General features: G+C 65.6%; 53 protein-coding genes and 1 pseudogene (2 of these 54 running past the window's edge). 28 read left to right on the plus strand and 26 right to left on the minus strand.

What is annotated here, in order from left to right; translation table 11 throughout:
* Both ACQPYR_RS13725 and ACQPYR_RS13730 read right to left on the minus strand, forming a co-directional pair.
* Window positions 1-89, minus strand: the start of a protein-coding gene (locus ACQPYR_RS13725) for a hypothetical protein (RefSeq protein ID WP_433631996.1). It extends 610 nt beyond the left edge of the window; only the first 89 of its 699 coding nucleotides appear in the window; the start codon lies at window positions 87-89; its stop codon lies beyond the left edge, outside the window.
* 49 nt (window positions 90-138) lie between these two features.
* Window positions 139-1,392, minus strand: coding sequence for an ABC transporter substrate-binding protein (locus ACQPYR_RS13730; RefSeq protein WP_433631999.1), 1,254 nt, complete (start codon window positions 1,390-1,392; stop codon window positions 139-141).
* Between the two features lie 190 nt (window positions 1,393-1,582).
* Here ACQPYR_RS13730 and ACQPYR_RS13735 point away from each other — a divergent pair, with 190 nt between their 5' ends.
* From ACQPYR_RS13735 to ACQPYR_RS13745, 3 genes are read left to right on the plus strand one after another with little or no spacing between them, the layout of a single operon-like run.
* The gene (locus ACQPYR_RS13735) at window positions 1,583-3,616 is read left to right on the plus strand and encodes an ABC transporter permease (protein WP_433632002.1); all 2,034 of its coding nucleotides are present in this window, start codon (window positions 1,583-1,585) and stop codon (window positions 3,614-3,616) included.
* A complete protein-coding gene (locus ACQPYR_RS13740; RefSeq protein ID WP_433632004.1) occupies window positions 3,613-4,419 on the plus strand; it encodes an ABC transporter ATP-binding protein in 807 nt (268 codons plus the stop codon). Before ACQPYR_RS13735 ends, ACQPYR_RS13740 begins: the two co-directional genes overlap by 4 nt.
* Window positions 4,416-5,138, plus strand: a complete 723-nt coding sequence (locus ACQPYR_RS13745; RefSeq protein WP_433632006.1) for an ABC transporter ATP-binding protein — start codon at window positions 4,416-4,418, stop codon at window positions 5,136-5,138. The genes ACQPYR_RS13740 and ACQPYR_RS13745 overlap by 4 nt, the downstream gene beginning before the upstream one ends.
* 41 nt (window positions 5,139-5,179) lie before the next feature.
* Here ACQPYR_RS13745 and ACQPYR_RS13750 read toward each other — a convergent pair whose 3' ends face one another.
* The 6 genes from ACQPYR_RS13750 to ACQPYR_RS13775 all read right to left on the minus strand — a co-directional run bounded on the left by ACQPYR_RS13750 (window position 5,180) and on the right by ACQPYR_RS13775 (window position 10,002).
* Window positions 5,180-6,643 (minus strand): aldehyde dehydrogenase family protein, encoded by a 1,464-nt coding sequence (locus ACQPYR_RS13750; protein WP_433632009.1) that lies wholly within the window; start codon window positions 6,641-6,643, stop codon window positions 5,180-5,182.
* A gap of 24 nt (window positions 6,644-6,667) precedes the next feature.
* Window positions 6,668-6,874, minus strand: coding sequence for an SDR family oxidoreductase (locus ACQPYR_RS13755; RefSeq protein WP_433632011.1), 207 nt, complete (start codon window positions 6,872-6,874; stop codon window positions 6,668-6,670).
* A 137-nt stretch (window positions 6,875-7,011) separates the two neighbouring features.
* Window positions 7,012-7,227 (minus strand): hypothetical protein, encoded by a 216-nt coding sequence (locus tag ACQPYR_RS13760; protein WP_433632013.1) that lies wholly within the window; start codon window positions 7,225-7,227, stop codon window positions 7,012-7,014.
* 3 nt (window positions 7,228-7,230) lie between these two features.
* Entirely contained in the window at window positions 7,231-7,665 is a 435-nt protein-coding gene (locus ACQPYR_RS13765) for a Zn-ribbon domain-containing OB-fold protein (protein ID WP_433632016.1), read from the minus strand.
* A complete protein-coding gene (locus ACQPYR_RS13770; protein ID WP_433632018.1) occupies window positions 7,662-8,873 on the minus strand; it encodes a thiolase C-terminal domain-containing protein in 1,212 nt (403 codons plus the stop codon). The genes ACQPYR_RS13765 and ACQPYR_RS13770 overlap by 4 nt, the downstream gene beginning before the upstream one ends.
* Window positions 8,874-8,877: 4 nt before the next feature.
* Window positions 8,878-10,002, minus strand: coding sequence for an amidohydrolase family protein (locus ACQPYR_RS13775; protein ID WP_433632021.1), 1,125 nt, complete (start codon window positions 10,000-10,002; stop codon window positions 8,878-8,880).
* Between the two features lie 163 nt (window positions 10,003-10,165).
* Here ACQPYR_RS13775 and ACQPYR_RS13780 point away from each other — a divergent pair, with 163 nt between their 5' ends.
* Window positions 10,166-10,849, plus strand: a complete 684-nt coding sequence (locus tag ACQPYR_RS13780) for a TetR/AcrR family transcriptional regulator (RefSeq protein ID WP_433632024.1) — start codon at window positions 10,166-10,168, stop codon at window positions 10,847-10,849.
* A 5-nt stretch (window positions 10,850-10,854) separates the two neighbouring features.
* Here ACQPYR_RS13780 and ACQPYR_RS13785 read toward each other — a convergent pair whose 3' ends face one another.
* From ACQPYR_RS13785 to ACQPYR_RS13795, 3 genes and pseudogenes are all read right to left on the minus strand, one after another.
* Window positions 10,855-11,391 (minus strand): CoA transferase, encoded by a 537-nt coding sequence (locus tag ACQPYR_RS13785; protein ID WP_433635125.1) that lies wholly within the window; start codon window positions 11,389-11,391, stop codon window positions 10,855-10,857.
* Between the two features lie 47 nt (window positions 11,392-11,438).
* Window positions 11,439-12,863 (minus strand): annotated as a pseudogene (locus ACQPYR_RS13790) (CoA transferase); the annotation flags it as partial.
* A 100-nt stretch (window positions 12,864-12,963) separates the two neighbouring features.
* A complete protein-coding gene (locus ACQPYR_RS13795; RefSeq protein ID WP_433632027.1) occupies window positions 12,964-13,101 on the minus strand; it encodes a hypothetical protein in 138 nt (45 codons plus the stop codon).
* Between the two features lie 195 nt (window positions 13,102-13,296).
* Between ACQPYR_RS13795 and ACQPYR_RS13800 the strand changes: the two genes are divergently transcribed.
* Complete coding sequence (locus tag ACQPYR_RS13800; RefSeq protein WP_433632029.1) at window positions 13,297-14,046, plus strand: enoyl-CoA hydratase-related protein; 750 nt, start codon at window positions 13,297-13,299, stop codon at window positions 14,044-14,046.
* 4 nt (window positions 14,047-14,050) lie between these two features.
* On the opposite strand, the gene ACQPYR_RS13805 is transcribed toward ACQPYR_RS13800, so the two are convergent.
* Entirely contained in the window at window positions 14,051-15,322 is a 1,272-nt protein-coding gene (locus ACQPYR_RS13805; protein WP_433632032.1) for an amidohydrolase family protein, read from the minus strand.
* A gap of 134 nt (window positions 15,323-15,456) precedes the next feature.
* On the opposite strand from ACQPYR_RS13805, the gene ACQPYR_RS13810 reads away from it, so the two are divergent.
* Window positions 15,457-16,062 carry a TetR family transcriptional regulator gene (locus tag ACQPYR_RS13810; RefSeq protein WP_433632035.1) on the plus strand — a complete coding sequence of 202 codons (606 nt, stop codon included), beginning with the start codon at window positions 15,457-15,459 and terminating at the stop codon, window positions 16,060-16,062.
* Between the two features lie 36 nt (window positions 16,063-16,098).
* On the opposite strand, the gene ACQPYR_RS13815 is transcribed toward ACQPYR_RS13810, so the two are convergent.
* Entirely contained in the window at window positions 16,099-17,694 is a 1,596-nt protein-coding gene (locus tag ACQPYR_RS13815) for a GMC oxidoreductase (RefSeq protein WP_433632038.1), read from the minus strand.
* Between the two features lie 464 nt (window positions 17,695-18,158).
* Complete coding sequence (locus ACQPYR_RS13820) at window positions 18,159-19,778, minus strand: MFS transporter (RefSeq protein ID WP_433632041.1); 1,620 nt, start codon at window positions 19,776-19,778, stop codon at window positions 18,159-18,161.
* A gap of 306 nt (window positions 19,779-20,084) precedes the next feature.
* Here ACQPYR_RS13820 and ACQPYR_RS13825 point away from each other — a divergent pair, with 306 nt between their 5' ends.
* The 12 genes from ACQPYR_RS13825 to ACQPYR_RS13880 all read left to right on the plus strand — a co-directional run bounded on the left by ACQPYR_RS13825 (window position 20,085) and on the right by ACQPYR_RS13880 (window position 33,663).
* Window positions 20,085-20,597, plus strand: coding sequence for a hypothetical protein (locus tag ACQPYR_RS13825; protein ID WP_433632044.1), 513 nt, complete (start codon window positions 20,085-20,087; stop codon window positions 20,595-20,597).
* A 211-nt stretch (window positions 20,598-20,808) separates the two neighbouring features.
* A complete protein-coding gene (locus ACQPYR_RS13830; protein WP_433632047.1) occupies window positions 20,809-21,618 on the plus strand; it encodes an SDR family NAD(P)-dependent oxidoreductase in 810 nt (269 codons plus the stop codon).
* Window positions 21,615-21,809: a ferredoxin gene (locus ACQPYR_RS13835; RefSeq protein ID WP_433632049.1), complete on the plus strand. Its 195-nt coding sequence runs from the start codon at window positions 21,615-21,617 to the stop codon at window positions 21,807-21,809. Before ACQPYR_RS13830 ends, ACQPYR_RS13835 begins: the two co-directional genes overlap by 4 nt.
* An 8-nt stretch (window positions 21,810-21,817) precedes the next feature.
* Entirely contained in the window at window positions 21,818-23,056 is a 1,239-nt protein-coding gene (locus ACQPYR_RS13840; protein ID WP_433632052.1) for a cytochrome P450, read from the plus strand.
* Window positions 23,057-23,087: 31 nt separating this feature from the next.
* Window positions 23,088-24,260, plus strand: coding sequence for an amidohydrolase family protein (locus ACQPYR_RS13845; protein WP_433635126.1), 1,173 nt, complete (start codon window positions 23,088-23,090; stop codon window positions 24,258-24,260).
* A complete protein-coding gene (locus tag ACQPYR_RS13850) occupies window positions 24,257-25,492 on the plus strand; it encodes a M24 family metallopeptidase (protein WP_433632055.1) in 1,236 nt (411 codons plus the stop codon). Before ACQPYR_RS13845 ends, ACQPYR_RS13850 begins: the two co-directional genes overlap by 4 nt.
* Window positions 25,482-26,636 carry a M24 family metallopeptidase gene (locus ACQPYR_RS13855; RefSeq protein ID WP_433632058.1) on the plus strand — a complete coding sequence of 385 codons (1,155 nt, stop codon included), beginning with the start codon at window positions 25,482-25,484 and terminating at the stop codon, window positions 26,634-26,636. Before ACQPYR_RS13850 ends, ACQPYR_RS13855 begins: the two co-directional genes overlap by 11 nt.
* Window positions 26,629-27,585 carry an enoyl-CoA hydratase/isomerase family protein gene (locus ACQPYR_RS13860; protein WP_433632060.1) on the plus strand — a complete coding sequence of 319 codons (957 nt, stop codon included), beginning with the start codon at window positions 26,629-26,631 and terminating at the stop codon, window positions 27,583-27,585. The genes ACQPYR_RS13855 and ACQPYR_RS13860 overlap by 8 nt, the downstream gene beginning before the upstream one ends.
* A 3-nt stretch (window positions 27,586-27,588) precedes the next feature.
* Window positions 27,589-29,982, plus strand: coding sequence for a CaiB/BaiF CoA transferase family protein (locus ACQPYR_RS13865; protein ID WP_433632063.1), 2,394 nt, complete (start codon window positions 27,589-27,591; stop codon window positions 29,980-29,982).
* Complete coding sequence (locus tag ACQPYR_RS13870) at window positions 29,982-31,655, plus strand: FAD-binding protein (protein ID WP_433632066.1); 1,674 nt, start codon at window positions 29,982-29,984, stop codon at window positions 31,653-31,655. Before ACQPYR_RS13865 ends, ACQPYR_RS13870 begins: the two co-directional genes overlap by 1 nt.
* Before the next feature lie 207 nt (window positions 31,656-31,862).
* The gene (locus ACQPYR_RS13875) at window positions 31,863-33,338 is read left to right on the plus strand and encodes a class I adenylate-forming enzyme family protein (RefSeq protein WP_433632068.1); all 1,476 of its coding nucleotides are present in this window, start codon (window positions 31,863-31,865) and stop codon (window positions 33,336-33,338) included.
* A 13-nt stretch (window positions 33,339-33,351) separates the two neighbouring features.
* Complete coding sequence (locus ACQPYR_RS13880) at window positions 33,352-33,663, plus strand: hypothetical protein (protein ID WP_433632071.1); 312 nt, start codon at window positions 33,352-33,354, stop codon at window positions 33,661-33,663.
* 231 nt (window positions 33,664-33,894) lie between these two features.
* On the opposite strand, the gene ACQPYR_RS13885 is transcribed toward ACQPYR_RS13880, so the two are convergent.
* From ACQPYR_RS13885 to ACQPYR_RS13900, 4 genes are all read right to left on the minus strand, one after another.
* Window positions 33,895-34,434 carry a type II toxin-antitoxin system RelE family toxin gene (locus ACQPYR_RS13885; RefSeq protein WP_433632073.1) on the minus strand — a complete coding sequence of 180 codons (540 nt, stop codon included), beginning with the start codon at window positions 34,432-34,434 and terminating at the stop codon, window positions 33,895-33,897.
* Window positions 34,421-34,729 (minus strand): hypothetical protein, encoded by a 309-nt coding sequence (locus ACQPYR_RS13890; RefSeq protein WP_433632076.1) that lies wholly within the window; start codon window positions 34,727-34,729, stop codon window positions 34,421-34,423. The genes ACQPYR_RS13885 and ACQPYR_RS13890 overlap by 14 nt, the downstream gene beginning before the upstream one ends.
* Window positions 34,730-35,468: 739 nt before the next feature.
* Complete coding sequence (locus tag ACQPYR_RS13895) at window positions 35,469-35,837, minus strand: hypothetical protein (RefSeq protein WP_433632078.1); 369 nt, start codon at window positions 35,835-35,837, stop codon at window positions 35,469-35,471.
* Window positions 35,838-35,846: 9 nt separating this feature from the next.
* Window positions 35,847-37,451: an FAD-dependent oxidoreductase gene (locus tag ACQPYR_RS13900; RefSeq protein WP_433632081.1), complete on the minus strand. Its 1,605-nt coding sequence runs from the start codon at window positions 37,449-37,451 to the stop codon at window positions 35,847-35,849.
* Window positions 37,452-37,781: 330 nt separating this feature from the next.
* On the opposite strand from ACQPYR_RS13900, the gene ACQPYR_RS13905 reads away from it, so the two are divergent.
* From ACQPYR_RS13905 to ACQPYR_RS13930, 6 genes are all read left to right on the plus strand, one after another.
* Complete coding sequence (locus ACQPYR_RS13905; protein ID WP_433632084.1) at window positions 37,782-38,777, plus strand: VOC family protein; 996 nt, start codon at window positions 37,782-37,784, stop codon at window positions 38,775-38,777.
* Window positions 38,778-38,787: 10 nt separating this feature from the next.
* The gene (locus tag ACQPYR_RS13910) at window positions 38,788-39,981 is read left to right on the plus strand and encodes a cytochrome P450 (RefSeq protein WP_433632087.1); all 1,194 of its coding nucleotides are present in this window, start codon (window positions 38,788-38,790) and stop codon (window positions 39,979-39,981) included.
* Window positions 39,982-40,061: 80 nt separating this feature from the next.
* Window positions 40,062-41,549, plus strand: coding sequence for a class I adenylate-forming enzyme family protein (locus tag ACQPYR_RS13915; RefSeq protein ID WP_433632089.1), 1,488 nt, complete (start codon window positions 40,062-40,064; stop codon window positions 41,547-41,549).
* The gene (locus ACQPYR_RS13920; RefSeq protein ID WP_433632091.1) at window positions 41,546-42,373 is read left to right on the plus strand and encodes an NAD(P)-dependent oxidoreductase; all 828 of its coding nucleotides are present in this window, start codon (window positions 41,546-41,548) and stop codon (window positions 42,371-42,373) included. The genes ACQPYR_RS13915 and ACQPYR_RS13920 overlap by 4 nt, the downstream gene beginning before the upstream one ends.
* An 80-nt stretch (window positions 42,374-42,453) precedes the next feature.
* Window positions 42,454-43,356 carry an IclR family transcriptional regulator gene (locus ACQPYR_RS13925; RefSeq protein ID WP_433632094.1) on the plus strand — a complete coding sequence of 301 codons (903 nt, stop codon included), beginning with the start codon at window positions 42,454-42,456 and terminating at the stop codon, window positions 43,354-43,356.
* Window positions 43,357-43,485: 129 nt separating this feature from the next.
* Entirely contained in the window at window positions 43,486-44,025 is a 540-nt protein-coding gene (locus ACQPYR_RS13930) for a flavin reductase family protein (protein WP_433632097.1), read from the plus strand.
* 12 nt (window positions 44,026-44,037) lie between these two features.
* On the opposite strand, the gene hsaA is transcribed toward ACQPYR_RS13930, so the two are convergent.
* Together hsaA and ACQPYR_RS13940 are read right to left on the minus strand one after the other, a co-directional pair.
* Window positions 44,038-45,198, minus strand: coding sequence for a 3-hydroxy-9,10-secoandrosta-1,3,5(10)-triene-9,17-dione monooxygenase oxygenase subunit (gene hsaA, locus ACQPYR_RS13935; protein WP_433632099.1), 1,161 nt, complete (start codon window positions 45,196-45,198; stop codon window positions 44,038-44,040).
* 85 nt (window positions 45,199-45,283) lie between these two features.
* Window positions 45,284-46,762 (minus strand): aldehyde dehydrogenase family protein, encoded by a 1,479-nt coding sequence (locus ACQPYR_RS13940; protein WP_433632102.1) that lies wholly within the window; start codon window positions 46,760-46,762, stop codon window positions 45,284-45,286.
* Window positions 46,763-47,061: 299 nt separating this feature from the next.
* Here ACQPYR_RS13940 and ACQPYR_RS13945 point away from each other — a divergent pair, with 299 nt between their 5' ends.
* A complete protein-coding gene (locus ACQPYR_RS13945) occupies window positions 47,062-48,576 on the plus strand; it encodes an MFS transporter (RefSeq protein ID WP_433632105.1) in 1,515 nt (504 codons plus the stop codon).
* A gap of 41 nt (window positions 48,577-48,617) precedes the next feature.
* On the opposite strand, the gene ACQPYR_RS13950 is transcribed toward ACQPYR_RS13945, so the two are convergent.
* Window positions 48,618-49,610 (minus strand): LLM class flavin-dependent oxidoreductase, encoded by a 993-nt coding sequence (locus ACQPYR_RS13950; RefSeq protein ID WP_433632108.1) that lies wholly within the window; start codon window positions 49,608-49,610, stop codon window positions 48,618-48,620.
* A 43-nt stretch (window positions 49,611-49,653) separates the two neighbouring features.
* Window positions 49,654-50,427, minus strand: a complete 774-nt coding sequence (locus tag ACQPYR_RS13955; RefSeq protein ID WP_433632111.1) for an enoyl-CoA hydratase/isomerase family protein — start codon at window positions 50,425-50,427, stop codon at window positions 49,654-49,656.
* 290 nt (window positions 50,428-50,717) lie between these two features.
* On the opposite strand from ACQPYR_RS13955, the gene ACQPYR_RS13960 reads away from it, so the two are divergent.
* Genes ACQPYR_RS13960 through ACQPYR_RS13970 form a run of 3 tightly spaced genes read left to right on the plus strand, consistent with a single transcriptional unit; the run spans window position 50,718 to window position 53,605 of the window.
* On the plus strand, window positions 50,718-51,029 hold the full coding sequence (locus ACQPYR_RS13960) for a hypothetical protein (protein ID WP_433632114.1): 312 nt from the start codon (window positions 50,718-50,720) through the stop codon (window positions 51,027-51,029).
* A gap of 10 nt (window positions 51,030-51,039) precedes the next feature.
* On the plus strand, window positions 51,040-52,551 hold the full coding sequence (locus ACQPYR_RS13965; protein ID WP_433632117.1) for a class I adenylate-forming enzyme family protein: 1,512 nt from the start codon (window positions 51,040-51,042) through the stop codon (window positions 52,549-52,551).
* 28 nt (window positions 52,552-52,579) lie between these two features.
* On the plus strand, window positions 52,580-53,605 hold the full coding sequence (locus ACQPYR_RS13970) for a phosphotransferase family protein (RefSeq protein WP_433632120.1): 1,026 nt from the start codon (window positions 52,580-52,582) through the stop codon (window positions 53,603-53,605).
* A 172-nt stretch (window positions 53,606-53,777) separates the two neighbouring features.
* Here the strand turns inward: ACQPYR_RS13970 and ACQPYR_RS13975 are convergent, their stop codons facing one another.
* The 4 genes from ACQPYR_RS13975 to ACQPYR_RS13990 all read right to left on the minus strand — a co-directional run.
* On the minus strand, window positions 53,778-54,023 hold the full coding sequence (locus ACQPYR_RS13975) for a hypothetical protein (protein ID WP_433632123.1): 246 nt from the start codon (window positions 54,021-54,023) through the stop codon (window positions 53,778-53,780).
* Entirely contained in the window at window positions 53,987-54,358 is a 372-nt protein-coding gene (locus ACQPYR_RS13980; RefSeq protein ID WP_433632126.1) for a hypothetical protein, read from the minus strand. The genes ACQPYR_RS13975 and ACQPYR_RS13980 overlap by 37 nt, the downstream gene beginning before the upstream one ends.
* On the minus strand, window positions 54,355-54,954 hold the full coding sequence (locus ACQPYR_RS13985) for a cysteine hydrolase family protein (RefSeq protein ID WP_433632129.1): 600 nt from the start codon (window positions 54,952-54,954) through the stop codon (window positions 54,355-54,357). The genes ACQPYR_RS13980 and ACQPYR_RS13985 overlap by 4 nt, the downstream gene beginning before the upstream one ends.
* A 79-nt stretch (window positions 54,955-55,033) precedes the next feature.
* On the minus strand, window positions 55,034-55,648 hold the 3' portion of the coding sequence (locus tag ACQPYR_RS13990) for an SDR family NAD(P)-dependent oxidoreductase (RefSeq protein WP_433632131.1). It continues 132 nt past the right edge of the window; only the last 615 of its 747 coding nucleotides appear in the window; its start codon lies beyond the right edge, outside the window — the gene reads right to left on this strand; it ends in the stop codon at window positions 55,034-55,036.

Genomic DNA, 55,648 nt, shown 5'->3' on the forward strand with positions numbered 1-55,648 from the left:
TCCTCGGCCTGTGGTGCGGCCACCCCGGCCTGTGCGGTTACAGCGAGCGCGGATGCCAGTAACACACTGGCGGCTGCGATCTTCCTCATCTGTGTTCTCTTTCTTTCGGATCCCTCGGACTTCGATGTGGAGGGACGTCTACTTCGGCACGACCTTCAGATCCGGGATCTGCTCGCCGCAGGCCGGTGCCCCGTTCGTGTCGGGCACGAACTTGTCGCCACGCAGGATCGAGATGAAGGTGCAGTTGCCCGGGGAGCCGACCGAATAGGAGCCGCGGTTCTCGAAATCGGCGGGCTTCGGGAACAATCCACCGGCGGTCCAGGTCTTATCGGTACGCAGCGCGGACATCAACTGTTCCTGGCTTGCGTTGCAACCGGCCTTCTCGAGCCCCTCGATCAGCAGGTCGGCGCTGACCCAGCCCACCGCCATCGAGAAGGACGGGATACCGCTCTCCGAGCCCGCATACTGCTTCAGTGCCGCCGAAAATGCCCGGGTCGCTTCGGTATTCATTTCCGTCGGTGCGAAGGAGGTCATGAAGCCGACGCCCTGGCCCGCCGCGATCGCCGGCGGCGACTTCAGCAGATCCGCACCGTAGCCGGTGGCCAGCAGTACGGACTTCATCTCGACCCCGGCCTGGCGCAGACCTGTCATGAGCGCGAATCCGGTATCCGGAATAACCGGCGCGTAGAGTACATCGGCACCGGATTCCTTGATACCGAGGACATATGGGCCGACATCGGTGGTGCCGAACGGGATGCGGATGTTGACATAACCGCGCGCGAGCCCCACGTGCTCGGCCGAGAGCGCCGCGCCTTCCGCCGACTTCGTGGCACTCGGAGTGTTGTAGGAGAGGACGGCGACCTTGGTTCCGCCGATCTTCTTCCAGTAGTCACCCAGTGTCGTCGCGGTCTTGTTGTAGTCGGTACCCGCCGTCGCGGCGAAGAGGTTGTCGTACTTCGGGTTGAACCACTGCTCACCGCCATCGAAGCCCGCGCCGAGGAACGGCGTCTCGCTCGCCAGGGTCCCCGCGTACTGCCCCGCGCCGTAGAAGTACGTGCTCACCGGCAGCACCGCGTAGGCGTGATCCTGCTGCACCAACTTCTGCGCCGCGGTCAATGCGCCCTGCGGTGTGGACTGGTCATCACCCATGACGACGTCGAAGCCGCGTGCCGCGCACTTCCCGTTCGCCGCCTGGTATGCGGCGAAGCGGGCTTTCACTCCGGGTTCGGTACCTGCGTAGTTGGCGGTCGCGGCGCCGCTGAGCGAGGTCAGCACACCCACCTTGACCGGACCACTGGTATTGCCCGCGCCGCCGGAGCCACCGCTGCCGCACGCGGGAACCAAAAACATTGCGGCGCATACCCATGCCGCGATCGCACCGACTCTGCGCATCTGCACTCCTCTAGCTATCGCCGGTCCGGCTTCGATGCCCGGACGGCTGCGAGGGCTACAGTTGAGCATATTCAGTGCCCTTTGTATCCGGTTTTCACCAAGAATCCGGACAAAATCCTTGACGGTGACCCACTATTAGCGCACTCTTACCCATACCTTCAGAGCGTCGAACTGGTTAGGGGCCCCACCGTTGCTCTCCTACGTTCTTGCCGGGCTAGCCCTCGGCGCGATCTACGCAATCGCCGCGGCATCGCTGGTCGTGACCTACGTTTCCTCAGGCGTTTTCAACTTCGCCTTCGGTGCCATGGCCTTCGCCGTCGCCCGCTTCTACTACTTCCTGCACGTCGAACACGGGTGGTCGATTCCGCTCGCGGCCGTCGTCGCGATCGGGCTGTTCGGCCCGGCTCTCGGCATCGCGCTCTACGTGCTGCTTTTCCGTTACCTGCGACTGCGTTCACCGCTGGTCAAGATCGTCGCGACGATCGGCCTTTCGGTCGCATTGCCACCGCTGGTCAACCTGGTGCTGGGGCACCTGGTGAACACCACGGCCCCCGGCCTTGCTCCCCAACCGCTGCGGATTTTCCACGTGTTCGGGGCGGTCGTCGATATGAACCAGGTGATCACCTACACGGGTCTGGCGGTGGTTCTGCTCGTCGGCACCGGGCTGCTCCGGTATACCGATATAGGCCTGCGAGTTCGGGCCTTGGTCGACTCCGAGGCGCTGACCGCAATGTCCGGCGTCAGCCCGACCCGGGTGTCGCTCGGCGTGTGGTCATTCAGTGCACTGTTAGCCGGGCTCGCGGGTATGCTCGTCGCACCTACCGCGGGACTCACGGTCGAGGGCATGACCTCATTGATGTCGGCCGCCTTCGCGGCGGTGGTCGCGGCGCGACTGCGCAGTCTGCCGATGGCCGTCTCGGTCGCGCTCGCCATGGGTGTGGTCACCAACGTCATCCAGCGTTACCTCGACCCGCAGAGCCCGTTCTCGGCGCAGATCGTGCCGAGCATCCCGTTCATGTTCATGCTGGTCTTCCTGCTGTACTACGCGGTGCGTGGACAGGCGGGCGATACCACGGCGGGCGGCGCGCTCGATCGCGCGATCCGCACCGCCGATGCCGGAGCGACCGGTAGTTCGGGCGGGTCACGCACCGGGCGGACCCGACCGACGGCCGCACTCGTCGCAGCCGTGGTGACGTTGCTCATCGTCGCGGTACTGCCCCTGGTTCTCGAGGACTTCTGGGCCGGTCTGGTCGGTGCGGGTATCGCGCTCGCGATCGCGCTGCTGTCGTTCACACTGGTGACCGGTGAGGGCGGGATGATCTGGCTGTGTCAGATCACTTTCGCGGGTTTGGGTGCCATCTTCGCGGCCGATCTGACCACCAATTCCGGGTGGTCGCCGCTCGTGGCGGTCCTGGTCAGCGCGCTGTGCATCGTGCCGATCGGGGTGATCCTCGGCTTGCTCACCATCCGCCTCGGCAACCTGTACGTCGCCCTGGTCACGCTGACCTTCGGCCTGCTCGTCCAGAACCTGATCTTCATGCGGGACCGGTTCTACAACTCCGGCCAGGGTATCTATATGCCGCGCCCCGAATGGGCCGCGGACAACGCGACATTCGCTCTGCTCGCCCTGGTGGTGTTCGTCGGGCTCGGTCTGCTCGTGGTCAATCTACGGCGTTCGACCGCGGGACTCGCGGTAACCGCGGTCCGGTGGAGCGAACCCGGCTCGCGCACGCTGGGCCTGAGCATTCTTCCGATCAAGGTGCTGGTATCCGCTCTCGCGACGTTCGTCGCGGCGATCGGCGGCGGCTTCCTCGCGCTGAATTACCAGTCGGCACTGCCCGATTCGTTCAACGCGTTCACCGGTCTGGTCTGGCTGGCCGTCCTGGTCACTCTGGGCTCACGGTCGATCATGGGCGCGCTGGTCGCGGGGGTGGCCTTCGCGGTGTTGCCCAGCGTGTTCCAGACCTACCTGCCGACGAGTTGGGCCGAGATCCCGGTCATCATGTTCGGCTTCGGTGCGATCATGCTCGCCCGCAATCCGGACGGGATCGTCGCGATGCACGCGCGGCAACTCGACGATGTCATTCGTTGGTGGCAGCGCCGACAGTCCGTCGATAGCTCCGAAATATCAAAGGCGACAACGGGTTCTGAGACGACACCAGCTGCGGAGCAATCCCGCGAGCGTGTCGAGGAACCACAGCTGACCCCGGGAGACCTGGCATGAGCACCGAACCGACCCCACCGCGGATCGAGGCCAAGGGGGTGACCGTCCGCTTCGGTGGACTCGTCGCCCTCAACGACGTCGACCTCCAGGTCCCACCCGCTTCCATCGTCGGTCTCGTCGGCCCCAACGGCGCGGGTAAGAGCACCTTGTTCGCGGTGCTGTCCGGACTGTTGAAACCGAGCGCCGGCGCCGTCCTGATGGACGGTCACGACGTCACCAAGGCGAGTGCGCAGTCGCGGGCCCGGCGCGGCCTCGCCCGCACCTTCCAGCATCCGGAACTGTTCCCCGGACTCACCGTCCGCGAACACGTGGTGCTCGGTTACCGGCTCCGGCACGCCCGCAGCCGGATGTGGACCGACCTCGTGACGGCGGGCGGTTTCCGCCGCGCCCCCGCCGACGAGGACCGGCGGGTCGACGAGATCCTCGCCGCACTGCAGCTGACCGGGCACGCCGATCTGCCGGTGGCCGGGCTGCCGCTCGGCACCAGTCGGCTCGTCGAGATCGCCAGGGCACTGGCCGTCGATCCGAATGTGCTATTGCTCGACGAGCCGTCGTCGGGACTGGACGCACGCGAAACCGATGAGCTCGCGGGCACATTCACCCGTGTAGTGGCCGACCATGGTGTATCGCTGCTACTGGTCGAGCACGATGTCGATCTGGTGCTCGGGCTCAGCGATGTCGTCCATGTGCTCGACTTCGGCGTCAAGATCAGCGAAGGAACCCCGGCCGAGGTCCGCGTGGATCCGGCCGTGCGCGCCGCGTACCTGGGCGCGGGCCCCGACGAGGAAAGGACCTCGGCATGACCACCACGTCTGCCTTGCTCGCCGTCCGCGACCTGAACGTCCGCTACGGCGCCGCGCAGGCACTGCAAGGTGTGAGCTTCGATGTGCACCCGAACAGCGCGCTCGCCGTGCTCGGGCCGAACGGTTCCGGAAAAAGCACCCTGGCCAGGGCGCTATCCGGGCTCGTCACACCGGTGGACGGGACCGTCGAACTCGACGGCCGCGACATCACCGGCGCGACGCCGGACCGGATCCGGCGCGCGGGCCTGGTGCATCTGCCCGAAGGGCGCGGCGTATTCCCGACCCTGACCGTGCTGGAGAATCTGCGCATGGCCACCGCGGCCGACCGGCGGCGCAGAGCCGCGGCCATCGATCATGCCTTCGAGATCTTTCCCGTGCTGCGGCAACGGCAGCGCCAGGCCGCGGGCACTCTGTCCGGCGGTGAACAGCAGATGCTGTCGCTGGCCAGGGCGCTGATGGTCGAACCGCGGTTGGTGATCGCCGACGAGATGTCGCTCGGCCTGGCGCCGAAGATGGTCGACGTGGTTTTCGAGAGCCTGCAGCGGGCCAGAGCGGCCGGTGTCGCGGTGCTCATGATCGAGCAGTTCGCCAGTCGCGCACTGGCTTTCGCCGACCAGTGCCTCATCCTGCAGCGCGGGCGGATCGCCTGGTCGGGTGCCGCCGACCTGGCCGGTGGCGAACTGCTGCGCGGCTATCTCGGTGACGCCACCGCGGCTTGAGATATTCGAAAAGGGGGCCGGGTTGCCCCGGCGCCTTCGGATCACTGCGCCTCGATGATGGAAACCGTCTTGTATCGCAGGAATTCATCGATCCCGGCCCGTCCGCCTTCCCGGCCGTAACCACTGATCCCGACGCCGCCGAAGGGCGTATGCGGCAGGTTCTGGCGCGCGCCATTGACATAGACGCCGCCCGCGCTCAGCCGCTCGGCCAGTCGGTGCACCCGGGTGAGATTCGTCGACTGGATATTCGCGCCGAGCCCGTAGGGCGTGCTGTTGGCCAACGCGACCGCCTCGTCATCGGTCGAGAACTTGAAGATCAGCAGTACCGGGCCGAAGATCTCGGTCTGCGCGATCTCGTGGTCGGGATCGGTATCGACGATGATCGTCGGCTCCACGAAGTTCTTATCCGCGAGATCGCCGCCTGCCTTGTTGCCGCCCAGCACGATTCGGCCAGCGCCGTCACGCCGGACGCGGTCGAGCATGCCGCACACCCGCTCGACGGCGGCGGCATTGATGAGCGGTCCGACCTCGACCTCCGGATCGAACGGATCGCCCACCTTGTAGGTGGCCGCGATGGCGGTTACCCGTTCGACCATCTCGTCGTAGATGTCCTCGTGCACGATCAGCCGGCTCGGTACGGCGCAGCCTTGGCCCGCCAGTACTCCGATGCAGTCGCGCACGGCACGGTTGGCCACGGCCTCCAGGTCTCCGGCGTCCGGGAACACCAGGCTCGCGGTCTTACCGCCCAACTCCAGCACCGCGGGTTTGAGCTGCTCGGCACACGCGTGCATGATCTGGCGCGCCGCGATGGGCCCGCCGGTGAAACTCACCTTCGCCACCTTCGGATGCCGAACCAGGGCGGCTCCGGCCGCCGGACCACCGGTGAGGATGGTGCAAACTCCTTGCGGCACACCGGCTTCCCGCAGCAGCTGCGCGAACAGATCAGGGGAGAATGGAGTGAACTCCGATGGTTTCACCACGACGCAGTTTCCGGCCGCCAGCGCCGGTACCACCTTCATGCCGAGGGAGATGACCGGTCCGTTCCAGGTGACGATGATGCCCACGACGCCGTACGGCTCGGGTGCGGTGTAGGAGAAGTACTCGCGGGTATCGAGTGTCGAGATCAGTTCGCCGGACAACTTGTCACACCATCCGGCGTAATAGCGCGCCCAACTGATCGAGTTGTCGATGATCCGCCGCCCGAAGTGCAGTGGCGTACCGCCGTCGAGCGCTTGCAGATCGACGAAATCCTGACGGTGTTCGGTCAACAGGTCGGCGAAGCGCGTCAGCACATCGCGCCGTGCTTCGGGCGTCCAGCGCCGCCACGAATCCGCCTGTGCGGCAGCCAATTCGACGGCCGCATCGATTTCGTCCGCACCGGCCAAGGGAATTCGCGCCTGAACCTCGCCGGTATAGGGATTGCGATGTTCGAAAACGCCGCCCGACCCGGCGTCGAGGACCGTATCCCCGTAGCGAAGTTGAACTCGGGGAGCGATCGTGGGCATGCATACCTCCGTGATGGGTGAAGTTCAGCGAATGGTGAATCCGGCGTCGAGCGGCAGCTGGACTCCGGTCAGGTAGGCCGCCTCGTCGGACACCAGCCATGCGACGGCGTTGGCGATGTCCTCGGCCTGCAGGATGTCGATCGGCAGGGCGTTCTGCATCTGGCTGATCGTGTTCTTGTCACCGTCGGCCGCCTGCGCGTGCAGCGCCGCCATGACCGGGTTCTGCGTCATGCCGGAAACCATGCCCTTGGACGCGAGCTTCACCGCTGCGCGCGTCCCTGCCCGCGGGCGATACCGGTGATGAATGCGACCTTGTTGTCCGATGCCATTGCACCTCCATATTTCTGGCTGTTCGTGAGTGCCGCTGGTCAGCTCGGCGTGCTTGCGGTGTGAGCCCGGGCGAGACGCAGGCCTTCCCACTGGGACGGCGCACGGATCGTCCATTCGCCGCAGGAGCACCAGCACCGGTAGTACGCACCGTCGGGGACGATTGCCTGGCCATCGCAGGCCCCGCCGCTGTTCGCGATGCTGGTCAGGAATTCGAGCGGCTTCTCTTCGAGCGCGCTTTCGTATTCGTTGTCCATTGCTCACTCCTCGGCTTTCCGGAATATCGGCAGGAGCCAGCCGTCGCTGATCGGATGGAAGTCGACGGTCAGCTCCATGCCGATCCGCACCTGCTCGGGTTCGATATCGATGATGTTCGTGACCAAGCGGGCACCGGGGGCATCGGGCAAGTCCACAACGGCCGGGACCAGGGTCACGTCCGGCAATCCGGGGAAGCCGTGCACCACGGCGAAGCTGTAAACGATTGCGCGGCCGGATAATTCGGGCCAGTCCACCGCGGTGGACAGGCATTCCGGGCAGAACGGCGTCGGCGGTAGCCGAAATGTCGCGCAGTCGGCGCACTGCGGTGCGACCAGCCGCCGCTGCTTCGCCGCCTGCCAGAACGGCTCGGTCACCGAGTCGGTGGTGATCGCGACGAAGTCCGACGGAAGCGCTGTGGCCAGGCGCGCGGCCTTCATCGGTCACGCCCCAGGATCAGACCGCTGACCGGCAGGCTGGCGGGCCCGCCGGTGCAGAGCGCGAATTCGGCGTCGGCCACCTGGTTGATCGCGCTGCCGCGCAGCTGCTCGACGCCCTCGACGATCTGGGTCATGCCGATGATGTAGGCCTCGGAGAGCTGTCCACCGTGCGGGTTCACCGGGATGGTTCCCGGTCTTCTGCGTGCGGTGTACCGAATCGCGCCACTCTCGATGAACGGCCCGCCCTCGCCCTTCTCGCAGAAGCCGTAATCCTCCAACTGCATCAGCACCATCGGGGTGAAGTGGTCGTAGATGAGTGCCACATCGATGTCCTGCGCTGTGATGCCCGCCTGCTTGTACAGCCGCCCGGCGATCGGTTTATGTCCGGACGAGACGAAGCTTTCTTCCGGCATCCCGAACCACGAGAACGCGCGCCCCCAATCCCTGGTGCCGCCGTGCGCGACGGCTACCACGGGCACCGGCTGCCGGCGCAGATCGCGAGCGCGATCGATCGAGGTGGTGATCACCGCGACCGCGCCCTCGGTCTCCAGACAGAAGTCGTACACACACAGCGGTTCGGCGATCATGCGCCCGCTGAAGTATTGCTCCTTGGTCAGTGGCGTCCGCTTCATCGCCTTGGGTCGATTCAGCGCGTTCTGCCTGGTCGATATCGCGATTTCGGCGAAAGCGTCCCTGGCGGTGCCGTACTGGTGCATATGGCGCCGGGCCAGCACCGATATCAGGTGGCCCGGACCGGCCAGCCCGGCAGGCTGCAGGAAGGACCCGACCGGGCTGACCGGCTTGGCCGCTATCACGGTGCCGAGGCGTTGCTTCTGCTGCTGCAACGCCATGACAGTGACCACGACCGAAGCGTCACCGGCCACGATGGCCGCCCGGGCCAGGCCGATCGCTCCGGCGGACCCACCGCCACCGGATGTCAGCGACGCCGAGAAACGGATTTCGGGAATGCCGAGGGTCTCCATGAAGTCGACGGACTCCATCTTGTCGCCGTATCCGGCGCCCGCGCCCGAGTAGTACGCGAAACCATCGATATCCCGCACCGACAGCCCGGCATCCGCACAAGCGGCAAGGATGGCTTCGCCCGCGAGCTGGACGATGCTCTTGCCCGCGGATTCACCCCGCCGGTAGTAGGGCGTGGCTCCCACGCCGACGATCGCGACGTCACGCAATCCGGTATCGCTTGCCATCGGCTCAGACCTCGTCGGCTGGAATCGGCGGAACATGGGGGAACAACTCGAAGAACGCGCCCTGCGTTATCCGCAGCCGGACCTCGTCCGAGACACCGTCGAACAGCGACTTCAGCGTGTCCTGGGTGTGGCCGAAGGTGCCTTCCATATGCGGGTAGTCCGAACCGAACATCACGTTTCGATAGCCCATCGCTTCATATGCGGCGACTGCGGTCTCATCGTGCTGGAACGAGGCGTAGACCTGTGTCATCAAGGTCTGCTTCGGATCGCGTGTGAGCTTCGGCCGCACCGCCATGTGATGCTGGCGGTAGCCCTCGAGCATCCGATCACCGAGGAACGGGATCCAGGTGGCGCCGCCCTCGGAGATCAGCACCTTCAGATCGGGATGGCGATCCAGCGCGCCGGACGCGACCATTTTCATGGCGGCGCGCTGACCGGAGAAGGTCGATTCGGCGTAGTTCAGAACCGCGCCGCCCGGGCCGCGGTAGACCACGCCCGCGCCGCCGCTGGTCATATCCACCGGATCCGTACCGATGTGGAAGGCGAGCACCATGCGCGCGCGTTCGGCCGCATCCCAGAACGGTTCCCAATCCGATCGGTGCCAGTCGGGTGCGCTGGCATGCGGGGTGGTCGGCAGGAATACCGCTCGAAAGCCTTGCTCTGCCGCCCATTCCAGTTCGGCGATCGCGTCCTCGACCACCAGCGTCGGTACCTGAGCGGTCACGACATAGCGGTCCGATACCGCGGTGATCTCCGCGAGCGCCCATTCGTTGCTGGCCCGCATGCAGGCCCGGAGCAGTTCGGGAGTCCGGAAGGTCGATGCCCACATCCCCAGCGAAGGAAAGATCACCTCTCCCCAGACGCCTTCCTGGTCCAGATCCCGCAGACGCGCTCGCGCATCGCGGATGCCCTGCGCCTTGCGACTCGCCTCGAGGAACTCCACGGCCACCGAGCTCGGCAGTTTGCGTCGGAACGACTGTCCGTCCACGTGCACTGTCTCGTACTGGCCGTCGGGATCTCGCTCGGACTTCGGCGTCAGTTGCGCGAGCCGCTCGGGCAGTCGCGATTCCCAGAGATCGGTCGGTTCGAGGAAGTGGGAGTCGCCGGAATTGGTCCAGATCTTCGGCATGAGGATCCTCTGCAGCTCGGGCCGCGGGCACCGCGGCAGGTAGGTCTCGAATCGGATGCTACGTCAATTTCTAATGGTTTGTCATTAGAAATTGGGTTTGCGCAGTAAACGGGGCTTCGGCGAACATGGGCATCGGCCGGCAGCCCGACGAGAATGGGGACCCATGTCAACAGGCGCAGAGACCGCTGGCAGCAGACGACGGCACACCACAGGCGAGGCGACTCGCGAATTGCTGATGACGACGGCCGAGCGACTCTTCGCCGTGCGTGGGGTGCAGGGCGTGACGCTGCGCGAGATCCAGCTCGAAGCCGGTCAGTCGAATTCGTCGGTCATCACGTACCACTTCGGCTCGAAGGCCGGGCTGGTCCGGGCGCTGATCACGTTCCGATACCAGACCATCGATGCACGCAGGGCCGCATTGGTGGAGCAGGCACGTGCCGACGGATCATCCGACGATCCACGCACGGCGGTTTGGGTGATCGTCCGGCCGCTGGTCGAGAGCATTCGAGCCGGTGAGATGTTCGTGCCGTTCCTGGCCAGGCTGAGCGAGAATCCCCGCGCGCACGCCGAATACTGGCCGGGACATATCAAGGACACCACGGTCGACGTGCTCGAGGAATTGGTACCCGCCGCACTCGGCGGCATGCCCGATCGGGCGCAGCGCGGTCGGCGGGTGCAGCTCTACAACAGCGTGCTCAACCTGCTCGGCGAGCACGCACGCAGCCGACAGCGGATCAGTGAGGCGCAACTCAACAATTACGTCGACGGCTGGGTCGGCATGCTGACCGCGCCTCTCTCGCCGTCGACCCGTGCGCTCCTGGAGCCGGAGGCACGGGCCGCGACGTGAGCGTTTCAACCCACGATCTGTTTATCGCGCAGGTCTGCGATGCGCGCGTCGTCGTACCCGACCGCACGCAGTAGCGCATCGGTGTGCTCGCCGATGGTGCAGCCCGCGTCGGCCTTGACCGACGATCGCGAGAACCGGTTGAGCGGTGCCAGCCGCCGATGTTCGTCGAATATCGGGCTGACCGCGTCCACGGCGTAGCCCGCGTTGTAGAACTCGTCGGTCTGCATCTGCCACTCGGCCGACTCCTGGGCGACCGCGACGCAGCCGACGTCGCGTGCCGTGAGATAGGTTTCCCACTCGTTTTTGGTTCGCGCAGCGAAGATTTCGGTGAGTGCCGCCGCGAGCGCCTCGCTATTGGGTGTTCGCGCTTGCGCTGTCGCGAACTGTTCGTCGGCGAGTTCTCCGTGGCCGAGCGTCTCGACCAGTGGCGCCCACTCGTGCTCGGCCGGAGCGGCGAGGAATACCCAGCCGTCGGCTGCGGCGTACATCCGATAGAGCGGGCCGAGTCCGCGGAACTCCGCGTCGACGGTACCGCATCGCATCCCTTGACCAAGTCCCGCACCACCTCCCGGCCCGCCTCGGAACCGAGATCGATGGCGATGCTTTCCTTCCCCTGTAGGACCTTCGCGCCACCGGCCTCGGGAAAGGCCATCAGCCACCGGATCAAATCGCCGTCGAGCGGCTCGATTTTGATCACGCGCGCACCGAGGTCGGTGAGCAGTGTCGCGCCGTACGGTCCGGCGTACATCGAGCCCAGTTCCAGCACGGTCACCCCCTCGAGCGGATAGCGGCGAGCCTCGCCCGCGCCGACTGCGGTCGGCGGCTCCGCCTCCTCATCGGCGAACTGCTGAATTTCCTGGTCGTACTCGCCGAGCCGCGGTGCGCGTCGGATCTCGGTGAGCGCGCGACCGTTCGCATGCACCAGCGAGGACGGCTGCCGGACCGGACCGAGCTGCGGATCCGCGACGGTGACCACGCGGCCCTCGTGCACCAGTTGGGGATGGGCGAGTGCTTCGGCGGGGGTGCGGAACTGTTCGCCGAATACATCCATCGTCGTCTCGAACACCGGCCGCCACTCGTCCAGGGTGCGTTCCTCGACCTTCGACAGCATCTTGTTCCACCACTCGAACCGCAGGTTCGGATCGGGCATGGTCGGGAAGCCTTCCCATCTGGGGTCGGCCAGCTCGGCCCACAGGCCCAGCTCTTCCAGGAACGCCTGCGTCAGCCGCGGCGAGGTCTGCGCGAACTGCAGCCAGGTGCCGTCCTTCGTCACGGCGCTGAGTAGGGCGTACATCAGCCGCGATTGTGGTCGCCCCCGGTCGTCGAATGCGGCGACGAGCGGTTCGAAGGCATCCGGGTAGCGGTGCAGGATCATTTCGAAGAACCAGTTGTACGGATCGTGCGCCCCCACGCCCGTCACCAGATTCGACTCGACGACCTGGCCGAGTCCGCTGTGATCGCGCTCGATCAGGGCCGCGAGAATGCCGTGGACCGCCGCCTGGGCCGCGCCGAACGATGCGTACGGCGCCGAGACGAACGCCGGATCCGGGCCCATGGTGAGCTGGCGTTTGGAGTGGAAAACTCCGGTCTTGGCCATGATCAGGCCCGCATAGCCCTTGTAGTGCGCCCACGGGCCGCGCGATCCCCAGCCGGTGATCATCGCCGCGACCAGCCGCGGATACCGCTCGGCCAATTGCTCGGGCGTCAAACCCAATCGCTGCGCCGCCGCCGGTCGCATGGTGCTGACCAGCACATCGGCCTTGCGTAACAGCCCGCTCAGTGTGCTGCGGCCCATCTCACTGCCGAGATCGAGTGTGACACCGCGCTTTCCACGCAGCAGGCCCGGCCAGCCCGGATCCCGCCGCAGCGGACTGCCGCCGACCGGCTCCACCAGGATGACGTCGGCTCCCGCGTCGGCGAGAAACTGCGTGGACTGTGCACCCGGCAGCGTCGTCGAGAGGTCGACGACGACGAGTCCGGCGAGTGGGCCTTCGGTGGTGGTAGCGCTTGTCATTGGTCCTCACAATCCAGGAGAAACAGGGATCCGCAGCGGACGACGTCGGTCACCGGCCGCGAGGTGCGCTCCGGCAGCCTGGTCCCGCGAATCAGGTCCGTCACGACCGGTCCTTGCGCAAACTCGCTGAGGTGCACCGGCATTCGGCGCTCAGCACGCCGCCGCCGTGTCGTGGAAGGACACCGTGCCCCACCCGATCGGCATGATCGCCACGCTGCTCCTCGGTCGGCTCGGTCATCACGGCACTCGAGCGCTCGGTATGCCGCCGACTTCGGCCACGGTAGCTAATAGCGTGTACTAATTACAAGAAGTTCGGTAGTTTGCTGGCAGAATTGACCTAAAGGTGCCCTCATTATAGAGATTGGCGATAGGATTTTGGTATGAAACGCGCGACTGGCTCGGCCGCAGCGATCCCCGTGCACATGTCGATCAGATGACCGTCCACCAGGAACGACGCGGCCGGGTACTCGTGGTTCGGATCGACCGCGAGGAGAAACGCAATGCGATCAATCGAGCGGTCGCCGAGGGCATCGACGCGGCGCTGAACCTGCTCGAGGACGATCCGACGCTCTGGGTCGGCGTGCTGACGGGGACCGCATCGGTGTTCTCGGCGGGCACCGATCTCAGGGACGGTGCGGGCGGCGGCACCGAACGGGGCGGGGAGTACGGCGTCATTCGCCGCCGGCGGGCGAAACCGCTGATCGCGGCCGTCGAGGGGCCTGCCTTCGGTGGTGGTCTCGAGATCGTCCTCGCCTGCGATCTCGTAGTCGCTTCGCGCACAGCCCGTTTCGCACTTCCGGAGACGCGGCGCGGTGTGGTCGCCTCCTCGGGCGCGCTGTTCCGCACGCTGCGCGCCCTGCCGGTGCACATCGCCAAGGAGTTATTGATCACCGGCGCCGTATTCGACGCCGAACGCGCTCACCAACTCGGGCTGGTGAATCGCGTTGCCGAAGCGGGCCACGCACTCGATGCGGCACTGGAATTCGCCGATGACATTTGCGCCTCGTCACCCGTGGCGGTCGGGGCGACACTGGCGGCGATCGCGTCTCAGCACGCGGCGTCCGATGCCGAGGGTTGGGACGCAACCGCCGAAGCCGTAGCGCGGGTAATGCGCAGCGAAGACTTGAAAGAAGGGGTTGCCGCATTCCTGGAAAAGCGCCCACCGCGGTGGCGGGGGCGCTGACCAGTCAGGCGACGTTGACCGGCGCCTTCTTCACGCTCTTGTCGAAGCCCACGACATCGGCCAGAGTGCCGCCGAGGATGATCGCCCGCTCGTCGTCGGGAACCCCGGCGAAGTTGAAGTCGATGCACTCCTTGCTGCTGCGGAAGGTGCCTTCCGCGTGTGGGTAGTCGTTGCCCCAGATGACGGTCGACATACCGGTGATGTGGCGGGCCTTGACGGCTATCGGGTCGTCCGCGAACTGCACATGGATCTGACGCTGCAGGTATTCGCTGGGCGAGAGCGGGTAGGGCCATTTCCCGTTGATGGCGAACAGCCTTCCCATGGTCGGCTGGTCGTTCGGCGGGCGAGTGTCGTCCCAGAATCCGAGCCACCAATCGGCGTCCTGGCCGATGCCGGTCCGCCAGGATTTGTCCATCATGCCCATGAACGAGACCAGCCAGCCCGCACCGAACTCGGTGAGGTTGAAGTGCAGGTCGGGGAATCGTTCACACACACCGCCGCCGATGAGCGATGCGATGATCGCCTGCGGGCTGGCCGATGCGGTGTTCCCGCCGCCCATGGTGCGGCCCGCGACCATATCGTCGGTCAGCTGTCCCTTGCCCATGTTCATGGCCGTCATCAGGCCCTTGACGGTGGTCGCCGTTTCGGACACCGATTCCTTGACCATCACCCCACCGGTGGCGACATGGAAGAACACCGGCAACCCGTGCGCCTGCGCGGCTGCCCACACCGGGTCGTACTCCCGCGACCAGTAGGGCAGTGGCGGGATTTCCGGCAGTAGTAGTGCGCCCAACCCCATGCGCGCACATCGCTCGATCTCGGCGACCGCGTCCGGGATGTCGGTGAGCGGGATCGCCGCCGTGGGGCGCATCCGATCCTTGTACGGGAGATACCGTTCGACGACATAGTCGTTCCACGCGCGCGCGTGCGCCATCGACAGTTCGTGGTCGTCGGTGAACAGGACGAACAGCGACAGGTTCGGGAACATCACCGAGGCGTCGACGCCGTCGAGATCCATATCCCGGATGATGTTCTCCGGCTCGCCGTCCGGTGTCCGCCCGCCGAGCTGCCGGTACTTGGAGATGGTCCAACCGTCGAACCCGACCGTGTGCAGCTTCTTGAACTCGGTGTGCCCGCCCGCCACGATCGGCTCGTCGAGGGTGAACTCCTCCTCCCAGAGGGCGCGGTCCCGAAGATGTTTGGGCAGCCGGGTTTTGTACAGGTCGACCGGCTCGATGATGTGTGTATCGCCCGATACGACGAAGAAATCCGACACGTTGACACCTTGCTTTCTTGGCAGTTCCGCGCACCCGCGCGAGCAGAGACGTAGCCTCATTAGTGAGACTGAGTGTCAGATTAGCGCTCAGTGGTCAGTTATGTCACGAAATTGCAAAGGGTAGCGTCATGCCCATGAGCGGAACCAAGCGCACGAGAATGATCGCCCGCGCCGCAGTGCGAGCCGACCTCGCACAGGTCGCCTATGAGCTGACCCGTGAGCGGGGGTTCCACAACGTCACCGTCGATGACATGGCCGCTGCTGCCGGGGTATCGCGCAGCACTCTCCTGCGCTACTTCGGCAGCAAGGAGGAAGCGGTGCTGAGCGCGTTCGACGCGCACGCCGACCATTTCGCGGACGCGCTACGCGCCCGGCCCGCCGAAGAGGACGACTGGACGGCGCTGCGCCGCGCATTGGGCGGGGTCATCGAGTTCTATCTGCAGGACCCGGTCGCCGCGCTCGCCATGACGCGACTCATCTTCGACACCCCCGAGTTGTCCGGGCGGCAGCTGGAGAAACAGCACAGTTGGCGACCCGCTCTCACCGCGGCGCTGGCCGAGCGGGCAGGCGTGTCGGGGCCGGTCCCGATCTCGGTGGAGATCAAGGTCGCCGCCGCGACGAGTTGTCTGAATATCGCCGTCGAGCGCTGGTCGGCATCCAATGGCGAACTCGATCTGGCGCAGTTGCTCGACGAAGGATTCGACGCCTTCTCGTCGGCTCGCAACGGGCGCGCGCACTAGGGGGTCGCCCTCTGAGGGGGCGACCCCGCCGGGTGGTCAGATGATCGAACCGACGTCTTGTGCCACGAGCTTGTCGAGTGCGCGTTCGGCGACGGCGGCGATCGTCATCGATGGATTGCAGGCCGCGCTGTTACCCGGGATCAGCGCACCGTCGAGCACATAGAGCCCACGCTGCCCGTGCACGCGGCCTTCCAGATCGCAGACCAGGCCCATATTCGCACCGCCGAGCGGGTGCCAGGTGGAAGGGGCCGCGAGGTTCGTATCGCCGAGAACGCTTGCGGGACCGGCGATCTTCTGCACCACTGGACCGATGGTGCCGTTCTGGATCGTCGCGTCGCCGTCCTTGGGCCAGCGCAGCACGGCCTCGTCCTTGCCCGAGTCGTATACGAAGCGTCCACGGGCATTGCTGACGCCGTAGCCGACCAGCATGGTGGTGCGCGCGTCTATGCCCGCCGGCGGGATCGATGCCTGGATGACAGTGGCCGCCTTCGCGGGATCGTCCCAGTTCAGGCTGCCGTAGACGACGGGTCCGCCCTGTGGGTAGCCGAGGTCGCTGTCGAGGCAGGTCCAGGTGTAGATGCGGTCGGCATTGGTGCCCCAACCGGTACCGAGCCCGTCCGGCAGATCCGGGATACTTCCCTTCGCCTTGGCCCGCACCAGCAGTTTGGTGGTGTTGAGGCTTCCGGCGGCCATGACCAGCGTGCCCGCGGTGAGGATCTTGTTCTCCAGCACTTCGCCGGAGGAGTCGGTCCGGTCGACGTACACGGTCCACCGTCCGTCCTTGGCGCGCTCGACCGCGGTGACATGGTGGAGTACCTCCACCTGTACTCGACCGGTGGCCTCCGCCGCGGCGATATAGGTGACGTCGACGGAGTGTTTTCCGCCGTTGTTGACTCCGAGCGCACCGTCGCCATTTGTATACGAAGGTTTCATCTCGCCACGGAGTTCGGCGAGCGCGAAATTCCAGTCGATCGGCATCGGAATCTTCGACACCGGCAAACCGGCCTTGCGTACGTGCTGTTCGAAGACGCGGACGGCCTGATAGTTCGGACTGGCGATCAGCTCGTCCGGGGCGACCGCGAGCTGCAGCATCTGCGCGACGCGCGGATAGTGGACCCGGTTCATCGTCGGCCAATCCAGGCCGTCCGGGAACTGCGTGGCGAACGCAGCCTGCGAGGGCTGCAGCGACATGCCTTGGTACACAAGCGATCCGCCGCCGACACCGGCCGCGCACAGTGCTGTCATGTTGTCGCCCGACACTGTCTCGAGCAGTCCGGCGTAGGGGTCGAAGGCCACGGGCTTACCGAACAGCTCCGGCGCGGACTCGTACCAGAGAATGCGCTTATCCGGAGACGTGGCATGCGGGAACGTCTCCGCGTTCGGACCGGTCGGCCAGCGTAATCCGCGCTCCAGCATCAACACCGGTACTCCGGCCTGGGCTAGGCGCAGCGCGGTGACGCCGCCGCCGAATCCGGTCCCGATCACGATGACCCGATGGTCTTCGCGAACGAGCGGGACCGTCCTCATCTTTGTCGCGATACCGCTGCTACCGGCGGCGATTCCCGTACCCGCCAATGCGATTGCGGCACCGGCGGTGCTACCGAGAAACGACCGGCGCGTGAATGCGGACATAGATTGATCGACCTCCAGACCGCGGGATTCGGATCCCGCGGGGATGTTGAGAGCAAAGGAATACCGGCCCGCGGCAGTGGATTTCGCGCGGGGCTTCGGCGGATCTCCCGCGGCGAATCTCGCGGGATGTCGAGAGTGGTAATACCGGTGCGCGCGGCAGTGGATCTCGCGCGTGGGAGTGGGGGACTTCGCCGCGGCGAATCCCGTGCCGGTGTCGAGAGCGGAAATGTCGTTGCGCGGCAGTAGATTTCGTGCGCGGGATTTCGAGGGACTTCGCCGGCGAATCTCGCGGGATGTCGAGAGGGGGGAGGCAGTGGATTTCGTGCGCGGAGGTTCGGGGGGACCTCCCGCGGATGTCGGTGGGTGCAGGGGGTTGATGACATCCGCGGGAGGTCGAGTCCGCCGACCAGACGTGGGCACGATGGGTGACGGCCGTCGGCGGGGGATTGTGTTGCGGGAGTGGGTTACTCCGCGTGGTCGGCGCCGCCACGCGCCGCTGCGCGGCCGTGCCGCAGGATCACCGCTAGGACCAGTGCGATCACAGCGGTGCCCAGCGCGAGCCAGAAAGTCTGGGTGTAGCCGCTGTCGGCGAACACCTGCGGTATCGGCTGGACGGCGTGGTTGCCCATGACGTCGATGTTCGCCTTGATCGGGTTGTTGTTGAGCAAGGCGGTGACCACGGCGAGGGAGACCGCCGTGCCGAGGTTGATGGTGACACCGAGCATGCCGGTACTGATGCCCTGCTGTTCCTGCGGTACCGCGTCGACGACGAGATTGGCCACGGCGGCGTAGAAGAAGCCGAACCCGATGCCGGACAGCGCATAGAACACCGAATAGGTGGCCCAGCTGTAGTCGACCAGTATGTAGCCAACGCCCGCGACCACGTTGACGGCGAAGCCCACGATCGCTGGTATACGCGCGCCGTATCGGTGCGCCAGCCAGCCGCCGAGGGGACCGGCGATGACCGCGACGAGCCCGGCCCAGAGTCCGACGTGCAGCGCGTACTGCAACATGCTGAAGCCGTTGCCGTAGCTGTAGCTTGGATCGAGGACCACCTTCACCATGTCGACCGGCAGCGTGGCCCCGGTCATCTCATGGGCTTTGGCCACGACACCCTGTGCGACCTGGTCCCGCAGCCCGTCGGCATTCGGGGTCTGGGTCATGTACGCCAGCGTCAACGGCTGTATCGCGATGATGCCGACACCGAAGAACGACATCAGCAGCACCATGCTGACCTTGGGGTTCAACAGCAGTCGCATGTCGATTATCGGGCGGCTCACTCGTGTTTCCACCACGAAGAACAATGCCAGCAGCACGAGTCCGCCGACCAGCCAGGCGATGCTGGTCGCGCGGCCCCAGCCCCAGCTCTGGCCATTGTCGAGGTAGAGCAGAACCAGCAGCGTACCGACGGACAGCAGCACCGCGCCGAAGGGGTCGATCCGATCGCGTACCCGCAGCTTCGATTCCGGGACCACGAGCACGACGAGCAGCGTCATTACCGCGGTGAAAACGCCGAGACTCCAGAACAACGACCGCCAGGTGAAGTGGTCGAGGAGCACACCACCGAGCACCGGCGCTATCGCAGCGGCGATACCGATCCCGGCGCCGACGAAGCCGAGCGCGGTCGCCACGAACCGCCGCGGCATCAGATCCCGGATCAGGCCGAAGGCAATGAATTGGGTAGCGACGGCGAACGCCTGCAGACCACGTCCGATCAGGAACAACGTCCAGTTGCTTGTGACCGCGTCGATCAACGAGCCGACGACGAACAGCACGCCGCATGCCACGAACAGCAGTTTCTTGCCCCAGATGTCGCTCATTTTGCCGAGCAGCGGTGTCGCGGAGGCGCCGACCAGGCCGATCAAGATGACAACCCAGTTGATGTTGGCCCCGACGTCGGGGAAGGTGGCGCTCATATCGTGCAGCGCCGGAGTGATCATCGTGTACTGCACGGGGACGACCTCGGTCATCAGCACGATGAGCGCGAGCACCGAGTAGATGCGAAGTCGCGAGGCGTTTTCGAGCCTGCCGGTGTCGACGGCGACGTCGACTTCATCCGGTGGAGGAGTGGTGGTAGCGGACATGGAGCGCTCCAGGGGGAGAAACGATGAGATGGGAGTCACATGAGGTGCTCTTGGCGGCGGACGATATGAGGTCGCATTCGTCGTCTGCGTGTTCGTCCTACTCACCGGAAACTCGGGTATATCCGTGCGGCGACCTTCGGTGATGCGGTCGTGACCGGGGCGCGGCGGTAGTGGTTGTCGCACTCAGCGCTGTCGCACCGATGAGCCACGAGCACGCTTTGCCCGCTGAGCGGAACAACGGATACGCGATGCGTCATCGAGGGCTTTCATGTGTCCTCCAACACACCCCCTTTACAAGGAAGCACCATGACTCATCTGTTCGTTCGCCGGGTACTGGCCACCGCTGGGGCCATGGCAGTGGTCTCGGCAACCGTCATCGGTTGTTCCAGCTCGAACGACGACTCCGCCAGCGCCACTACGACGGCGACGAGCGCCGCCTCGGCACAGGCAACTTCCGTGCAGGCCGATTCGAACGACCCGGCGGTCAAGGAAATCACCGACGCCTTCGTCGCATTCTTCGACGGCAAGACCCCCGCCGACACGAAAGCCGTTCTCGTGGAGAATGGTTCGACATTCGCCCCGGTGCTCGCGGCGCAGGCGAGCAGTCCGATGGCCGCCGGTTCCACGGCGACGGTGTCCAATGTGAAGCTCGACGACAGCACGCATGCATCGGTCACCTACACCGTCCTGATCAACGGCAACCCGGCCCTGCCGAATCAAGCGGGGAAGGCCATCAGCGTGGACGGGAAGTGGAAGGTCGCCGCGGCGACCTACTGCGGTCTGCTGAAGTTGCAGGGCGGCGCTCCGGCCAGCTGCTGATCGCCGCGCTACGGGTCGGTAACTCGGTTTTCTACTGAGTGAGACGGCGACCCGCGAAATTCCCGCGGTCAATAGCATCGGCCCAGAGCGCAGCGCCCGGTGAAACTCGCCGGTCTGCACGGGATCCGTTGTCGTCCAAGATTTTTCGTATCGCACGCCGAGTGGCGGGTCGCCGATGCTCATTCGGCCGTCGATGAAAGGCATAAACGCTGTGGTGCATGAATTAACCGGCAAAGTCGCCGTCGTTACCGGCGGCGCGGCGGGAATCGGCGAGGCCATTGTCGAGCGGTTCGCGGCCGAAGGCGCTCGGGTCGTCCTTGCCGACCGGGACTCCGATCGCGGGGAACAGTTGGCGGAACGCCTCGGCGCGGACGTCATCTTCACCAAGACCGATGTCTCGGATCCCGAGCAGGTCACCCAGCTGGTCGCCACCGCTGTCGAACGGTTCGGTGGTCTCGACATCATGGTCAACAACGCGGGCATCTCCGGTGCGATGCATGCCGGATTCCTCGACGATGACCTCGCCGATTTCCATCAGGTGCTCGGTGTCAACCTGCTCGGTGTGATGGCGGGAACGCGGGAAGCGGCCCGCCACATGGTTGCCAACGGCGGCGGCTCGATCATCAATCTGTCGTCGATCGGCGGAATTCAGGCCGGTGCCAGCGTGATGTCGTATCGCGCATCCAAAGCGGCGGTAATACATTTCACCAAATCTGCCGCGATGGAATTCGCCGCCTTCGATATCCGAATCAACTGCATCGCACCCGGAAACATTCCGACCTCCCTGCTCGCGTCGGCCGTCGCGAACATGAGTGCGCAGGACGCCGAAAGGTTTGTCGGCGCCGCCCGCGAGATCATGCGAAATAACAAACCGCTGCGACGAGACGGCGAAGCTCGCGATGTCGCCGAGGCCGCACTGTATTTCGGCAGCGACCGGTCGGCGTATGTGACGGGCACGATCCTGCCGGTCGACGGCGGCACCGTCGCGGGCATGAAGAGCCAGGTCAAGGACGTTCGATGAAAGTGATTGTCGACCAAGACAAATGCCTCGCGAACGGTCAGTGCGCGGTGTACGCCGGCGAGGTGTTCGACCAACGCGACGAGGACGGCGTCGTCGTCCTGCTGAATGAACGTCCTGCGCCGGAGCAGGCCGACGCCGTCCATCAGGCCGCCGACGCTTGCCCCGCGCGCGCCATCCATATCGAGGAATGACGGAGACCATGTCCGAAACATCGATCGGAACCGCCACCGACGCCGCCGTGCCCCAGTATCCGATGGAGCGCTCGATGCGCTGCCCCTTCGCGCCGCCACCGCAGCTGCTCGATATGGCGGCCGCGAAACCGTTGAGCAGAGTACGGATCTGGGACGGCAGCGAGCCGTGGGTAATCACCGGATACACCGAAGCGCGGTCGCTCTTCTACGATCCGCGGGTCAGTGTCGACGACCGTCGCCCCGGATTCCCGCACTGGAACGAGGGTATGAAGGCGATGTCGGACTCGCGCCCGGCATCGGTGTTCAACCGGGACCTGGACGAACACGCCCGGTACCGGCGAATGCTGACGAAACCGTTCGCGCTCAAGCGCGTCGAGGCGTTGCGGCCGGTGATCCAGAAAATCACCGACGAGCACATCGACGCCATACTCGCCGGTCCGCAACCGGCCGATATCGTCGCGGCGCTGGCCCTGCCGATGCCGTCGCTGGTCATCAGTGAACTGCTGGGCGTGCCGTATGCCGACCACGAATTCTTCCAGCGCCACAGCGATGTCGGACTCGGTCGCTACACCACTGCGGAGGAGTCGCAGCAGAATGTCCTCGGCTTGCTCAACTATCTGGCGGAGCTGACCGAGGTCAAGGCCGAGAATCCCGCCGAGGATGCGGTATCGGATCTGGCGGAGCGGGTCAAGGCCGGTGAGATCGACAAATGGGAAGCCGCGATGCAGGGCGTCGGCCTGCTGGTCGCCGGACACGAGACCACCTCGAACATGATCGGTCTCGGCGTGCTCGCCCTGCTGGAGCATCCCGAACAGCTGGCGATCATCCGCGATACCGACGATCCGAAGGTGCTCGCCAACGCCATCGAGGAACTGCTGCGGTATCTCAGCATCATCCATACCGGGCAGCGGCGAGTTGCCATGGAGGACATCGAAATCGGTGGCGAGGTGATCCGCGCCGACGAGGGCATCATCATCGACCTGGCCATCGCGAACTGGGATCCGAATACCTTCCACGAGCCGGACCGGCTGGATGCCGACCGGGCGAATGCCAATCAGAACATGGCATTCGGACACGGGCGGCACCAATGCGTCGGCCAGCAGCTCGCCCGCGCGGAGCTGCAGATCGTCTTCCAGACACTGTTCCGGCGCATTCCGACGCTGCGGCTGGCGACGACCATCGATCAGATCGACTTCAAGCACGACCGGCTGGCCTTCGGGGTCTATGAGCTGCCGGTCGAGTGGTGACCAATTCCGACAAGATGCATGGAGGCAAGTGATGTCAAGCCCGACGAAGAACATCTCGTTATACCCACCCGAGGGCTACGGCGCGCCGAAGAACCGGCAGGGGCACGCCACCGGTGACGTGGGTCTGCCCGCGGGGACGGAGGTGTTCTCAGCCGATAATCACATCTCTCTCTCGGACGATATTTTCTTCCAGTATCTTCCCGAGGAGCTGAAGGCTCAGGCGCCGCGGATCTGGTATGAGGAAGGCGCCTATCAGGTCGGCGCAGCCGGACATTCGTTCCTGCCGCCCGAATTCAGTGCCGTCCTGATGCAGTACGACGACCTCGTCGGCGCGGCCAGCGGCAATCTCGAGGCCCGCATTCAGCAGCTCGCCGAAGACGGCGTCTACAAGGAACTGGCGTTCCCGAACGCCGTTCTGGCGCTGTTCTTCCATTCCGACAAGGAAATGCGTGAGCGTCTGTTCCGGATCTACAACCAGTACATGGCGGGCCTGCAGGAGCGCTCCAAGGGACGGTTCTACGCCGCGGGCCTGATCAACTGGTGGGATCCGGCGGGTACGCGCCGGACCTTGGAAGAGCTGAAGTCGTTGGGGCTCAAGACTTTCCTGCTGCCGCTCAACCCGGGTACGGACGCCGACGGCAACCAGATCGACTACGCGAGTACGGCGATGGACCCGGTGTGGGACGAGATCGAAGCGTCGGGCGTGCCCATTTCCCATCACATCGGGGAGACCGGGCTCAAGGCTCCCTGCGAGTTCAACACCCTCGTGGTCGGGATGATGGTCAATGTCGACTCGTTCCGAGAGATGTTTGCCAGGTATATCTTCTCCGGAATTCTCGACCGGCATCCAAAACTTCGGATCGGCTGGTTCGAGGGCGGGATCTCCTGGGTTCCGTCGGCACTGCAGGACGGCGAACATCTGTACGCGTCCTACCTGCACATGTGCGAGCCGAAACTGAAGCACGACGTCCGCTACTACTGGAACAAGCACATGAGTGCCGCCTTCATGGTGGATCCGCTCGGCTTGCAGCTGATCGACCAGATCGGCGTGGACAACGTGATGTGGTCCACCGACTACCCGCACAACGAAAGCACTTTCGGCTATTCGGAGAAGTCGCTGCAGCTGGTAATCGACGCGGTCGGCCCGGAGCAGGCAGCGCAAATCGTCAGCGGCAATATCAAGAAATTCCTGGGTATCGAATGACTAATTCTCCGACAGCGGTAGGGACGTCGATCCGGATTCCGGACGAACCGGATCGCGCCCGCATGCGGCGCGAAACCGGAGCCCGGTTGCGGGCGGCGATGGCGGAGCAGGGCGTGGACGCGCTGGTCCTGGTCGAAGATCAATCCGTCATGTATGCGACGGGAGCGAGCTGGCCGCTCGGCGACGCCGGCCTGTCGCATATCGAGTGCCCGGTCGCGGTGGTTCTGGTAGACGACGAGTGGCCGCATTTGTTCATGCCCTTCCGTGAGGGCGCGGCCACCGAAACGGAGTTGCCCGCGGACTATGTCCACGGACCGGTCTATCTCGAATTCGACGAAGGCGTAACGGATTTCGCGCGGATCCTCGCCGAGCTCATCCCCAACGGGGCGCGGGTGGCCGTGGACCAGTCGACGGGTGCGATGCGACGCGCGGAGCAGAAATTGTTCCCGTCCGGGTCGCCCACCGACGCCGCCCTGGTGCTCAGCGCGGCCAAATTGGTCAAGACCCAGGACGAGCTGGCCTGCATCCGCACGGCGTGCCGGATTACCGATACCGCGATGGTCGATGTCCACGCGGCGCTGGCACCCGGAATCCGGCAGATCGACCTGTCGGCGGCCTTCGTGCGGCGGGCGTTCGAACTCGGCGCCACCGCCAATATCCTCGACCCCATCTGGCAGGTCATGCCGGAAAGCAAGGCAGAGGGTGTCTGGACCGTACACGACGATCTCGCGCTGCCTTTGCTGACGACCGAACGCGAGCTGGCGCGCGGCGATGTCCTGTGGACCGACGTGAGCATCAGCTACGGCGGGTACTGCTCCGACTTCGGCCGGACCTGGGTGGTCGGGCAAGACCCGACCTCGAGGCAGCAGGCGCAATTCACCAGATGGCGGGAGATCCTGGACGCGGTGCTCGCGGTGACTCGCGCCGGAGCCTCGCTGAATGAACTGGCCACGGCGGCCATCGACGCCAACGGCGGTAAAAGGCCCTGGCTGCCCCACTTCTATCTGGGGCACGGCATCGGCGTCGGCCCCGCCGAGATGCCCATGATCGGCACGGATCTGGGCGAAGACTTCGACAAGAACTTCGTCCTCGCGCCGGGCACGGTGGTGGTGCTGGAACCGGTGGTGTGGGAGGACGGCACCGGGGGCTACCGCAGCGAGGAGATCATCGTGATCACCGAGGAAGGCTTCATTCCGTTGACCGACTACACCTATGCGCCCTATGGCAACTGAAATCCTGGCCGACGAACGCGCACTCCGTCTCGGGCGACGGGAGCGCGTGCTGGCCCAGATGGAAGCCCACGACCTCGACCTGCTCGTACTGGGCAGGCAGGCCAATATTCGCTATGTCACCGGTACACCGCAGCTCTGGACGGCGGGGACCAGGCCGTTCGGTCCCGGATGCGTTCTCGTCCGCGAAACCGGCGACATTCATCTGTTGAGCACCTGGGACGAAGGCGTTCCCGAGGATATTCCGCACGAAAACCTGTACGGGATCATGTGGAATCCGCTCAACCTCGTGGGGGTGCTGCGCCAGATCGGCGGTGCCGCCACCGCCAGGCGGGTGGGTACCGATGCCCTGTCCCCGCTGTTCTCCCAGTTCCTGCCCATGGCATTTCCCCAGGCGGAACTGGTCGACGGCGAACAGGCCATGCGTGCCGCCCGGCGGATCAAGACTCCCGAAGAAATTGTGGTGCTTCGGGATTCGATCCGCATCGCGGAAGCGGGCCTGGCGGCGGCGGTCGCCGAACTGCGGCCAGGGGTCACCGAGAAGACCCTGACCGGAGTCATGTTGCAGGCGATGGCGGCTGGGGGCATGAGTACCCCGGCCACCCAGGACGCCGCGTGGGTGACCGCACCGGATCACCCGTGGCGGCGCGCGTCCGGTGACCGGCGCGCGCAGGCCGGTGACCTGGTGGCCTTCTCCGCGGGCGTCATCGGCAACGGCTACATCGCCCAGGTCGGCCGGACCTGGCCGACGTGGGCGCCGAAGGACGGCACAAGTGCCCTCTACGAGCGGTGGGATCAGCTGTGGTCTCGCCTGCTCGCCGCCTGTCGGCCGGGTCGGCTCGCCTCCGAATTCCTCAGCGCTTACGAGGCTGCCGGTGAACCGTTGCCGCCGCTGCCGGTGGCCCATGCGCTGGGGCTGGGATTCGATGCGCCCGTTGTGTCGCAACAACTTCCGGCCACCGCCGCCGCGGAGCACCTGGAACCCGGGATGGTGCTCGCTGTCACCGGCTACGTCTGGGAGCAGGGCATCGGCGCCGTCTTCGGACGGGAGATGGTGCTGATCACTGCCGACGGACCCGAGGTGCTGACTTCCGGCCCGTCGTGGAACAGCAATGCGGGCATCGCAATTGGAGCAGCGAATGAGTGAGTCCGTGCCCTCGGCCGAGGAGATCATCCGCTACGAGAAGGATCCCAAGACCCGGATCGCCACGATCACGTTCAACCGGCCCGACCACCTCAATGCGCCGACCATCGCCGCCCGGGTGCGCTATGCCGACCTGTTGCACCGCGCCAGTGTCGACGACGAGGTCAAGGTGCTCGTGATCCGTGGCGAGGGCGATGATCTCGGCACCGGTGCCGACCTGCCGGAGTTCATGGCGGCGCACACCAGCCCCGATCAGGGGCCGAAACTCGCCGAATTCCGCATCGGCGCCGACGAAGTCACCTATCCGCCCCAGGGTTCGTTCCGGCACGGCGCGACGCTCAGTTCGTGGTATGCCAACTCCCACTCCGGAATTCGCAGCCTCCAGGACTTCAAGAAGATCAGCATCCTGGAGGTGAAGGGCTACTGCTACGGGTGGCACTTCTATCAGGCCGCCGATGCCGATCTGGTGATCTCCTCCGACGACGCGCTGTTCGGGCATCCGGCCTTCCGCTACGTCGGGTGGGCGCCGCGAATGTGGTGGTGGGCGCAGACCATGGGCCTGCGCAAGTTCCAGGAAATGGTGTTCACCGGGCGGGCGTTCACCGCCGCCGAAATGTACCAGTGCAACTTCCTCAACAGCGTCGTCCCGAGGGACCAACTGGAAGCGGAAGTGGACAAGTACGCACAGGCCTGTGCCAGCAACCGTCCGACGGACACCGTGTTCATGCAGAAGTCCTTCTTCGAGTTCATGAAGCAGTACCAGGGCGAATACCTGGGCAGCATGATCAGCGGACTTTTCGAGACGGTCGGCGGCTTCGCGGCGCCCGACACCGACGACATGATGTTCGACCAGGCCATGAATCGCGGAATCAATAACGCGGTCAAGGACAACGACAGCAAATTCCCGCCGGAATGGCGGCTGAGCAAGCGCGCTCGGGAGCGGAAGGACTAGCTCGTGGAACCGCTCGATGGTTACGTGGTCATCGATTTCTCCAGTGGGATCGCCGGAGCCTACTGTACGAAGTTACTGGCAGACGCCGGGGCTGAGGTCGTCAAAGTCGAAGCACCGGAAGGTGATCGGCTGCGAAGCTGGTCGGCATCGCACACCGAAATCCCGGCCGGCGCGTACGGCGCGCTGTTCGGTTTCCTCGCGTGCTCGAAGCACAGTGTCGTCGCCGATCCGGATGAGATCGACTTCGTGGACCGGCTGTTGGCGTCGGCGGACGCGGTGGTCTGGAGTCGCGGATCGAGCGTCGCGGAGCATCCGTCGTTCACTCCGGAAGCCATTCATGACCGCCATCCCCATCTGACGGTCACCTCGATCACCCCATTCGGTCTGCACGGTCCCTGGCAGGACCGACCGGCTACCGAGTTCACGCTGCAGGCGTGGTCGGGTGGGATCATCGGGCTCGGTCGGGGCGCGCCGGACCGTGCTCCGGTCTATGTCGGAGGCCGAATCGGCGAGTGGGTTGCCGGGGCATATGCCGCGGCAGGCACCCTGGCATCGCGGGTGCGGACCCTCGACACCGGCGCGGGCGAGCTGGTCGACCTGTCCGTGCTCGAGAGCCAGGTTCTCAGTCTCACTTACTATTCCGTCACGTTCTTCGAGGCGCTCGGTCGGCTGATGCGGCCGGGACGCGGGCTCATGGTGCCCGGGGTGGCCAGCGCCAAGGACGGAATGGTGGCTGTCGGATGCGGGACCGCGCAGCAGTGGTTCGACCTGTGTGCGATGGTCGGGCATCCGGAGTGGATCGATGAGAGCGCGCCGTTTTCGATCAGCGGGCGAGCGGGCGACCTGGCCAGTGAGATCGCCCCGTGGTTCGCCGAGCATACCGTGGCCGAAATCCGGGAGCTGGCAACGGCCTTCAGAATTCCCAATTCCCTGGTGGCCAATGGCGAGAACATCGCCGAGATGGAGCATTACCGGGCGCGCGGATCATTTGTGGCCAACCCCCGCGACGGCTACACCCAACCCGCCCCGCCGTTCCGCTTGGGATCCGAGCCACCGCCCGCGCCTCGCCCCGCCCCGCGCCTCGACGAGCACGGGGAACGGTATCGCGCCACACCCCCGGCCGCTCGCCGAGACACCGCGAACGGGTTGCCCTTCAACGGACTTCGCGTGCTGGATATGACCGCGTTCTGGGCCGGGCCGTCCTGCACGCACTTGCTCGCCATGCTCGGTGCCGAAGTGATCCACGTCGAGTCGACCACCCGGCCCGACGGAACCCGGCTCATCGCCGGTGTCCCGCTCAGCGAGGAACAGTGGTGGGAACGCTCGCCGATATTCTCGAGCTTGAACACCAATAAGAAAAGCGTGACGCTGGACTTCCGAAGCGAGCGCGGTATCGAGGTGCTGCACCGGCTGATCCAGAGCTGCGACGTCATCGTCGAGAACTACACCCCGCGGGTGCTCGAGCAGATCGGGCTCGACTACGAGAAGGTGCGCAGCCTGCGCCCCGACGCGATCATGGTCCGGATGCCGGGCTTCGGCCTCGACGGGCCGTGGCGGGACAACCCGGCCTTCGCCTACATCATCGAGGACGCGTCCGGACTCACCTGGTTGACCGGCCATCCCGATCAGAACCCGGTCGAGCCGTTCTCGATCGGCGATCCGAATGCCGGTCTGCATGCCCTCAACGCGCTGCTGCTCGCGCTGGAACATCGGCGGCGGACCGGCGCGGGCATGCTCGTCGAGGCGGCGATGGTGGACGCCGCGATGAACGTCGCCGCCGAACAGGTCATCGAGCACTCCGCATACGGGCAACTCCTGGTGCGCGACGGCAATCGGGGACCGGAGGCGGCGCCGCAGAACCTCTACCGGACCGCCGATATCGACGAATACGGCGGCAACGACTCCTGGGTCGCGGTCGCGGTGGCCACCGATGAGCAATGGTCGGGTCTGCGCGATGCGATCGGTCGGCCGGATTGGGCGATGGAGCTGGAGTTGTCCACGGCCAGTGGGCGTCGCGAGCAGCACGACCTCATAGACAAGAATCTCGCCGCGTGGTGTGGGCAGCGCAGCGCGGGGGAGATCGTCCAAATCCTTTGGGATGCTGGAGTTCCGGTGGCCAAGGTGATGCAGCCGCATCGCGTCGCCGAATTGCCGCAGCTCGAGTCGCGCGGTTTCTATGAATACGTCGAGCATCCGGTGAACCCGACGGTCCGGCACAGCACGGTGCCGTTCACGCTGTCGGACGGCCCCGAACGGTGGCATACGCGCCACGCGCCGTTGTTGGGCGAGCACAACCAGGAAGTGCTGACGGGACTCGGACTCAGTGCATCCGAGATCGCCGCACTGGAAAACGACGGTGTCATCGGGCAGGCGCCGGCAATGGGCAGGGGAAAGTGATGAACGACTGGGACCACACGACCGATTTCCTGGTCGTCGGCAGCGGTGCCGGGGTCGTCGGCGCATTGCGCGCCCGTGCCCTCGGCAAAGATGTTCTCGTCGTGGAGAAGTCCGACCTGCTCGGCGGATCGACCTGCATGTCGGGTGGTGTGATGTGGCTGCCCAACAATCCACTCATGCAGCGCGAGGATGTATCCGATTCGCTCGACACCGCCCTGGCCTATTTCGACTCCGTTGTCGGTGATGCGGGTCCGGCATCGTCTCCGGCCCGGCGACTGACATACATCAATTCCGGAGTCGAGATGGTCGGGTTCCTCGAATCCGAAGGACTGAAATTTCGGCGTTGTGAAGGGTACAGCGACTACTACGCCGGGGTCCGGGGCATCGAAGGCGGCTCTGCGCGCGGGCGATCGATCGAACCGGAGATCTTCGACAAGAAGAAACTCGGAGCGTGGTGCGACCGGATCCGGCCCGGCTTCGCCGGCGGCATGGTGATCTACACCGTGGAGGCGGCGCCGATGTCGTTGATGCGCACGCGAATTGGTATGGCCACCATGGCCAGGGTCGGGCGGCGCACCGTCGGCGGGCGCATTCGCGGACAGCAGCTGGCGGCCAACGGCGCGGCGTTGATCGCCCGGTTGGTCGACGCGCTCCTGCGCCGTGAGATCCCGATCTGGACCGAGTCCGCGCTCACCGACCTCGTCGTCGAGGACGGCCGGGTCGTCGGTGCCGTCATCCATCGCGACGGCCGGGATGTGCGCGTGCGTGCCCGGGACGGAATCCTGCTCGCCGCAGGCGGTTTCGCCCGCAACGAGACGATGCGCAAGGAGCATTCGGACGGGCTTCCCGTCGGTGCCGAATGGACCTCGTCCAATCCGGGGGACACCGGCGAGGCAATCCGGATCGCGGCGGGTCTCGGTGCCGCGACCGACATGCTGGACGAGGCGTGGTGGATGCCCTCGTGGATCACGCCCGACGGTACCCCCGGCATGTGCCTGTCCGAACGATGCAAGCCGGGCTCGCTCATCGTCGATGCGCAGGGCCTCCGATACTTCAACGAGGCGTGCTCGTATCAGGAAGCCGGTCAGCAGATGTACGCGCGGCACCGCGAGAACAGCGCGGCGATTCCGTCCTGGCTGATCATCGATTCGCGCCACCGGTCGCGCTATCCGTTCGGGATGGCCCCCGCGGGCTGGACTCCGAAGGAGTTGATCACCGGCGGTGTGCTGAAGCGCGCTGACACCCTGGAAGAACTTGCCCGCCAATGTGATATTCCCGCTGATGCGTTGCGGCAGACTGTGGATCGGTTCAACGGATTCGCCGAAACCGGCGTCGATGAGGACTTCCATCGCGGCGAGGGCGACCACGAGCGCTTCTATGGTGACCGCACCCACCAGCCGAATCCGAGCCTGGGTCCGATCGAGAAGGGGCCGTTCTACGCGGCCGCGCTCTACCCCGGCGATATCGGTACCAGCGGCGGGTTGCTCTGTGACGAGTTCTCTCGGGTATTGAATGCCGATGGGGAGCCGATCAGCGGGCTGTACGCGACCGGCAATTGCACTGCCTCTGTGATGGGACGCAAGTACCTCGGAGCGGGGGCGAGTATCGCCGCCTCAGCGGTATTCGGTTATGTCGCAGCGAATCACGCCTCTTCGGACGCCGAGGTGACCTGATGTCTGGTGCCGAAACGTCTGTGCGGCACCGCCCTTCGTCATTCCGGCATCCGGCGAAGCCGTCGGGCCATCGCGGGAATGTGGATGCGAGCCGAAAGCGTGCCGGAATGACGTGTTTCGTACTCGACTCTGCTGAACGAGGCATCAGCGACCGGCTCGTCCCGTCCCGATCCATCCCCACCATGCATTCCGAAAGTTGGTGAAGACATGCATCTCTCAGCGATGGTCGAGATGATCGAGTCGGGCTTCGCCGACCGTATCCTGTTGGGCGACGCCGACCGGCGAGTGACCGGGGCCGAACTCGGCGCCTTGGTGAAGGGCGGAGCAGCGACACTGCGCGATTCTCCCGCGCTGGTGTACGCGGGGGAGAACCATCCGCTACTGCCGGTGGCCCTGTTGGCGGCGGCGTGTGCGGGGGTGCCGTTCGTGCCGGTGAACTACCGATTGGACGACACTCAACTGAACAGTTTGATCGAACGGCAGCCCGAAGCACTTGTGCTGGCCGATGCTGTGACCGCGCCGCGAGTGACAGCAGGCGCACTCGTCTTCGATGACTGGCTGGCCGGTCTGCCCGCCGACGTGCCGCCCCTGGATCCGCGGTTCGAAGACGACGCGGTGGCGGTCGTGCTGTACACCAGCGGCACAACGGCCGCCCCGAAGTCGGCGCTACTCCGGCACCGCCATCTCATGGCCTACCTCCTGAGTACCGTCGAATTCGGCAGCGCCGATCCCGAAGAGGCAGTACTGGTTTCAGTGCCGCCCTACCACGTCGCAGGCGTCGCGAACATGCTGTCGAACATATTCGCCGGGCGTCGACTGGTGTACCTGCGCGCCTTCGATCCATCGGCATGGCTCGACACGGTCCGCACAGAAGCCGTAACCAATGCGATGGTGGTCCCGACAATGCTGGCGCGCATCGTGGACGCGGTCGCCGGATTCGACAGCGCGCCGCTCCCGACACTGCGCTCCCTCTCGTACGGCGGCGCGAAAGTATCCGAACGCATACTGCGCGAGGCGCTTACGCGATTCCCCGACGTCGGATTCGTCAACGCCTACGGCTTGACCGAAACAGCATCGACAATCGCCGTCCTCGGCCCCGAAGACCACCGAGCCGCACTGCATTCCGACGACCCACTGATCCAAGCGCGCTTGTCCTCGGCGGGCCAGGTCCTCCCCACAATCGAAATCGAGATCCGCGACGACAATGGCCAAACCCTGCCCCCAGGTAAATCAGGCATCATCTTCCTACGCGGCGAACAGATCTCCGGCGAATACGCCACCGGCAGCCTGCTAGATGCCGAAGGCTGGTTCTGCACCCGCGACAAAGGCCACGTGGACCCCGACGGCTACCTGTACATCGAAGGCAGAGCCGACGACACGATCATCCGAGGCGGCGAGAACATAGCCCCCGCAGAGATCGAAGAAGTCCTCCTATCCCACCCAGCAGTCGCCCAAGCATGCGTGGTCGGCCCGCCGAGTGACGAATGGGGCCAGACCCTCGCCGCAGCGGTAGTGCTCCGCGCAGGCGCCGTCGCAACCGACGACGAACTACGCACCCTCGTGCGGTCGCGCCTACGCGGCTCGAAAACCCCGGAAACAATTGTCTTCCGAGAATCGTTGCCGCACACCGACACCGGAAAGCTACTGCGCAGGCTCGTGCTCGAGGACCTGAGCGCACATTAGAGAGGTAGGAACCATGGCCCTGTCCCTGAAACCCGGCACACGAGTCTTCAGCTCCGTCGATTCGACAGAACTGATCGTCGTCAAAGTCCCCGCGGACCCGATCGAACTCACCATCGGCGGCGCCCCCGCAGTCCTCTCCGCAGCGGAGAAGAATGATGCCGTCGCCCCAGCCACCTCCAACGGCGGCACCGCGATAGGCAAGCGCTACACCAACGCCGCCGCAACAGTCGAATTGCTGTGCACCAAACCAGGTCCCGGCATGCCCGCCATCGATGGCGAGGCGCTGGAACTCAAGGCAGCCAAGCCGCTCCCAGCATCTGACTAACCGTAGGCACTACCCGGTACTCCGGCGAGTCAAGCGGCTGGATTGCTTCCACCGGTGCCGGTTGGTCGACGCGATATGCCGGGCCTAACGCTCCACAACCCGAACCCTTTGACAGTCGAAGGGCCAGCGCTTCGGATCGTGCTGGTCGGGCGAACATCCGCTGGGACGCGGTGAGGGACGTGCCCCGCGTCGACGGGTGGAGCCGGTAGGCCAGGATCGTGTTCGGCCGGGTTAGGTTGATGGCCGCGAGGTGTATTCGGCCCAGCGGTCGACGGCCTGTTCGAGACCGAGTGCCGCGACCTCGGTGGGAGCCATACCGACCGTGTGGATCAATCGCTGTGCGAGCCAATCGGGGACAGGTTCGCGCATCGGTGTCGGTGGAACTACGAGCGATTCGGCACTGCGGCCGAGTCGCTCGACCACTGCGCCGAGCTTGCTGAATTCCGGTAGCCGACCGGCGGCCGCGACGATGCGGGCAGTTGCTTCCGCGTATACCTCGGAGTCGGCGCGTGCTCCGATCGCCCAGATCTCGCAGATCTCGATGGTCTGCTGGTCGATGACCCGGTACACGATCCGCCAGGTGTTGCGGCCAACGACAAGCTTGCGAAACCCGGTCAACTCGCCGCCGAGTGGATAGCCGGCTTGCGGTGAATCCAGCAGCAGGAGCATCTTTTTGAGGACTTTGGGCACGGCATCGGGGCCGAGTTTTCGAAGGTCGTCGATTGCCATATCGGTGAAGAGGACTTCGACCATCGGCTTACTCGTGGTCATCGACTTCGGCGAGGGATTCCCTTGTGTGACCGAAGGCGCCGAGTACATCATCGAGTGACGTTCGGTTCCCGCCGTCGGTCGCGGCCCGGGCGAGCACCAGCGCAAGGTCACGCAGGTCGGACTCCGCGCGATCCAGTTCAGCGAGCCGATTCATGCTGACCACGGCGGCAACCGGCCGGTGATGACGGGTGACCACCAGATCGGTACCACCTTCGGCATCCGCTACCAGTCCCGCGACGCCTCGCTGCGCGGCGTCGGAAACGCTGAGTTCATGAGTGTTGCGCAGGATGGACATACCGTAACTGTACAGAATTCTAGCTAGATTCTCGATGCCGTGTCGCCTGCCGGGAACCACCTCCGCCGTCCTTGCGCTACTGGGCTTCGGACACAGCGTGTCCCATGCGTTACCGCTGATGCTCCCAAGGAGTGGGTTGCGCCTCGAGGCCCCGGAACGCTCCGTCCGTGTCGTGCGCGTTCAGAGGCATATTTATGACCGCCCGTATTGCCTCTGTCCGTCCCGTATCAGCCTATTCAGGGACGCTGTAGGGACGCTCGCGGGTCGCCGGGAACAAGCTGGGCGTCAGGCCGTCGGCGTGTCGGTGCCTGCGCCTAAGCCGCCCCCAATGAGGGCATTCAGGGCTGCTCGAGCCGTCACGTCGAGCATGGAGGGCTAGCAGTGCCGAAGAAACATCCCGATGTAACTCAGGCTACCCGCGAAGGCCCTCTACACCAACGCCGTCCGCTGTGCCGAGCCTGGCCGCAGCGACCCGCTGTATCGGGTGGACCCCGATGGGAACCGCGTGCTCAACTCGCGGATCGCATAGCGCCGGTCCGCGTAATTCGACCAGCGTCATTGCGCAGCGGGGCATCCGCGCCACGTACTGGGTGAACCTCACGCCATCGGGCAACTCGACGTCGACGGTCGATAATCGGATGTGCCGGTTCTCGTCTACAAGCTTCTCGCCGTGGATCTTCCACTGGGTGTGCTTGCTCCATTGCCCGTGACGAGTACGCGGGCAGTGCACCGTATTTCATTATGCAGCAGGGCCTTTGGCGGAGAGGGGGAATGAGCCGGGGGTGATCAGTCTGCGCTCGACCAGGATTCGGGCGTCGGCCAGGATCAGTGGCAGGGCCGCGGAGCTCGGGAGGGCGGGGCCGAGTCCACCTGCTCGAATCAGATGCGCCTGTGCGCCGTATCGCCCGAATGCCAGCGCGATCGAGGTGGTGGCGCTCGGGTCGGCGTATCGGTGCTGCGGCTCGGGGAAGCACCACTGCCAGGGGCCCGCCGAGGTCGTGAAGCGCAGTTCGATGTAGTCGGATCGGGCTGGGCAACGCAGTGCGATCTCGAGTGCGGCAGGCAGGAACGACCTTCCCGACAGGGTCGATTCGGTTGCGCGGGTCATGGCCGACTCCTAAGCGGTTGGTCCGGCGAGGTCGAGCGCGGCGAGATAGGCGAAGACGAGGCTCGAACCGATCGGTGTGCCGGCACCGGGGTACGCGCTGCCCGACATCGCGGCCATGGTGTTGCCGGTCGCGTAGAGACCTTCGATCGGCGTTGCGTCCGAGCGGAGTACGCGAGCGTGCGCGTCGGTCACGAGACCACCCTTGGTTCCGATATCGGACAGCACAACTGTGGCCGCGTAGTAAGGCGGGGTGTCGACGGGGATGAGCAACGGGTTGGGGAGGTCGGTCGCCAGCGGCACGAGGTAGTTCTGCCGGGGATCGGCCGGGTATCCGACGATGTACTGGAACATCTGGTCCCACGGCGCCTCGCCGCGGTGGAAACGTTCGTCGACACCGGATTTCGAATAGCCGTTGTACTCCTCGATCGACTTGCGCAGTTTCTCCGGCGGCACGCCGATCAGTTCGGCCAATTCTTCGAGGGTTTCGGCGCGGCGCAGGGCGCCGGACGCGAACCATTCCGGACGCACCGGCTGCTCCGGGTCGCCGCCGAAGCCGTCGCGCTCGAGCTGCCGGTGGTCGAATACCCAGTGCGCGGTGCTGTGCGTAACGCCGGTTTCGCGTTGCAGCCGGGCCATTTCGTGCCCGGCGCGGTCGTAGGGCTGCGTCTCGTTCATGAAGCGCTCGCCCTCGGCATTGACCCAGATCCCGCCGCGGGTGCCGGTATGGAAGACGGGCCGACCGTCGGGCTGCACCACTCCGGGGACGTACCAGGCCTCGTCGAGCAGGTCGGTGGCCGCGCCGATCGCGCGGCCGGCCAGAATCGCGTCACCGGTGTTCGCCGGCGCGCCGTGGGACCATTCGCCGGTGAGCGGCACGGGTGAATACTGCTCGCGCATCTCGCGGTTGTGTTCGAAACCGCCGGCGGCCAGGATCACGCCGCGGGTCGCGCGGAATGTGCGGCGCTCGCCGCCACTGACCGCCACCACACCGGTGACGCGGCCGTCCTCGACCAGCAGTTCGGTGAGGGCGGTCTCGAGCAGGTAGGAGCCGTTGCCCGTTGCCAGGAATGCCTTCAGCGCCCGGCCGATCAGTGCGCGGCCGCCGACGAGTACCGGTCCTTCGTCGATGCCCCAGCGCTCTTCGGGGACGGATCGGCGGATGAGCGGGGCGAGGTCTGCGAGTTCGGCGACCGAGATCTCCTGCGGGAATACGGTTCGCCCGGTCGCCGTCGATCCGGGACGCCCGTAGAAGTATTCGGGCACGGGCTGATAGGCGAAGGACCCGAACAGCGGGTTCTGCTCGAGGTCGTCGATCAGTTGGGGCGCGGTCCGCAGGTAGGCATCCTGCAGTGGCTCGCGCGAATTGTCGGCGACAACGTCGCGCAGGTAGGTGCGCGCGGCCTCGGGATCATCCTCGATGCCCGCCCGCGAGATCGGGGCGCTGCCCGGAAACCATAGTCCCGCACCGGAATACGAGGTCGTGCCACCGATCAGCGCGGTCTTCTCCAGCACCAGCGTGCGCAGCCCGCGGGCGGCGGCCGCGTAGGCGCCGATCAGGCCACCTCCTCCGGAGCCGACGACCACGACATCGTAGGTTTCCTCGTCAGCGGGCATTGTGTTCTCCTTGTCGAATCGAGGTGCTTCGGCTCTGCGTGGTGACGCAGGCTGTCGCCGCCGCGCCCGAACGTGCAACCGCGGGTGTATCGCAGCCGGTCGCGACGCGAGATCGTGCGGCTGGCGAGTTCGTCGAGTGTGCGGCCGACTATGCGGAGCAGAGGGTGAGATTCCGCTGAGCGGGATGGCACGGGTCGTGGTGCGGGAGCCGTTCGTGGCGGCTCGTCGGAATCCGGCGCGTCCCAGTGTTCGGAAAGTCCGGCCTGTGCTGCCCGGTTCCTCCGCAAACTAGCCAGCCAGCAGGACATTCCGACTCGAAGGAGAGCTCGCATGGCTGGTTCGCACGACTACGATCCCGGCCCGCAGATTGCCCACGCCGGTGGCCTGAACCTGGGGACGCCGGATCTGCGGCGTTCGATCTGGTTCTTCCGGGACCTGCTGGGCATGGAGGTGGTCGCCGAATCCGATGGCGTGGCCTATCTGCGCGGGTATCAGGAACTGGTGCACCACTCGCTGGTGCTGACCCAGCAGGACGAGGCACGGGTGAACAGTTACAGCTTCCGGGTGAAGCGGCCCCAGGATGTCGAGCTGTTCCACAAGCAGCTGACCGAGGCCGAGATCGAGGCGGTGGAGCTGCCCGCCGATCACGAACTCGGCCGCGGCACCGCGATCCGTTTCCTGGTCCCCGGCAGTGAGCATCCGTTCGAGCTCTACTACGACATCGAAAAGCCGGTTGCCCCACCGGAATTGCGCTCGAAGCTGCTCAGCAACAGTTCGCGCCGTCGCGGTTTCGGTGTCCGGCGGCTGGACCATCTGAACGTGCAGTGCAGCCCGACCACGGTGAACCAGGCCGAGGGTTGGCTGCGCAATGCGCTGGGGTTCAAGCGCCGGGAGTTCGCGATGATCCCGCAGTTCCCGGAGACCATCCTGGCCTCGTGGCTGTCGGTGACGCCGCAGGTGCACGATATCGCGATCGGTGTGAACGCGGAGGAGGCCAACGGCCGGTTCCACCACGTCGCCTTCAATATCGAGAACTACCACGACATTCTGCGGGCGGTCGATGAGATCCGTGATCTCGAGATCGACTTCGGGCACGGTCCGGGCAAGCACGGCATCGGTCAGGCGATGTACCTGTACATCCACGATCCCGGCTCCGGTCACCGGGTCGAGCTGTACTCCGGCGGATACCTCATCTTCGATCCGGACTGGCAGGCGCTCGAGTGGAAGATCCCCGAATTGCAGTGGGGGCAGACGTGGTACGGCGAGGCCCTCGATGTCGGTCCGGGCGGCGCGTTCCTGTCGACCACACCGTCGGCCGGGTTGTGAGAGGATCGGTATGACGCTCGAATCCCAGGGCACCCATGACGGTGTGCCCGCCTACTATTTCGACAATCGCCTATCCGGTCCACTGCTGAGCCATCATGAGCAGTGGGACCGGCTCGCCGGCACCCACTCCGCGTTCAGGAGCACTGTCGCACAGGGATATTGGGTCATCACGGACGGCCAGGCGATCCAAGAGGCGCTGCAGGACTGGCGCACATTCTCCAGTACCTCGGTGACGGTCCTGGAGCCGAATCCGAAGTTCCTGTGGATTCCGGAGATGCTGGATCCGCCTTTGCACACCAAGTGGCGGCGACTGCTCGGCAGCGAGTTCGGGCCCAAGTGGGTCGCCGCCCGCGAGCCGGAGATCCGGAAGATCGCGGCGGACATGATCGACCGGCTGCTGCCCAAGGGTGGTGCGGACGTCCTCGACGAGTTCGCGCGCCGGTTCCCGACCCTGATCTTCATGCGGCTGATGGGCCTGCCCGAGCAGGATCTGGAGCAATTCCTGGAATGGGTGCACGAGATGCTGCACGTGCCGCACGCCGAGGATCCCGACCACAGTCGGCAAATTGCCGCGATGACCGCCGCGTCGGCCTATTTCGGAGAACAGATCGCGCTGCGTCGCGAGGCCCCGCGCGATGATCTGCTGTCGCGCATGATGACCTGGCGCATCGATGGTGAGCTCCTCAGCGACGCCGATATGCACGCGTTCTGCATCCTGATGTTCCAGGCGGGTTTCGACACGGTCCCCATCGCGATCGGCTGGGCCATGTATCACTTCGCCGCACACCCTGAACAGCGCGCGGCCATGGTGGCCGATCCGACGCTGATCGCCAACGGCGTCGAGGAAGTCCTGCGCGTCTATTCGTTCGTCATCCCGGCACGAAAGGCGACGCGGGACACCGAGATCGGCGGCTGTCCGGTGAAATCCGGCGACATGGTGATGCTTCCGCTCGCGGTGAGCAATCGGGACGCCGAACGGTTCGACAATCCGCATGAGGTGGATCTGCATCGCACGGCGAACAACCACATCGCTTTCGGTTCGGGTCCGCACCGCTGCTTGGGTTCGCACCTGGCGCGGCTGGAGCTGAATGTCGCGATGGAGGAATGGCACAAGCGAATTCCGGACTACCGGATCGCCCCGGGGCAGCAGCTCGAGCAGACCGGAAATATGTACGGCTTGATGTCCTTGCGCCTCGAGTGGTGAACCACGGCCGGGCAGGTGCATGACGACACGATCGAAATTCACGCCGAGCTGGACTCGGACCGTCGAAAGGCATTACCAACGTGGGAATTCGCGACCAGCTGACCCGGCTGCTTGCCGAGGCTCCGGCCGACGCCGAAGCGATCGAGCACGAGGAGATCTGGTGGACCTGGGGGCGGATCCAGGCGACCGCGCGCTCGGTTGTCGATGCGCTGGAATCCGTCGGTCTCGATGCTGGATCCCGAGTCGGTGTGGTCCTGGAGAACCGGCCCGAGCATGTCGCGGTCGTGACCTCGCTGATCGCGTCCGGTCGATGCGTCGTACTGCTCGCACCGCTGCAGCCCGCGCCGCGGCTGGCCGCCGACATCATCGCGTGTGATCTGCCCGCGGTGGTGTGCGGATCCGAGCTGCTCGCCCGTGACGGCGTGCTCGATGCCGCCACGGCGGCCGGTATCGCGCTGGAACTGCGCGACGACGGCTCGGTTCGGCGAGTGGGCGGCCAGGTCCGTGCCTGCGCCGTGACCAATCCGGGCACAGTCGTGGAAATGCTCACTTCGGGGACGACCGGTGTGCCCAAGCGGGTGCATCTGCGGACCGTGCAGTTGGATCAGGCACTGGCTTCCGGTGGGCAGACGGCGCGAGGAGACCGGTTGCTGTCCCGGTCCGCGGTGCTGGTGAACGCGCCGCTCGTGCATATCGGCGGCCTGTGGCGGGCATTGGCGTGCCTCGCCATGGGCCGGCGGATGATTCTCATGCCCAAGTTCGTCCTGGAACCGTGGATCAGTGCCGTGCAGCGGCACCGGTTGCGGGCCGTGAGCCTGGTGCCCGCCGCGCTGCGGGCCGTACTCGACTCAGGAGTGTCGCGGGACCGACTGTCGAGCCTGCAGGTCGTCACGTCCGGGACCGCGCCGTGTCCGAAAGAGTTGGCGGACTCCTTCTTTCGCACATATGGCATCCCGGTGCTGATGACCTATGGGGCAACCGAATTCGCGGGCGCGGTGGCCGGCTGGACGCTGGCGTTGCACGAACAGTGGTGGGACCTGAAGGCAGGCAGCGCCGGTCGCGCCTTCCCCGGCGTCGAGTTGCGAGTCACCGGCGAGGACGGCGTCGAGCTCGGCGGTTGGACGACCGGACGGCTCGAGGTCCGTACCGCGCAGACTGCGGAAGGCGCCGGAGAGTGGGTTCAGACCAGCGATCTGGCGCGGATCGATCTCGACGGCTTCCTCTGGATCGACGGACGTGCCGACGACGCCATCATCCGCGGTGGCTTCAAGATCCAGCCGGATACCGTCAAGCGGGTGCTGGAGTCGCACGTGGCGGTGCGCGAGGCAGCGGTGGCCGGACTGCCCGACCCCCGGCTCGGACATGTGCCCGTCGCCGCGATCGAAATCGAACCGGGACTGATCCCGCCTGACAGCGACGAACTCGTGGCGCTCTGTCGTGCACACCTGCTGCCGTACGAAGTGCCGGTGCATGTCGTGGTCCTGGACCAGCTGCCGCGCACGCCATCGAGCAAGGTGAGCCGGATGGAACTGCTCGATATCGTGCGCGAGCAACGGAACCGATCATGACGGCACCGACGATCGGATTCATCGGCGCAGGACGCATCGGTGCGGCGATGGTGGAGCGACTACTGGCGGCCGGGCATCGGGTCCGGCTGTACGCGCGGCGGCCGGAGGTGCGCGACCGGCTGGCTGCACTCGGCGCGGAGCCCGTCGATCGGATCCGGGATATCGCGGCCGCGGATGTCGTGGTCAGCTGCCTGTTCGGCGACGATCAGATATCCACGCTGCTGCCCGAGGTTGTCGGCGCCATGGCCGAGGGCACGATACTGCTGTCGCACACCACCGGGACGCCGGAGGTGCTGCACAGTCTGGACCGGTTCGCACCGACCGGACGAGCCGCGGTCGTGGACGCGACATTCAGTGGCACACCGGAGGCGGTGCGTGCCGGGGAGCTGGTGGTCTTTCTCGGTGGCACACCCGAAGACGTCGCGATCGCGCGCACGGTCGTCGATTGCTATGCCGGAACCGTCCTCGAAACCGGTGCGCGGGGTTCGGCGCTGCGGGTGAAGTTGATCAACAACCTGCTGTTCGCCGCGGTCTCGCAGCTGACCCTGCAAGGTCTGACATTGGGCCGTGGTGTTGGGATAGCCGAAGGTGTGATGCTCGAGGCGCTCGCGGTCAGCAGCGGCGGCACCACTGCCGGACGCTATATCGCCGATCGTGGCGGATCGAAATCCTTCGCCGCCGCGGTCGCACCTTTTCTGCACAAGGACGTCGCCGCATGCGCAGCCGCATTGACCGATTCCGGCGTCGATTTCTCGGGCCTGCTCGCCGCGGCCTGCGGCGGACCGATCGACATCGGCGATATCGACCCTAAAGAGGAAACTTAATTCCGATATCACCGCCTCAAACCGGCTGTCTTTCGCTACACTCGCGCCTGAGGTTCGAGCTCCAAGAAGGAGGCTGGCCAATGGCCTCAGTGGTGAATGACAATGCGGTCGCCACCTCCGAACGGCACGAGGCGCCACCGTCGATGGTCGAGCGGATGACACTGATCATGGATTCGTTCGGTGGTCCGCAGATCCGGCTCTCGCTCGAGGATGTCGCCGGACGCGCCAATCTGCCGCGTTCGACGACCCATCGCATCCTGGAACAGCTGGTTCGGCTGCGTTGGCTCGAGCGCAACGGTCGTGACTACGGCCTCGGTCAACGGGCGCTCGGATTCGGCGGCCGGGAAGAGGGGCACGGTGCGCTGCGGACAGCGGCGTTCCCGCTCCTGCACAACCTGTCGGTGCGCACGGAAATGGTGGTGCACCTTGCCGTTCTGGATGGCGCGGAGGCGTACTACCTGGACAAGTTCGGGGGCAAAGCGGCCGTCCAGGTGCCTTCCGTCGTCGGTGGCCGGGTGCCCGCACACTGCACAGCCGTCGGAAAGAGCATGCTCGCCTGGCTGTCGCCCGAACAGATCGATGATCTATACCGCGATGTCCTGGTCAAGCGGACCGCGCACAGCATCGGCGATCTCGAGGTCCTGCATCAGGAGTTGATTCGCATTCGAGCGCGCCGCGGTCTGGCTTTCGATCGCGGTGAGTGCTTCCAGCACATCGCTTGTGTCGGTGCGGCGGTCCGCGGTCCCAAGGGACCGGTCGGCGGGATTTCGCTCGTCGGTGACGTGCGCGCACCGCTCGAGCGGTTGGCGCCGCTGGTCGCCAATACCGCGCAGGCGATCTCGGAAAAGCTGATGGGCGACACCGCACGCAAACATTCGGCACGCTTCGAACCCGTCGTAGTGCGGGATGAGCCACAGGCGCCAGCACTCACCGAAACCGTCGGACGAATCCTCGCGCTTGGCGAGCGCGGCGAGTGGTTCTGAGTTCCTCGCACGCACCCGGGCCGCTTTCCGCTGAGCGGAAACATCCAGAGGCCCAGCCGGTTTCCTGACCAAACTTGCGTTCCAGTGGGCCGTCGGCTCGATCCTTCCGCAAGAGAGGTGAGGACCCCTATGAGTCCGCTTCCGGATCCGGTGTCGATGGGCGCACGGCGCTTCCGCGATGTGCTGGGACATTTTCCGACCAGTGTTGTCGCGATTACCACCACGGCCTCCGACGGTCGTCCCCACGGAATGATCGTCGGCACGTTCACATCGGTTTCGCTCGAGCCGCCCCTGGTGTCTTTCCTGGTGAACCGGAACTCGTCGACGCTGGCGCTGATCCAGGATGCGGGTCGATTCTGCGCCAACGCGCTCGCGGGCAACCAGGAGCCGACCTCACGCCGGTTGTCGGCTCGCGCGCCGGACCGGTTCGAGGGCGTGATCTGGACAACCTCGCCGCTGGGCAATCCGGTGCTGGACGGCATCGTGGCATGGGTCGACTGCACGCTCGAAAAGGTGGTCGAGATCGGTGACCACCATCTGGTCGTGGGCCGGGTCAGCGATCTCAATATCGAGTCGGTGCGGACCCCGCTGCTCTTCTTCCGCGGCGGGTACGGCGACTATCTTGCCAGTGCGACGCTACTGATGGATCGTCTCGTCGGCTGGTGGTGACCGGGTCCGAATTCAGACCATCATGTCGTCGACCGGCAATCCGAATGTGCCGCGCCCGTACATCGTCAGCGCCGTGCCGACATTGTTGGTTGCGTGGATGCCCGCGATATGTGCGTCGCGCCAGGCCCGCTCGATCGGATTGCGACGGCGCAGCAGCATCCCGCCGGTCGCCGCGAACACCAGATCGATCGACGTCAACGCACGTTCGGCACCCAACGCCTGGTCGCGACGGGCACGCAACCGCAGCTCCAGCGGAATCTCCTGTCGCGCACAAACGCACTCGTACAGATCGCGAAGGCTCCGGCTCATCTGCAGGATGGCCGCGTCGATTTCGGCGCTTGCGCGCGCAGCCGCTGTCGGCTGATCCGCGGTGATACTGCCGCCACCGAAACTGAGCCGGTTACTGTCGCGCATCCGGCTCAGAAAGACATCGAGGCAACCCTGTGCCATGCCGACCATCGGTGAGCTGTTCGTGTAGGTGTACATAGTGCCGTAAGGCATTCGGTAGAGGGGCCCGGGATTCGCCTTATGTCCAGGGCTCTCCAGCCGTGCGATGTCGTAGAACCGCGTTACGCGATGCTCCGGAACGAAAATCCGCTCGGCGTACAGATCGTCACTTCCCGCGCCGCGCAATCCGGCCGCATCCCACACCTTCGACATCCGATAATCGGCACTTGGCACCAGCCCGCTGACCATATCCACCGGCTGGCCGTTCTCGGCCACGATGGTGCCGCCGAGCAGCGCCCACGACGAGTGTGCGCAGCCGGTGGCAAAGCGCCAATGGCCGCTGACTTCATAACCTCCGGCCACCGGAACGAATCTGCCGACCGGTGCGTAGGACGAGCAGATCAATGCGTCCGGGTCTTGCGACCACACATCACGTTGCGCGCGCTCGTCGAAAAGGGCCACATGCCAAGGGGCCAAGCCGAGTACCGAGGTCACCCACCCGGTCGAGCCGCACGCGGTGGCGACCGTGCGGACCGCGTCGTAGAAGTCCAGCGGATCGGCCTCCAGCCCACCCTGGGTTTTCGGTCGCAGCAGCCGGAAGATACCCGTACCGATCAAATCGGTCATCGTCTCTGCCGGTATCTCACCGGACTCGTCGACCTGCGCCGACCGTTCGGCCAGCGTTGGCAGCAATTCGCTGACCGCTGCGGCTACGTCTACATTCATGCCGGGTTCTTTCGTGTCCGCGCCCCCTACACCAGTGACTTCACGGCGGAGCGTAACAGGCAGTGACACAGTCGAGCTGGGCCGATCAGCGGGCGGCCCAGCTGATGGCCTTGGTCTGCAGGAATTCGTCGAGGCCGAATTCGCCCCACTCCCGGCCGATTCCGCTCTGCTTGTATCCGCCGAACGGTGTGCGTGGGTTGACGCCCGCACTGCCGCCGTTGATGGCTATGCCGCCCGCACGGACCCGGGTCGCGATTTCGTAGGCGGCCTTGGTGTCGGCACTCCAGACGGCGCCGGCCAAACCGTAGGGGCTGTCGTTCGCGATGCGAACCGCCTCGTCGTCGGTTCGGAACGGGATGACGACGCCGACCGGGCCGAAAAACTCGGTCTGCGCGATCGTCATCGAATTGTCGACATCGACAAAGAGGGTCGGCTCCACGAAGTAGCCCTTGTCGAGGCCCGCCGGGCGTCCGCCACCGGCGACGATCCGCGCGCCCTCCTCCTCGCCGACGCGGATCAGCTTCTCTACCTTCTCCCGCTGCGCCTCGGTGATCAGCGGACCCATCGTGGTGGATTCTTGTGCCGGATCGCCGACCCGGACACCGGCGAGGGCGACGCGCAGCCGCGCGACAAGTTCGTCGTGAACGGATTCGTGCACGATCGTGCGGGTCAGGATCGAGCAGCCCTGGCCCGCGTGCACCGTGATGCCCATCAGTGCGGACCGGACCGCTCCGTCGAGGTCGGCATCGGCGCGGACGATATTCGCGGACTTGCCGCCGAGTTCGAGCACGACCTTCTTGATCGAGCTCGCCGCCTGTGTGTAGACCATTCGTCCGACGGTGTCCGATCCGGTGAAGCTGACCAGGTCCACCATCGGATTGGTGGTCAACTCCCGGCCCGCGTCGACATCGCCGGTCACGATGTTCAGCACGCCCGCCGGCAGACCGGCGGCATCGGCGAAGTCACCGATCAACAAGGATTCCAGCGGGGTGGTCGGCGCGGGCTTCAGCACGGCCGTGCAACCCGCGGCCAAGGCGGGGACCACCTTCATCATGCTGAGGAAGAACGGAAAGTTATAGGCCGCGATCAGTGCGCAGACCCCGAAGCCCTCGCGCCGGATCTGTCCCTGGGAGATGCCGATACCGGGGGCGATCGTGGGTTCCATCGGGCGTTCCCACGCGAAGGCAGGCATGACGCGCTCGGCCATATCGCGCAGATGGGCCACCGGCACCCGGGTCTGCAGGGTCTCGGCCAACGAGCGGACCGAACCCGCCTCGGCCATATTGACCGCGACGAGCTCAGGCAGGCGGCGCTCCATCTCCTCGGCCATGCGCAGCAGCACCGCGGCCCGCTCGGCGGGCTTCATCCGCGGCCAGGGACCTTCGTCGAATGCCTTGCGCGCGGCCGTGACAGCGCGGCGCACGTCCGGGATCGAGGCCTGTGGGACGTAGGCGATCGTCTCCTCCGTCGCGGGATTGCGCACGTTGATGAGCTCGTCCGATTCGCCGTCGGTGCGGTGCCCGTCGATGTAGAGCTGCGTCGAGAACGAGTACGCCGTGGTCATGTTCGGTCTCCTGATTGCCGGATCTGCGTGGGTCATCTGGGCAGGCTCACCTGCGGCGCTGCCCGCACACCGCGCCTTAAAAGTGTACTGAATAGCCGAATTGGCTGAGTCGTTTGTCCAATTGCCGCTGAGTGGAAAGGTCGATTGTGTGACCCGCCCCACAGGGGGTGTGCTGTCGCGTACGTCTTCGCCCCACTCCGAGCAGGGCGAATGCGATCACCAAACCAAAGCCACGGCTCGATTGCTCGGTGCGAGTCGGAAACGAGAGCTCCGTGGCAGCCCCCGAAAGGACTCGATCGATGAGCCCTGCAATGCAATTCGAAGAATCGCCCGATGTCGCACCGATGCCGGACGCCGCACAGACATGGACGCCGCGGCTGGTGCTTTCCCTGGCCTCGATCGTGCTGACGCTCGAGATACTCACGCTCAGCTACATGATGGTGTCGATGGCGGTGCCGGAAATCTCCGTGCATTTCCAGACGACCCAGGGCGCCTGGATGCTGACGGCATTCCTCCTGGTCGGGGCTGTGACGGGGCCGCTGCTCGGCAAGCTGGCCGATATGTACGGCAAGCGGAAAATATTGCTGGCCTGTGTCGCCGTCTCGGTGCTCGGCGCACTGGTCTCCGCGGTCGCGACCAGCTACGCGATGATGATCGCAGGCCGGGCGTTGATGGGCGTGCTCACGCCGTGCGTCTTCCTTGCCTACTCGCTGATCCGGGATGTGTTCCCGAAGAAGACGGTCGCGCTCGCGGTCAGCGTTACCACCAGTGGTTTGGGACTCATCGCGATACCGGCGCCGTTCATCACCGGCTGGCTGCTCGACGACTACGGTTTCCGCAGCATCTTCTGGTTGTTCGTGATCGGGCTCGCGGTGTTCGGCACCCTGGTCGCGCTCACCACCGGTGAATCCACCGTGCGGGTGCGGTCGCGGATCGACTTCGCCGGTGCACTGCTGCTCGGTTTCGGCATCGCAGGGGTACTCGTCGCGGTCAGCTTCGGTCCCAGCTGGGGCTGGACAGCTGGTTCGACGCTCGCCTACCTCGGTGGCGGCGTTGTGCTCGTGGTGGGCTGGTTGGTATCGGCCGGGATCGTGCGTGACCCGCTGCTCGATCTGGACGTGCTGCGCAGGCGGCCGGTATTGCTGATCTCCATCGGTTCCGCCATGTGCTACGGCTGCAGTGCACTCATCACCATTCTGCTGCCGATGATGGTGATGACGCCCGCCGCCGTCGGACTGGGTTACGGATTCGGTGTCAGCGCAAAGGGATTCGCGATCTTCCAGGCCCCGATCGGCGGCATGGTCGTGGTCGGCGGTGTGGTCGTCGGCATTCTGGTCAGCCGCAGGGTTCGGCCGCGGTTGCTGATGATCGTCGGCCTGCTGCTGTTCGCACTCGCTTTCGTGCTCATCGCGGCAAAGCACGACGACAAGGCACTGCTGCTCGTATTCGCGGGTATGGCGGGCACCGGTATGGGGCTGGGCTACGCATCGGTTCCGAATCTGTTGATCGAGGCGGTTCCGCCGCAATTGCAAGCCAGCACGGCGAGTATCGCGAATGCCGCGCAGAGCGTCGTCGCGGCGGTCTTGCCGGTGCTCGCGTTCACCGTGCTGAACAATTCCTATATCGCGCCGATCCCGCTCGAAATGACCCATGGCGCGGTGCTCTACACCGATAGGGGATTCCAGGTCGCATTCCTGATCGGCGCGGTGGCCTGCGCCATCGGCGCGCTGCTCGCCGTGCTGCTGCCCCGCAAGATCGAGCAACTGCCCGCACCTATCGCGCAGGACGCCGAGGCCCCGGTATTGACGCACTGATCGAGTCGAAGGCGGCCGCGTGCAAACGCGGCCGTCTTTGCTCAGGGTGTGGTGCCGATCAGAGCGAGGCTGGAATGGGCATATGCCGCACGACGTTTGGGACTCACCAGATACGAGGGCGGGGCGAAATAGCCGACATCGCGGGGCAGGGCGTCGGCGCGGCGCGCGAGGGCCGCACGGGCGTCGGCGGTGGTCCCGCAGAGCGCGATCTCGGCGAGCATCTCGTCGGTGACCGCCTTGACCATGCCGTCGGTATCGCCCGCGCGGAATGCCGAGCGCAGTTGCGCGACAGGGCTTTCCCAACCGTGATGGGCGACGTAGGGGTCGTAGGTCTTGACGGTGAGGTAGAAGGCGATCATGCGGCGCGCGTCGGCGATGGCACGTTCCGGCGCGTTGTCATCGATGGCGGTGATGATCCAGCCGTGTTCGAGTGGGCGTCGGCCGCTACCGGTGGCCCCGCGATCGACCGCCGGGCGCACGATGTCGTTCCACCAGGTGCGGGTGAACAGGCCGTGGCCGATCACGCCGTCGCCTACCCGGCCCGCGGTGGCGGCCATCCGGCTGTTGAATCCCGCGAGCAGTACCGGGATATCGAGGCGGCCGAGCACCGGGGCCCGGACATCGGCGTCTATCGAGTAGAACTCACCGGAGTACTGGATCTTCTCGCCGTTTTCCGCGTGCAGCCAGGCGCGCACCACATCGATGGTCTCGGCGATTCGATCGACCGGGCGATCGGCGGGGACGCCGAACCAGTCGCGGTTGATCCGGAAGGCGGCGGTGCCGAGGCCGAGGAAAAGTCGACCGGGTGCTTGCCCGTGCAGCTGCCGCATGGCGGTGGCATGCGCGTACGGGGTGCGGGCGAAGGCGTAGGCGATGGCGGGACCGACCAGCGCGCGTTCGGTATGGGCGACGATCTCGGCCACGGTGAGGTAGGCGTCGTGGTCGACGAAGTCACCGGTGCAGAAGGCTGCCACACCGGCCTGCTCGGCCTCCCTCCCGACGTCGCGGCCGGGCCACGGCATACCGAACTTCATCGAATTCTCCTCTTGGACTTCTCTGATCGGTGGTGGATGCGCGTCAGCGCAGCGTCCATTTGCTGCGGGGCACCGTGGCACGGTCGACTTCGGCTTTGCCGATGGGGTTGCCGATATGGGTGTAGGACAGGCCGGTGCGCAGTGCGTGGGTGCGGGTGGAATCGAGCGACTCCCAGATCGCCCGGACCGTGCCCTGGATCGCGGCCGGTGGTTTGGCGGCGATGATGCGGGCGATCTCGTCGGCGCGATCCCAGAGCTGATCGCGCGGCAGTATCTCACTGACCAGGCCGATCTGCATGGCGCGCTCGGGGGACAGACGCTCGTCCAGGCCGAGCAGCGCGATGCGCAATGTCTCACCCAGCGGAATGCGGCGCGCGAGCCCGATCGGTTCCAGCGCGGCGGTGAGCCCATAGCTGACATGCGGGTCGAAGAAGGTCGCGTCCTGCGCGCAGATGATGATGTCGGCCTCGTTCAGCCAGTAGAACGCGCCACCGGCCGCCATTCCGTGCACCGCGCAGACCAGCGGTTTCCACACCTGGTTGAGCTTCGGCGACAACTTCTCGCCGGGATCGGTCTGCGACCAGACGTTGGACTGCCGGTCGAAGCCCTGCTTGACGTCCATGCCGGTGCAGAACGCCCGGTCACCGGCTCCGCGCAGCACGACGACACGGATATCGTCATCGAACTTCACCCGCTGCCAGATGCGGTCGAAGTCGTCGAGCATCTCCTGGTTGAAGCTGTTCATGGCTTCCGGTCGGTTCAGGGTGATCGTCGCAACGTGGTCGGTCACGTCGAACAGGACGGTTTTCAGCTCCATCCGGAAACTCCGATGTTCGTGGGTCGGCTGAATGCGGCCCTCCGTGGAGTGGCCGGATTAGAGTGTAACAAATTGTTCTATCGACGGCATTTGGCGCCGCGCTGGTCGCGGTCCGATTCGAACCGCTTAATATGTGGTAGGCAAGCAATAGTGCCGCGTGGCCCGACTCTTGGGCTGCTGCAGATTCTAGATAAGTCGTATACTCTTCTCTGGTCTCGATCGTCCGGATGTGTTCGTGACGACGGCGGTCGGGGCGAGATGGCACGACGAGATCTACGGAGGAAGTTGCGATGAAGCCACGTGTGGGGCAGACGCTCGCCAGCACGGTCGACACGACGACGGTCATCGTCGTGCGCGCTCCGCAGGCCGATCTGGAGATCACCTGTGGCGGGGCGGCGATGGTCGATCCGAAGGGCCCCGGCGGCATCCCCGCCGGCACCGCCGATCCCGAACAGCTCGGTGGTTCGCAGCTCGGCAAGCGCTACGCCGATGAGGAACTCGGTGTGGAACTGCTCTGCACCAAGGCGGGCCAGGGCACGCTGGCGGTGAACGGTGTCGCGTTGCCGCTCAAGAACGCCAAGCCGCTGCCGGCCTCGGACTGAGAGCGCAGCGATGAACGTAGCGATGCTGTTGGATATGGCCGCCGACGGTTTCGGCGACCGAATCGTGATCGGGCGGACCGCCGATGGACTGACGCCGGTGCGGCTGCGTGAGTTGGCCGCCGGCGGTGCGCGGGTGGTCCGTGCGGCCGGTGCCGACGCGATTGTGTACCTCGCCGTCAACGGTCCGGCCTTCCCGGTCGCCCTGTTCGCGGCGGCACAGGCGGGTGTGCCGCTGGTGCCGGTGAACTACCGTCTCGGCGCGGAGCAACTGGACGCGTTGTTGGCGAATCATCCACGCGCACTCGGTATCGCCGATCCCGAACAGGCCGAGGCATTGCGCCGGGCGCGGCTGTCGGTGCGGAGCCCGCAAGAGTGGTTGGCTGCCGCGGCGGATGCCGGTCTCGACGATGGTGACGAGGTTCCGGCCGCGCCCGAAACACCCGCGGTGTTGATCTACACCAGTGGCACGACCTCCGCGCCGAAGGGTGTGGTCCTGCGGCACCACAACTTGGTGTCGTATGTGCTCGGCACGGTGGAATTCGCGGGTGCGGACGCCGACGAGGCCGCGCTGATGAGCGTGCCGCCCTACCACATCGCGGCCGTATCCAACGTTTTGACGAACCTGTATGCCGGGCGTCGGGTGCTCACCCTCGAACAGTTCACGCCGCAACAGTGGCTCGAACTCGTTCGCGAGCAGCGAATTTCGAATGCGATGGTCGTTCCGACCATGCTCGCGCGGATCATGGACGGCGACGGGCTCGACCGCTCGGTCCCGTCATTGCGTTCGCTCGCCTACGGCGGCGCCAAGATGCCGGTGCGGGTGATCGAGACCGCGCTGCGGGAGTGGCCGCATGTCGATTTCGTCAATGCCTACGGGTTGACCGAGACATCGTCCACGATCTCGGTGCTCGGGCCCGAGGAGCATCGCGCGGCCGTTGCCAGCGATGATCCCGCGGTGCGCGCTCGCATCGGCTCGGCCGGTCGGCCGGTGCCCGGTATCGAGCTCGAGGTGCGCGCCGAATCCGGTGGTCTCGCCGCGGCAGGGGAGCCTGGCCAGATCTGGGTGCGTGGCGAACAGGTCTCCGGTGAGTACGCCGGGCACGGTGCCTCGGTCGACGAACGGGGTTTCTTCGATACCCGAGACCACGGCCGCGTGGATGCCGACGGCTATCTCTACATCGAGGGCCGGGTCGACGACACCATCATCCGCGGCGCGGAGAACATCGCGCCAGCCGAGATCGAGGACGTCCTGCTGCGGCATCCGGATGTGCTCGACGCGGTCGTCGTCGGTGTGGTCGACGAGGAGTGGGGTCAACGGATCGAGGCCGTTGTCGTCCCGCGCAGCGGGGTGGACGTCGATGCCGAACTACTGCGCGCGCAGGTGCGAAAGACATTGCGCGGCTCCAAGACTCCCGATCGCATCACGTACTGGCCGGAACTGCCGCGCACCGCGACCGGCAAGCTGGTGCGCCGGGATATCGTCGCGGCGCTGACGGCCGATCGTCAGCCGACCGCGGGGTGAGCACCCTCGACGGCAAGGGTGAGTGAGCATGAGCGTTGTCGCGAATACTTCGGAGTTGGTGCGGGAGCTGACCGCGCGCACCGTTGTCGCGGTCCGCGACTGGGCACCTGGCGCGACCGTAGTGGGCATCGAACCACTCACCGGCGGGACGTCGAGCCTGACCTACGTGGCCGAATTGTCGGATGCCCCAACCGGATACGAGCGCGTCGTGCTGAAGGTGGCGCCGCCCGGTCTGGCGCCGGTCCGCAACCGAGATGTCCTGCGCCAGGCTCGAATCATGGAAGCACTGGCGGGTCGGCCTGGGGTGCGGGTGCCGAAGGTGCTGTTCCACGATGCGGGCGCACCGCCGGCGGTTCCGCCGTTCGTCGCCATGGATCTGGTACCAGGTACCTGCGTCGAACCGGTGCTCGTGCCGCGCGGCACGGTACCCGCCGACCAGGTGCGGGCCCGCGCCTTCGACGCGGCCGTAATGCTCGCCGATCTGCATCGAGTGAACCCGGCGCGCACCGTGCTCGCGACCGAGCCGGTGGTTTCCCTCGGCGCCGAGATCGACCGCTGGACAAGGGCTTTCACCACCGTATCGGACGATCTGCGCACGGGGTACGAAGCAGTCGCGGACCGCCTGCACGCCACCGTGCCCGCCGCCATGACACCGGTCTTCACCCACGGTGACTACCGGCTCGGCAACACACTGTGCGAAGCGGACCGCATCACCTCGATCATCGACTGGGAAATCTGGTCCCTCGGCGACCCCAGGATCGACGTGAGTTGGCTGACCTTCTTCACCGACGATGCCGCGCATCCAGCGTCGGTATCCGATGAGCCGACCGGCATGCCGGGCAAGGCGGAACTGGTCGACGCCTACCAGAAGGCGCGCGGCGCCGCCCTGCCGGACCTGCCGTGGTTCGAGGCGCTGACCAAATACAAGGAGTCCGCCGCGACCGCCTTGCTGATCAAACGCGCCCGCAAGTCCGGCCAGTGGAACGACATGCACCAACGCATGCTGCCCGCATTGCCGCTGCTGCTCGACGAGGCGAGGGAACTGCTGGGCTGACACCGATCTGAACGGGCAAACATTGTGGGCGACAGCGTATTCCGTGACCTTCGCGATCGGTGGCGGCTAGCGCCGCGCTCGCTGCGATACGGTCGGCCATCCTGGTGGGCTTGCCGCGATCACCGCCGGTAGGGCGGATCCGTCGGTTACTTTCGAGCGTGCCGGTACCGATTCACCAGGCGGTTGTCGAGCTGTCGTGCGCACTCGGCTGATCCGTGGTGAGTTCGGTGTAAATCTTTGTGGCGAGGACCTTTCCGAGTTCGACGCTACCGAACGCGGCGACCTCACGGGCATTGGTCGATACCGCGACGAAGTGCCGGGCGATGGCGGCCGGGTCGTCGAGCGCGGCCAGTAGCCACTCGCGGGCCGTGCGGGCGTTGGTCAGCGTTTCGATCGTGGTGAAGGTTTTCGACGACACCACGAACAGGGTGGTGGCCGGATCGAGGTGGTGCAGGGTGCGCGCAGCGCGGTATGCAGTGCGGGCCGCGATTCGGTGGTGTTGATCGGCTCTCCGGTGAACATGGCGCGGATACCGGTCCCGAGTTCGCGCTCATCGGCCAATTCGACGAGCAGGTCGAGTGTTTCGGCGGTGAGCAGGTTCTTGGAGCAGTCCAGTACCAGGCCACTGTGCTCGATGGTCATCGCCGGTCCGCGGCCGGGTTCCTGGTCGAACAGGTCGCGCAGCCGGGTTTCGCGCAGGTCGTGCTGGTGCGTCCGGAGTTCGGTCCAAGCCGCGGTCTCGGCGAGGTTCATGCGTTGATTGTCGAGCTTTCGACCAGGGCGAGTATCTCGTCGGTGGTACCGGTTTCCGCGATTTTGGGGAACACCTTGCGCAGCGCGTAGTCGTGATCTTCCTGATCCAGATCGGTTACCGCATCGGTGGCGATGGTGACGTTGAAGCCGTATTCGTGTGCACCACGCGCGGTCGATTCGACGCCCATGCTGGTGGCGATCCCGGTTACGACGACCTGGGTGATCTCGCGCTCGCGCAGCCACCCCGCGAGCGTGGGGTCGTGGAACGCGCCCCAGACTCGCTTGACCACGGTGTGGTCACCCGGTCGCGGCCCCAACTCGGACAGCAGCGCGACGGCCTCGGCCGCCGAACTCGCGGCCGCCGGGCTGGACTGTCCGCCCGCCGCGCGAGCACGGCTCGCCTCGGTGCGGCCGGGCGCGACACCGGCTGCCGTCACGATCACGACCGGGAGATTGCGTTTCCGGAACGCGTCGGCGAGCCGGGCCGACTGCTCGACAATCGACTTCGCGGAGTGCACGGTCGGCAGCGCTACCACCGCATCCTGCAGGTCGACGACGACCAGCGCGGTGTGCGCATCTATTTCGGTCAATGGCATGAGATCGCCTTTCGGTCCAAGATCAACATTATTCTCCACCGCGAATGCCAATTGCGCTGTCCGGTAATCGGGGCAGCCCTCAGTACAACCCGCCGTCCACCCGGATCAGTGCGTCGGTGGTGTAGCTGGAGGCGTCGCTGGCGAGGTACAGCGCGGTGCTGATGATCTCCTCCGGCTTACCCGGCCTGCCGAGCGCACTGCGGGTGATGTGTCGCTTCTCCTGCGCCCAGGCCTTGGAGATATCGGTGAGGAACGGCCCCGCCGAGATGGTGTTGACCCGCACCTTCGGCCCGTACTCCTGAGCGAAGACGGTGGTCAGCACATTCAGGGCGGCCTTGGCTCCGGCGTAAGGGCCGAATCGCGGTTGCGGCAGCAGCGCCCCCGAGGAGGAGATATTGATGATCGAGCCGCCGTCGCCGTCGGCCATGCGCCGCCCGATCAGCGACGCGAGCCGGAACGGGCCCTTGAAATTTACCCCGATCACCTTGTCGAACAGCTCCTCGCTGGTCTCCTCCGAGGACGGCGCCAGCGGCGACATACCCGCATTGTTGACCAGGATGTCGACCTTGCCGAACTCCTCGTAGGCCGCGTCGGTGAGCCGGTCGAGATCGTCCCAGTGGCCGACGTGTGCGGCGAACGGCAGTGCGCGCCGGCCCAGTTCGCGGACCTCCTCGGCGGCCACCTCGCAGGCCTC

The sequence above is a fragment of the Nocardia sp. CA-120079 genome, assembly GCF_050955745.1.
Lineage (GTDB): Bacteria > Actinomycetota > Actinomycetes > Mycobacteriales > Mycobacteriaceae > Nocardia.

What these genes read in the sequence shown, in the direction of transcription:
- ACQPYR_RS13730 (WP_433631999.1), bottom strand. Translation starts at nt 1,392, where the DNA reads ATGCGCAGAGTCGGTGCGATCGCGGCATGGGTATGCGCCGCAATGTTT.
- ACQPYR_RS13740 (WP_433632004.1), top strand. Translation starts at nt 3,613, where the DNA reads ATGAGCACCGAACCGACCCCACCGCGGATCGAGGCCAAGGGGGTGACC.
- ACQPYR_RS13745 (WP_433632006.1), top strand. Translation starts at nt 4,416, where the DNA reads ATGACCACCACGTCTGCCTTGCTCGCCGTCCGCGACCTGAACGTCCGC.
- ACQPYR_RS13750 (WP_433632009.1), bottom strand. Translation starts at nt 6,643, where the DNA reads ATGCCCACGATCGCTCCCCGAGTTCAACTTCGCTACGGGGATACGGTC.
- ACQPYR_RS13755 (WP_433632011.1), bottom strand. Translation starts at nt 6,874, where the DNA reads ATGACGCAGAACCCGGTCATGGCGGCGCTGCACGCGCAGGCGGCCGAC.
- ACQPYR_RS13760 (WP_433632013.1), bottom strand. Translation starts at nt 7,227, where the DNA reads ATGGACAACGAATACGAAAGCGCGCTCGAAGAGAAGCCGCTCGAATTC.
- ACQPYR_RS13765 (WP_433632016.1), bottom strand. Translation starts at nt 7,665, where the DNA reads ATGAAGGCCGCGCGCCTGGCCACAGCGCTTCCGTCGGACTTCGTCGCG.
- ACQPYR_RS13770 (WP_433632018.1), bottom strand. Translation starts at nt 8,873, where the DNA reads ATGGCAAGCGATACCGGATTGCGTGACGTCGCGATCGTCGGCGTGGGA.
- ACQPYR_RS13775 (WP_433632021.1), bottom strand. Translation starts at nt 10,002, where the DNA reads ATGCCGAAGATCTGGACCAATTCCGGCGACTCCCACTTCCTCGAACCG.
- ACQPYR_RS13780 (WP_433632024.1), top strand. Translation starts at nt 10,166, where the DNA reads ATGTCAACAGGCGCAGAGACCGCTGGCAGCAGACGACGGCACACCACA.
- ACQPYR_RS13785 (WP_433635125.1), bottom strand. Translation starts at nt 11,391, where the DNA reads ATGCGATGCGGTACCGTCGACGCGGAGTTCCGCGGACTCGGCCCGCTC.
- ACQPYR_RS13795 (WP_433632027.1), bottom strand. Translation starts at nt 13,101, where the DNA reads ATGACCGAGCCGACCGAGGAGCAGCGTGGCGATCATGCCGATCGGGTG.
- ACQPYR_RS13800 (WP_433632029.1), top strand. Translation starts at nt 13,297, where the DNA reads ATGACCGTCCACCAGGAACGACGCGGCCGGGTACTCGTGGTTCGGATC.
- ACQPYR_RS13810 (WP_433632035.1), top strand. Translation starts at nt 15,457, where the DNA reads ATGAGCGGAACCAAGCGCACGAGAATGATCGCCCGCGCCGCAGTGCGA.
- ACQPYR_RS13815 (WP_433632038.1), bottom strand. Translation starts at nt 17,694, where the DNA reads ATGTCCGCATTCACGCGCCGGTCGTTTCTCGGTAGCACCGCCGGTGCC.
- ACQPYR_RS13820 (WP_433632041.1), bottom strand. Translation starts at nt 19,778, where the DNA reads ATGTCCGCTACCACCACTCCTCCACCGGATGAAGTCGACGTCGCCGTC.
- ACQPYR_RS13825 (WP_433632044.1), top strand. Translation starts at nt 20,085, where the DNA reads ATGACTCATCTGTTCGTTCGCCGGGTACTGGCCACCGCTGGGGCCATG.
- ACQPYR_RS13835 (WP_433632049.1), top strand. Translation starts at nt 21,615, where the DNA reads ATGAAAGTGATTGTCGACCAAGACAAATGCCTCGCGAACGGTCAGTGC.
- ACQPYR_RS13840 (WP_433632052.1), top strand. Translation starts at nt 21,818, where the DNA reads ATGTCCGAAACATCGATCGGAACCGCCACCGACGCCGCCGTGCCCCAG.
- ACQPYR_RS13845 (WP_433635126.1), top strand. Translation starts at nt 23,088, where the DNA reads ATGTCAAGCCCGACGAAGAACATCTCGTTATACCCACCCGAGGGCTAC.
- ACQPYR_RS13850 (WP_433632055.1), top strand. Translation starts at nt 24,257, where the DNA reads ATGACTAATTCTCCGACAGCGGTAGGGACGTCGATCCGGATTCCGGAC.
- ACQPYR_RS13855 (WP_433632058.1), top strand. Translation starts at nt 25,482, where the DNA reads ATGGCAACTGAAATCCTGGCCGACGAACGCGCACTCCGTCTCGGGCGA.
- ACQPYR_RS13860 (WP_433632060.1), top strand. Translation starts at nt 26,629, where the DNA reads ATGAGTGAGTCCGTGCCCTCGGCCGAGGAGATCATCCGCTACGAGAAG.
- ACQPYR_RS13870 (WP_433632066.1), top strand. Translation starts at nt 29,982, where the DNA reads ATGAACGACTGGGACCACACGACCGATTTCCTGGTCGTCGGCAGCGGT.
- ACQPYR_RS13875 (WP_433632068.1), top strand. Translation starts at nt 31,863, where the DNA reads ATGCATCTCTCAGCGATGGTCGAGATGATCGAGTCGGGCTTCGCCGAC.
- ACQPYR_RS13880 (WP_433632071.1), top strand. Translation starts at nt 33,352, where the DNA reads ATGGCCCTGTCCCTGAAACCCGGCACACGAGTCTTCAGCTCCGTCGAT.
- ACQPYR_RS13885 (WP_433632073.1), bottom strand. Translation starts at nt 34,434, where the DNA reads ATGACCACGAGTAAGCCGATGGTCGAAGTCCTCTTCACCGATATGGCA.
- ACQPYR_RS13890 (WP_433632076.1), bottom strand. Translation starts at nt 34,729, where the DNA reads ATGTCCATCCTGCGCAACACTCATGAACTCAGCGTTTCCGACGCCGCG.
- ACQPYR_RS13895 (WP_433632078.1), bottom strand. Translation starts at nt 35,837, where the DNA reads ATGACCCGCGCAACCGAATCGACCCTGTCGGGAAGGTCGTTCCTGCCT.
- ACQPYR_RS13900 (WP_433632081.1), bottom strand. Translation starts at nt 37,451, where the DNA reads ATGCCCGCTGACGAGGAAACCTACGATGTCGTGGTCGTCGGCTCCGGA.
- ACQPYR_RS13905 (WP_433632084.1), top strand. Translation starts at nt 37,782, where the DNA reads ATGGCTGGTTCGCACGACTACGATCCCGGCCCGCAGATTGCCCACGCC.
- ACQPYR_RS13910 (WP_433632087.1), top strand. Translation starts at nt 38,788, where the DNA reads ATGACGCTCGAATCCCAGGGCACCCATGACGGTGTGCCCGCCTACTAT.
- ACQPYR_RS13920 (WP_433632091.1), top strand. Translation starts at nt 41,546, where the DNA reads ATGACGGCACCGACGATCGGATTCATCGGCGCAGGACGCATCGGTGCG.
- ACQPYR_RS13925 (WP_433632094.1), top strand. Translation starts at nt 42,454, where the DNA reads ATGGCCTCAGTGGTGAATGACAATGCGGTCGCCACCTCCGAACGGCAC.
- ACQPYR_RS13930 (WP_433632097.1), top strand. Translation starts at nt 43,486, where the DNA reads ATGAGTCCGCTTCCGGATCCGGTGTCGATGGGCGCACGGCGCTTCCGC.
- hsaA (WP_433632099.1), bottom strand. Translation starts at nt 45,198, where the DNA reads ATGAATGTAGACGTAGCCGCAGCGGTCAGCGAATTGCTGCCAACGCTG.
- ACQPYR_RS13940 (WP_433632102.1), bottom strand. Translation starts at nt 46,762, where the DNA reads ATGACCACGGCGTACTCGTTCTCGACGCAGCTCTACATCGACGGGCAC.
- ACQPYR_RS13945 (WP_433632105.1), top strand. Translation starts at nt 47,062, where the DNA reads ATGAGCCCTGCAATGCAATTCGAAGAATCGCCCGATGTCGCACCGATG.
- ACQPYR_RS13950 (WP_433632108.1), bottom strand. Translation starts at nt 49,610, where the DNA reads ATGAAGTTCGGTATGCCGTGGCCCGGCCGCGACGTCGGGAGGGAGGCC.
- ACQPYR_RS13955 (WP_433632111.1), bottom strand. Translation starts at nt 50,427, where the DNA reads ATGGAGCTGAAAACCGTCCTGTTCGACGTGACCGACCACGTTGCGACG.
- ACQPYR_RS13960 (WP_433632114.1), top strand. Translation starts at nt 50,718, where the DNA reads ATGAAGCCACGTGTGGGGCAGACGCTCGCCAGCACGGTCGACACGACG.
- ACQPYR_RS13965 (WP_433632117.1), top strand. Translation starts at nt 51,040, where the DNA reads ATGAACGTAGCGATGCTGTTGGATATGGCCGCCGACGGTTTCGGCGAC.
- ACQPYR_RS13970 (WP_433632120.1), top strand. Translation starts at nt 52,580, where the DNA reads ATGAGCGTTGTCGCGAATACTTCGGAGTTGGTGCGGGAGCTGACCGCG.
- ACQPYR_RS13980 (WP_433632126.1), bottom strand. Translation starts at nt 54,358, where the DNA reads ATGAACCTCGCCGAGACCGCGGCTTGGACCGAACTCCGGACGCACCAG.
- ACQPYR_RS13985 (WP_433632129.1), bottom strand. Translation starts at nt 54,954, where the DNA reads ATGCCATTGACCGAAATAGATGCGCACACCGCGCTGGTCGTCGTCGAC.